Here is a 57,671-nt window from a genome sequence, read left to right on the forward strand (position 1 = left end):
ACGATTGAAGGGTATAACATCAAAAACAGTTATATACCGGGCAAAACAAATATAGCTATACCAGGTAACCACATAAAACCGTGGAAAAATTTTCCAGAGAAGACAGAGAGAGAAAAAATTAGAAATCTATTCTCTCAAAAATTGCAAATATTTGCTCATACAGGGGAATCTAGCGAACAAAGAACCAATTATATTAGTAAGAGAGCTGTACCTAAACAGATAACAAATAAATCAAAAAGCATTCTTCCTAAAACAAGTAGTAAAAAATCTAGTTTTGCTGTAATCATTGGTTTATTGATAGTAACTATCTGTACAGGGATATTCTTACAAAAATATAAAACAGTTTAGTTAGAATAATTTTTGTTATTCAGAATATAATATTTCTTGTTAAATATGACTGAAAGCAAAAGAATAAAATTCCGCTTTATAATTGAAAAGAGCGTGGGACAAAAGCAAAGAACACTTTTGTCTCACGCTCTAAACACGTATAAACGGCGGAAGCAGAAGCAACTCCTTCGGAAATAAGCTGAAATTCACAAAGATTTGAAAAGCAATTTTCGTGAATTACCTCTTATTTCTTGGAGTTAAACGCTTCTGTCCCAGCCTCTTTTCGTAGAATCAATAAATATGGATTTGGCTAACTATGGAAGAATACTCTAGTTTTCAGCGTTCATACTAGTTGTTACATTGTTTGATGGGCTAAAAGAATTTCTGATATATTTTGTGCTAAATAAAGAAAAAGACGCTTGAATTGGGAAATAAGAAAACTACTCTATCATTACAAATTTTCATAAACTGGCAGATGTTCTAAGTAAACAAGTATCTTTTCAAAGTCGGAAAAATCCATGATCAACGTAGTGGTATTGATATTTGGATGAAAGCCTACGGTATCTTGACGATCAATAGCAGCATCGATCACGACTTGGATTTTTTTCTCTTTGTCGTGCATCAATGCTAATGGAGTCACTGTACCTGCTGGAACGCCTAGGAGGTCAGGAAGCTGTTCTTCAGAAACAAAAGATAAGCGCTTTTCTTTTAATTGTTCAGCTAGTTGTTTTAAATCGGCATGCTTTTCATCAGGCAAGATGACAAGATAGATTTTTTTTCCTTTTCTTGATTTCAATAATAGATTTTTTACTTGCGGACCAGGTAGGGAAAAAGGGACATTTTTGACTGACGTAATCGCAGGATGATCGACTTTTTGAAAAGAGATATCCAGTTTTTTTAGTAGTTCATAAGCTTCTTGTTCGGTTGCACGACTCATCGCGCATCACCCTCCTTTTTTTATTAGTGTATCATAAAAAAGAGTTGACAAATGAAAAATAATCATGTAAATTACACGTAAAGTTAAAACAAATGACATCGAAAAGAAGAGTAGCAGTTAGGTGTTTTTAGAGAGTCTCTGGTTGGTGGAAAGAGGCAGCAGTTAACCGTGAAACACATCTTGGAGTCGATTTTCTGAAGCGTATAGTAGGAAAATCCGGGGAGCCCGTTACAGCTGCGGTCGTTGCTAGATGACCAGATAAGGCTGGCTTTTCCGTGAGGAGCCGGTAAAAAAAGGTGGAACCACGTGATTAACGTCCTTTGATCTTCGGATCAAAGGACTTTTTGTTTTCATCTGATTTGCAACGACTGTGTGAGGTTTTTTCTGCAAGGAAAAAATAAACAGAGGTGGAACCACGTATAATACGTCCTCTTGGCATTTGCCAAGAGGATTTTTTTATTTTAAAGGAGGAAAAGAAGATGGAGTATTTAATTGAAGTTATGCCGCAATTATTAGTAGGAGCACTCACAACATTGAAATTATTTTTATTTACCTTGATTGGCTCGTTGCCATTAGGGATTATTTTAGCACTAGGATTGTCCTTGCATTTTAAGCCACTACGCTACTTTCTTCAAACATATGTATGGATCATGCGGGGAACGCCACTATTGTTACAGCTGATTTTTGTTTTTTATGGTTTGCCGACGATTGGGATCGTTTTTGATCGATTCGAAGCAGCGCTCATTGCTTTTATCTTGAACTATGCCGCTTATTTTGCAGAGATCTTCCGTGGAGGGATACAATCGATTCCTCAAGGTCAATATGAAGCAGCGCAAGTTTTGCAATTAAGTCCCTTCCAAACGGTGACGAAAATCGTCATCCCGCAAGTGACAAAGATTGTTTTACCTTCTGTAGGTAATGAAGTTATCAACTTGGTCAAAGATTCTTCCTTGATCTATATATTAGGTTTAGGTGACGTAATGCGTGCCGGGAAAATCGCGATGGAACGCGACGCGACTTTACTGCCTTTGCTAGGCGTGGCAATCATCTATCTTACATTGACTGGTATTCTAACAATCGTAATGAAACAAGTTGAAGGAAAATTAAATTATTACCGCTAACTGATAGGAGGAAGAAATATGATTGAATTGAAGAAAGTGAACAAAGCATTTGGTGAAAAAGAAATAATCAAAGATTTGGATCTAATCATTCCAGATGGGAAAACATTAGCTATCGTAGGCCCTTCCGGTGGTGGTAAAACCACGCTTTTACGTATCTTGGCTGGCTTAGAAAGTTCTGACAGCGGAGAATTTTATTTAGACGGTGTACCGTTCAATCCATTCGAACTTAAAATGAAAGAACAAGTTGTAGGAGTCGTATTCCAAGACTTCCAGCTATTTCCACATCTGAATATTTTTGAAAACATTACCTTAGCACCGAAAATGGTATTGAAACAGACAAAAGAAGAATACACTAAAAAAGCAGAAGAATTAGCGGCTTCATTAGGGATTAGCGATTTATTGAATAACTATCCTTATCAGCTTTCTGGCGGACAAAAACAACGGGTAGCGATTGCCAGAGCATTGGCCATGAATCCGAGGGTATTGGCTTATGATGAACCAACGAGTGCTTTAGATCCTGAGTTGCGTCAGCAAGTCGAGCGTTTGATCCTATCATTGAAAGAAGACGGGGTAACCCAAATCATTGTCACCCATGATCTCGTATTTGCAGAAAATGTCGGTGATCAACTATTAAAAGTTTCCCCAATTCGTTAAGAAAGGAGAAGATAGAGATGAAAAAAATCAGTTTTCTATTCGCTTTGTTCGTAGGTCTTCTTCTTTTTGCAGGCTGTTCGAATAAAAAGGCTTCAGCAGATAATTGGGCGGCTATCAACGAAGAGAAAAAAATCGTTATAGGTTTGGACGATACATTTGTTCCTATGGGATTTAGAGATAAAGACGGGAAGCTTACAGGATTCGATATTGATTTAGCCAAAGCAGTCTTTGAACAATATGGGATTACGGTAGACTTTCAGCCTATTGACTGGTCAATGAAGGAATTTGAATTGAACAATGGAACGATCGACTTGATCTGGAATGGCTATTCCAAGACACCGGCAAGAGAAAAGAAAGTGCAGTTTACAAAACCTTATATGGAAAATGATCAAGTACTGATCACACCTAAAGAATCAGGAATCACAAGCTTTGAGCAAATGAAAAATAAGAGATTAGGTGCGCAAAATGGGTCATCTGGTTATGATGTATTTACGAAACAACCAGAAGTGTTAAAAGAGATAGTCAAAAACCAAGATGCTGTTTTGTACGATAGTTTTAATGAAGCACTGATTGATCTGAAAAGCGGACGGATCGATGGTTTGCTGATGGATAAAGTATATGCGGACTATTATTTGAAACAAAGAAACGAGCTAGAAGACTTCAACATGACAAAAGGTTCTTACGAAAGTGAGGATTTTGCGGTTGGCGTGCGTAAGTCAGATGATACGTTAGTGAAGAAGATAAATGAAGCATTTGATCGATTAGAAAAAACAGGGGAATTCCAAAAGATCTCCAATAAATGGTTTGGTGAAGATGTCACGCCGAGAAATTAACAAAAACATACTAAGATTAGAGGGGAACATCATTCGTCAATGATGTTCCCCTCTAATCTTAGTATGTTTTACATAATTTTATTTTGTTATGGAAGGGGTTTCGTGTTATTCTAAAAAGAGGAACGATTGAAGGTTATAGGAAAGGAAGAGATGAATGGAACACAAAGAACTTACCTCATTTCCAAAAGATTTTCTGTGGGGCTCTGCTTCTGCAGCGTATCAAGTAGAAGGAGCTTGGCAAGAAGATGGGAAAGGCGAATCAGTCTGGGATCGATTTGTTCGGATTCCAGGAAAGACATTTAAAGGAACAAACGGTGATCTGGCAGTAGACCACTATCATCGTTATAAAGAAGATATTGCTTTAATGAAAGAACAAGGTCTGAAAGCTTACCGCTTCTCTGTAGCTTGGACACGGATTTTTCCTAATGGGCGCGGAGAAGTCAATCAAGCTGGGCTCGCTTTTTATGAGAGATTGATTGACGAATTGATTGAAAACGGTATCGAACCTATGTTGACTTTGTATCATTGGGATCTTCCACAAGCGTTGCAAGATGAATATAATGGTTGGGAGTCACGTCAGATTATTGAAGATTTCACTCATTATGCAGAAACATTATTTGAGGCATTCCGCGGGAAAGTCCATTACTGGATTAGTTTGAATGAACAAAATATCTTCACTTCATTAGGCTATTTATTAGCAGCACATCCGCCAGGCGTGACGGATCCAAAACGAATGTATGAAGTCAACCATATCGCAAATCTAGCAAATGCATCTGTCATCAACAAATTCCATGAGTTAGAAATGCCTGGGAAAATCGGACCAAGCTTTGCGTATACGCCAAATTATCCAATCGACAGTAATCCTGAAAATGTTCTGGCAGCCGAAAATGCAGAAGATCTAATGGCCAATTACTGGATGGATGTCTATATGTGGGGGAAATATCCTATTGCTGCTATGAGATTCTTAGAAGAAAAAGGATGGGCGCCAACGATTGAAGCGGGCGATGCAGAATTGCTAGAATCAGCCAAGCCAGATTTCCTTGGGATCAATTACTATCAAACAGCGACGAATGCATTCAATCCATTAGATGGGGTTGGAGCAGGAAAAATGAATACGACCGGGAAAAAAGGTTCATCAGAAGAAACTGGGGTTCCTGGAATGTATAAAAAAGTTGAGAATCCATTTGTCGAACGAACAAATTGGGACTGGGAAATCGACCCAGAAGGCTTAAGGATCGGATTGCGTCGTATCACGAGCCGTTACCGCATGCCGGTGCTGATCACGGAAAATGGCTTAGGAGAGTATGACAAGTTGACAGAAGACAAACAAATCCATGACGACTATCGAATCCATTACTTACAAAGCCATGTCAAAGCAATCAAAGAAGCAATTTCAGATGGAGCAGAAGTATTAGGCTATTGTACATGGTCTTATACAGATTTACTGAGTTGGCTGAACGGTTATCAAAAGCGATATGGATTTGTATATGTCGATCAAGATGAAACACAAGAAGGATCTTTGGAACGATATAAGAAAGACAGTTATTACTGGTACCAAAAACTGATCGAAGAAAATGGAGAGAACCTTTAGTTCTCATGCTTAAAACAAGAAGGTACGGCTGGATATGGCCGTGCCTTTTTTTGATAAAATCATTTAGAAATTAAGAAAAACTGTAAAATAAGCTGAAAAATGAAAGAAAGCGTCAGTTCTTTCAAACAAAACTTTAGTTCCCTTGCTTTTTTTTGTATAATGAAACTTGATGAAATGAGGGATAATAAATGGCACAAAAGAAACGGCCTACTAAGAAAAGGAAAAAGACGAAAAAAACGAAAAAGCAAAAACAGCAGCAAGAACAAATGCTGACGATTGGTGTTGGATTTGCCTTGATTCTATTTGCTGTATTCGGCTTTTTAAAATTAGGTTTTTTAGGAATATTGATTGCAAACGGCTTTCGGATCATTGCAGGAAATACTTACCAAATCCTCTGTCTTTTATTAGCCGTATTAGGATTTTGGATTGTCATTAAGAATACAGAGTTTTCAATTGGCAAAAACCGACGCTGGTTTGGCGGTATACTCTTTTATTTCGGTATCTTATTATTGCTACATGCCCATTTATTCGGCAAACTCCATACTGGGGAACCAAATATCATGGGAACGACATGGGACTTATTAGCTAGCGATATAAAACAAAGTCAAGTAGATAATAACGTTGGCGGAGGAATGATCGGAGCAATTCTTTATCATTTCACTTATTTCTTGATTGCACAGCCTGGAAGTTATTTAGCAGCCGTTCTATTACTGGCGGGTGGAGCATTCTTGTTCAGTAATTTGGAAGGCTATCAGCTGCTGAATGGTATCCAATCAATTGGAGAACGGGTACAGGAATTATTAGAAGGTGATCCTGCCAAGCAAGCTCAAAAGCAAGCGGCAAAGGAAGAAAGAATGAAACAGCGTGCAGAAGCGAAAGAAGCAAGACGCTTGGCTGCGCAAGAAGCAGCAGAAAAAGAAGCTGCAGAATATGAGAAGAAAAAAGTTGTGAACAAGCAAAGGAAAAATACTCCTGATGAATGGCAGGAACCAGAAAATGCCGAACCTGAGCAGTTAAGTTTTGTTCCAATTGACAGTTTTCAAGAAAATATCCATCCTGCGAATCAAGAGAAACCAGTACCAGATACACCAAAACAGACCAATATAGCAGAAGGCTTTGCTGATGAGTTGCCAGAGGATGACGGTACTTCATTAGAATTTGAGATCGAAGCAGAACAGGAAAATCAAGATTATGAATTGCCGACAGTTGACTTGCTTGATTCTATACCAACTGTGGATCAAAGTGATGAGTATAAAAAAATTGAAAAAAATATCGGTGTATTGGAACAAACTTTCCAAAGTTTCGGGGTGGATGCTAAGGTCGTCAAAGCTAGTTTAGGCCCATCCGTCACAAAATTTGAAGTCCAACCAGCTGTAGGGGTAAAAGTAAGTAAAATCGTGAACTTAACAGATGATATCGCACTTGCTTTAGCAGCGAAAGATGTTCGGATGGAAGCGCCGATCCCAGGTAAATCACTGATTGGTATTGAAGTACCAAATGGAAAGATCAGTATGGTTTCCTTTAGAGAAATCATCGAAGCTCAGCCAAACCATCCAGACAAATTACTGGAAGTACCTTTAGGACGTGATGTTTCTGGACGAGTACAAACGGCTGATCTTTCGAAAATGCCTCACTTACTTGTAGCTGGTTCGACTGGTAGTGGGAAGTCAGTAGCAATCAATGGGATCATTACAAGTATATTGATGCGTGCTAAGCCCCATGAAGTAAAACTGATGATGATCGATCCGAAAATGGTTGAATTAAATATGTACAACGGGATACCTCATCTGTTGACGCCGGTCGTGACGAACCCTAGAAAAGCGGCACAAGCCTTACAAAAAGTAGTACAAGAAATGGAAGAACGATATGAAAAATTTGCGGCAACTGGTGTAAGAAATATTTCTGGTTACAATGAATTTGTTCAGCAGAAAAACTTAGAAAACGGAACGAAACACCCAACCTTACCATTCATCGTAGTAATCGTAGATGAATTAGCTGACTTGATGATGGTAGCTAGCAACGAAGTCGAAGATGCGATTATTCGTTTAGCGCAAATGGCTCGGGCAGCGGGCATCCACATGATCCTAGCTACTCAACGTCCAAGTGTGGATGTTATCACAGGGATCATCAAAGCAAATGTACCTTCCAGAATGGCATTTGCTGTATCAAGCGGTACAGATTCTCGGACGATCATCGACTCTAATGGAGCAGAAAAGCTCTTAGGGCGAGGAGATATGCTGTTCTTACCAATGGGTGAGAATAAACCTATCCGTGTGCAAGGAGCATTCATCTCTGACCATGAAGTGGAGCGGGTCGTTCAATTTGTTACAAATCAGCAAGAAGCTCATTATGAAGAGAAAATGATGCCGACAGATGAAGTTGAAACGGCAGGTGTCCCAGAACAGCCACAAGATGAGCTGTTTGAGGAAGCAAAAGCACTTGTTGTTGAAATGCAAACAGCAAGTATCTCCCTTCTCCAAAGAAGGTTTCGAATCGGTTACAACCGAGCCGCTCGACTCGTAGATGAACTGGAAGCTCATGGAGTTGTTGGCCCATCAGAAGGAAGTAAGCCTCGGAAAGTATTCATTGAGCAAGAGGAAACATCAGAACCACTGCCGGAAGATAATGATATGTAAAACTTGTTCGATGAACGGTTGAAAAAAGAATAACTATGTAAAAAAGACAAGACATGATGATACCAAGAGAAAAAATGGCTTTTTTCCCATTTTTTCTAATACGGTACGATGTCTTGTCTTTTTTGCTTTTTATGAGATGAAAGTTCTATTCGATTTATTTGTGAAGTATTGCATTAACTAAACGAATCATGTATAGTATGTAGCGAAACTTTGAGAAAAAGAGGGAAAATACTTTGGAAAAACAATCCATCTATGGCTTGACGAATGAAGAATTAATCAATTGGTTTATAGAAAACGGTGAGAAAAAATTCCGAGCTGCCCAAGTTTGGGAATGGTTGTATCAAAAACGTGTAAGTAACTTCACAGAAATGACGAATCTATCAAAACAATTGATAGAAAAATTATCGGCGCATTTTATCATCAATCCTCTGAAACAAATGGTCGTCCAAGAAGCTTCGGACGGTACAGTTAAATATTTGTTTGAACTTCCTGATAAAAATATGATCGAGACCGTACTAATGAGACAAGAATACGGCTTGTCCGTTTGCGTGACGACACAAGTAGGATGTAATATCGGCTGTACATTTTGTGCAAGCGGGTTGCTTAAAAAGAACAGAGACCTGACCGCTGGAGAAATCGTTGCGCAGATCATGATGGTTCAACATTATTTTGATGAGCGCAATCTTGGTGAACGTGTTTCCCATGTCGTCGTAATGGGAATCGGTGAGCCATTTGATAATTACGACAATGTAATGGACTTTTTGCATATTATTAATGATGCCAAAGGATTGGCGATTGGTGCGCGACATATTACAGTTTCTACTAGTGGCTTAGCACACAAAATCAAGGAATTCGCTAATAACGGCTTGCAAGTCAATCTGGCTATTTCCTTGCACGCGCCGAATAATGAGGTGCGAACATCGATCATGCGGATCAACCGAAGTTTCCCAATTGAGAAATTGATGGAAGCTGTGGATGAGTATTTAGAGAAAACAAACCGTCGAATCACGTTTGAATATATCATGTTGAATCAAGTAAATGATAGACCAGAGCATGCGCAACAATTAGCAGATCTATTAAAAGATAAGAAAAAATTAGCATATGTCAACTTGATTCCATATAATCCAGTCAGTGAACATGATCAATATTCTCGCAGTCCAAAAGCTGATGTATTGAGATTTTATGATGTATTGAAGAAAAACGGCGTAAACTGTGTGATACGTAAAGAACATGGTACAGATATTGATGCAGCTTGCGGACAATTGCGAAGCAAGCAAATGAAAAAAACAGCTGCCAAATAATCGTAGCCTACTTCGTTTTTTCAATTACCATAAAAGGAGCAGTTTTCTTAATTAAGGAACTGTCCAACTTAAATAAGTGAAAAGATTCTATAGCGAAAGTTATAAAGCGTTTTTTGACAAGAAAAGCCCTCATAAGCAAAGAAATGTCGTCAATTTGATGACAGCCTGCTTGATGGGGGTTTTAGCAATTATTTAACTGATTTTCTTATATCCTTGCTGGCTTTCTTGTGTAGCATGATAAGTTTCTACGTCAAGAATGGCCTGTTTAAATTTTTCTCGGGTGATTTCATAAGGCACATGTTTGATATCATTTGTGGTCATGGCTTTATCTAAGATTGCTTCTAAATCGGTCGTGACATTGAGATTCATGTCGGCTAACGATACTGGAAGTTGGTTCTTTTTCATAAACACATAGATTTTGTCAAACAAATCGAACTGCTGATCCATCATCAATAAGGTCAGTACACCATAACTGACAGATGCTCCGTGAAGGTATCCCTCCATTTTTTCTAGAACAGTCGTACCGTAATAGAATGAGTGTGCCATAGCAGAATTATAGTTATTGTTAACTAAAACAGAAACCAATCCGGTAGTAACAATGATATCCGAAACGACTTGTTCAATTGCATATGAGGGACGATCGTCGGCACTATCTTTCAATGCTTGCGTACCATAAGTCAAGAGACGATCAATGCACATTTTTCCGATTTGGATTCCTAATCTATCCGTGTAGCCTAAATCATCGCCACGAGCAGAAAAAGTAGATTCGACTTCTTTGGATAAAGCATCGCCAATACCTGCCCATAAGTATTTATCAGGTGCTTCGGCAATAATTGTTGTATCAATGAAGGTGTGTACAGGTGGTTTTGAAGGAAAGAAGAGTCCGTCCATTACGCCTTCTTCGTTATAGATGACACACACCGCAGTGACGGGCGAACAGTTCGAACCAATAGTGGGGAAGGTGAAGACTGGTTTAGCTAGTTTTTCACCAATGACTTTTACAGTATCGCAAGCACGACCACCGCCGACTGCAAACAAGACGTCTGCTTTTTGGACACTTTCATGTTGGATCAACTGTTCAATATTTTCATAAGTTGAATTACCTCCGTACCAGAGACTGGCGTTAACTTCTATTTCCTGAGTCAAAGCTGCTTTTATTTTGTTTTCTGCTTTTGAAAGTGCAGTCTTCCCTCCAATCAGCACTACTTTTGTCCCATATTCTTTGACGATTCCATTTGCTTTTTCATACGCATCTGTTCCAATGGTATAATTTGGTAAGAAAACACTTTGACTCATATTCTTTTCCTTCTTTCTTCGTTGAAACGGGTTAAAATTTTAAAGAGTGATCGATCTGACCGCGGCTGTAGATGGAGTAGAGGCAAGCTCAAGACAGGATAAGTAATGAATAAGGTGGCATGAACACCTTGAAATCATCAATAAGTATCCTAAAAACGAACAAGTACAAAAACATTGAAAACGACAATAATGAATTTTTGTTCCTCCTAGTATTTCTACGATTCCTCTTGCTTATTTAAATAATCTAAAAATTCTGAACATTTAGATTATTTTATAAAAATGTGTTTCATTTGTCAATTCATAATTGGTTTTTTTAAAGCAAAAGATAATCTATATCATGATGAACAAACAGAGTTTTTTCCTCCAATTGATGGCTTTCCTGATCTTTCCTATTTTGAATAAAGTGTTTCTGTATAATTTTTTTATTTTATAAGTAAGGTAAATAATGAAAGAATAGAGATACTGATTGGTAGCTAAAGATTTTTGAGCGAGAACATTTCGTTTTTTCAAAAGGACTGTTAGAATAAGCAAGAACAAGGGGGAAGACGTATGATAATCAGTGAATTTGACCGTAATAATCCAGTATTGAAAGATCAGCTTTCTGATTTACTGAGACTGACTTGGCCGGAAGAATATGGAGACAGCTCGGCAGAAGAAGTAGAAGAAATGATGAATCCAGAACGGATCGCGGTAGCAGCGGTTGACCAAGATGAGTTAGTAGGATTTATTGGTGCAATCCCTCAATACGGTATCACAGGTTGGGAATTGCATCCATTAGTTGTAGAAAGCTCCCGACGAAAGAACCAAATAGGTACTCGATTAGTCAATTACTTAGAAAAAGAAGTAGCTTCCAGAGGAGGAATCACGATTTATTTAGGTACGGATGATTTAGACCATGGAACAACGTTAAGTCAAACGGACCTGTATGAGCATACATTTGATAAAGTGGCTTCCATCCAGAACCTTCGTGAACATCCCTATGAGTTCTATGAAAAATTAGGTTATAAAATCGTAGGTGTCTTACCAAATGCAAATGGCTGGGACAAACCGGATATTTGGATGGCAAAAACGATTATTCCTCGACCAGATTCTCAATAATAAAAAGAGGTGGTGAAATCAGCGTCCTGACCTGAGCTAATACCGAGGGTCAGCTGATTGAACACCGTTTATTCGGATAAGGAACTGTGACAAGACTTTTGTCAGAGTTCCTTTTTGTTTATTCTTTTTTATCTTTGTATGGCAATAATAGACAATATAACAAAAATTATTTAATGGCTACTGAAAGACAATAGAAAACCTTGTACAAAGATATTTTTTCTGAAAAATTCCTTGAAAACTCACGAAAAAATCATTATTTTATGAAAAAGACAAAAAAAAGTGTTGATTTTTTAATAATTATTCATTAAACTCTTAAACAACTTCAGAAAATATTAATTATTCTGAAAATTCCAATAAAGGGGTACGTAAAATGAAAAAGAAATTTACATTTGGGTTGGTTGCGGTATGCGGCCTTGTACTTGCTGGATGTTATGGCGGCAGTTCAGCCACAAGCAGTAGTTCAGCAAAAAGCGGTTCAGCAGATGGAGGAGGCGTATTTAACTTAGTCGTGCCTCAAGAAATGCCTACAGCTGACTTATCAGTTGCAACAGATACAATCAGTTTTACAGCATTGAATAACGTTTATGAAGGTATTTACCGTCTTGATGAAGATAGCAAACCACAGCCGGCAGGAGCTAGCGAGTTGGCAGAAGTCAGTGAAGACGGATTAACTTACAAAATCAAATTACGAGAAGACGCAAAATGGTCAAATGGTGATCCTGTGACAGCAGCGGATTACGTTTATGGTTGGCAACGAACAGTAGACCCAGCTACAGCTTCTGAATATGCTTACCTGTATGCGCCAGTTGAAAACGCAGAAGACATCACAGCTGGAAAGAAAGATAAATCAGAACTAGGGATCAAAGCAGTTGGCGACTATGAATTAGAAATCAAATTGACGAAACAAACACCATATTTCCAATACCTGCTTGCTTTCCCATCATTTTTCCCACAAAAACAATCCGTAGTGGAAGAAAATGGGGATGCCTATGCATCTGCAAGTGATAAAGCTGTTTATAATGGACCATTCACATTAGAAGATTTCGATGGACCAGGAACAGATACAGAATGGACTTATAAGAAAAATGACCATTACTGGGACAAAGACACAGTAAAACTTTCTGAAATCAAAGTCAGTGTAGTAAAAGAATCTTCTACTGCGTTGAACTTATTCAAAGATGGCCAAGCAGATGATGTGATCTTGTCTGGTGAATTAGCACAGCAAAACGCAAACGATCCAGCTTATACTTCTGTTAAAGAAGCACGAACAAGCTATATCGAATTCAACCAACGCGAAAAGAATTCACCATTCAACAATGTGAACCTAAGAAAAGCTATTTCTTATTCTATCGATCGTGAAGCTTTAGTAAAACAAGTACTAGGTGACGGATCAGTTGTCTCTACAGGATTGATCCCATCAGATATGGTAAAAAGTCCAACAACGAACGAAGACTTTGTAAAAGAAGCTGGAAAATTAGTTTCTTATGACAAAGACAAAGCAAAAGAATATTGGGAAAAAGCGAAAAAAGAATTGGGCGTTGATTCTTTAGAATTTGATTTGATGGCTTCTGATGATGATTCATCGAAAAAAGTAATCGAATATGTTCAAAACTCAATCCAAGAAAACTTGGATGGCGTAACAGTCAAACCAACACCTGTTCCATTCTCTGTACGTCTTGACCGCTCAACTTCGGGTGATTTTGACGCAGTACTAGGTGGATGGGCTGCTGACTATGCAGACCCAAGCAGCTTTACTGATTTGTTTGTCACAGGTAATTCATACAACCGTGGTCGCTGGAGCAATGCAGAATATGACGAAGCAGTTAAAGCAGCTTCATCAACAGATGCTGGCGATGAACAAGCACGTTGGGATGATTTCCAAAAAGCAATCAAGATCATCTCTGATGATATGGGTGTCGTTCCGGTGTACCAAAAAGCAGAAGGTCACCTAGTGAATGAAAAAATCAAAGGTATCGTTCACCATGCTGCAGGCGCTTCATGGGATTACAAATGGACATACGTTGAAGAATAATCGTTAATACCGTGAGCATGAGAAAAAACGAGGCTGCGGCAAATGTCGCAACCTCGTTCTCATATTTACTTATCCTAACAAAGAAAAAAGCATGAAAATAGCAGAAAGAGCAATTAGTATTCCGGCAATGATCAGCCAAAAGCTGTACATACCGTAGCTGGCAGACGAGAGCGAGGAAAATTCTGGTTTTTTCTTTCGGTTCCTTGTTCGTGCAAGATGGACTGATCGCTGAAAATGATCGAAGAAACCCGAAGAAAAGACCCATAAAAAACCGCCGATAATCAGAAACGGCAATGACCATAAGAATAGATCATTAGATAATTGAATGAGTGTAAAGGAATGGTTGATGACGTTTTTTATTAAAATAACCAGAATCAGTAGAAAAGCTACTGCGTAAGGGATAGATTTTTTTTTCATTTGATTGCTCCTTTATTTTTGGTTCATTATCTAATAATGTAGCGAAACATCTGTCAGAAGTCAAAAGCTAGGGGGAAACATTAGTGAATAGTTATATCAAATATGTATTAAAACGTGTCTTTTTCATGATCATCACGCTTTGGTTAATTGCAACAATCACCTTTTTCTTGATGCAATTGCTGCCGGGCACGCCATATACGAATCAGGAACGTTTGAGTCCTGAAACAATCGAGATGCTAAATAAACAAGTCGGTTTGGATAAACCAGTTATCGTACAATATGGGATTTATCTTTCTAATTTGCTTCAAGGCGATTTTGGAATTTCCTTCCAATTTAAAAACCAGCCAGTCGCACATTTGTTAGCTGGAAGAATCGGACCATCTTTGCAATTAGGGTTACAGGCAATTATCTTTGGAACAGTCCTAGGAACGATTTTAGGAACGATTTCTGCCATGAAGCAAAATACATGGGCAGATACATCTTCTACACTTGTAGCGATATTAGGTCGTTCCATTCCAAACTTTGTATTTGCTGTTTTACTACAATATATCTTTGCAATCAAATTACAAGTTTTACCAATCGCAAAATGGGATGGCTTTGTGTACACGATCTTGCCGACAATTGCATTGGCCATGTCGCCGCTTGCTGATTCTGCTCGATTTATCCGGACGGAAATGGTGGAAGTACTGCATAGTGATTACGTGGAATTAGCAAAAGCAAAAGGGTTGAGCCGTTGGGAAATCGCCTTTAAACATGGTCTTCGAAATAGTTTGATCCCATTGATGACTTTATTAGGACCCTTGGCTGTCGCATTGATGACCGGATCACTGGTGGTAGAAAATATCTTTGCTATTCCTGGTATCGGGGAACAATTCGTTAAGTCGATCACAACAAATGATTATCCTACGATCATGGCTGTAACGATCCTTTACTCATTTATGTTGATTTTTGTTATTTTGATCGTTGATTTGTTGTACGGTCTAGTTGATCCAAGAATTCGTGTTTCAGAAGGGAGCCGAGGATAAATGGAAATGACACCAAAGCGTTATGAAACAGTCGCAGATATTCCTGCGGATGAGTTTCTTCCATTACAAAAAAATACCGAAGAAGAACGTGAGCAGATTACTGCGCCTTCTTTGAATTTTATCCAAGATTCATGGCGCCGTTTAAAGAAAAACAAAGCTGCCGTTATTTCAATGTTTTTACTGTTGGTCATCATTTTGATCTCTGTGGTCACGATCTTTGTTTCTCCACATGATCCAACTGCCCAAAATGTGGCTTATATCAATCTGCCTCCTCGTATTCCGGGAATCAATATCGATGGATTGAATGGAAAAGCAATGGTCGGCGGTGAACTGGTGGATAAATATGCTCAAGCAAACGTTCCTTCAAACGTAAGTTTCTTTTTAGGAACAGACGGTTTGGGCCGTGATGTATTAAGCCGTTTATTTATGGGAACGAGAATCTCGTTGCTGATCGCATTTATTGCTGCATTACTAGATGTAACGATTGGTGTAGCTTACGGGTTAATATCTGGTTTGTTAGGCGGACGTGTCGATAATGCGATGCAACGTTTTTTGGAAATCTTGTCAGGAATTCCAAACCTCGTTGTCATGATCTTGATGTTGGTCGTTTTTGAACCAGGAATTTTTTCCATCGTGGCTGCTATGGCCATCACAAACTGGATACCAATGGCACGTATCGTTCGTGCACAAACAATGAAATTAAAAGATCAAGAATATGTTCTAGCTGGATTGACATTAGGTGAATCAAGAATGAAAATTGCATTCAAACATATTTTGCCGAATATCTCCAGTGTCATTATTATTCAAATGATGTTTAGCATCCCATCTGCTATTTTCTTCGAAGCCTTTTTAAGTTTTATCGGTTTAGGTCTTACGCCTCCGTCAGCTTCATTAGGAACGATGTTGAGCGAAGGGTACAAGACATTCCTGTATCTGCCTTATCTATTATGGATTCCGGCAGTAACTTTATCGGTTATCATGATTGGCTTTAACTTACTTGCTGATGGATTGCGTGATGCCTTTGATCCTAAAATGAAAGAGTGAGGACGATGACGAAAATTTTAGAAGTGAAAGACTTAGAAATCTCTTTTGATACGTATGCTGGAAAGGTACGAGCGATTCGCGGTGTCAATTTTCATTTGAATAAAGGAGAAACATTGGCGATCGTTGGGGAATCTGGAAGCGGAAAATCAGTGACGACCAGAAGCATCATGCGCTTGCTGTCGAGCAATGCCAATATAGATGCTGGGCAAATCCTCTTTAAAGGTAAAGACATCGTTGAAAAGACAGAAAGAGAGATGCAAAAAATCCGCGGAAAAGAAATAGCAATGATTTTCCAAGATCCAATGACCTCTTTAGATCCGACGATGCCTATTGGGAAACAAGTTGCTGAGTCTCTTAGAAAGCATAATAAAGTTTCGAAAAAAGAGGGACAAAAAGCTGCATTAGAACTGCTTAAATTAGTTGGTATACCTGAAGCTGAGAAACGTATCAATAGTTATCCCCATCAGTTTTCAGGAGGTCAACGCCAACGGATCGTGATTGCGATCGCACTGGTATGTTATCCGGAAATCCTGATTGCTGATGAACCCACAACAGCACTTGATGTGACTATCCAAGCACAAATTTTGGAACTGCTGAAAGAAATTCAGACAAAAATCGATACATCAATCATTTTTATCACTCATGACCTTGGTGTAGTAGCAAACGTTGCTGACCGTGTAGCTGTTATGTATGGGGGAAGAATCGTTGAAGTTGGAACATCCGAAGAGATTTTCTACAACCCGCAACATCCCTATACTTGGGGACTGCTTGGGTCAATGCCGACATTAGACAGTGCGAACGACCGATTGTATGCCATTCCTGGTTCTCCACCGGATTTATTGAACCCGCCAAAAGGAGACGCATTCTACCCAAGAAATGAATTCGCGATGAAAATCGATGCAGAACAAGAACCGCCATTTTTTGAACTATCAAAAACGCACAAGGCAGCAACTTGGCTACTTGCTCCACAAGCGCCTAAAGTGACGCCGCCAGAAGAAATCCAACGTCGCTGGGCTATTTTTAAAGAGAAACAAAAACATACTTATGGTCAAGGAGGAATTGCTGATGCCAAATAAACTACTTGAAGTTAAAGGACTGAAACAGTATTTCAATGTAGGAAAAAAGAATGAAGTACATGCTGTAAATGACATCAGCTTTCACATCTATGAAGGAGAAACATTTGGTTTAGTAGGAGAATCTGGAAGCGGAAAATCCACTACTGGCCGTACGATCATTCGTTTGAATGAACCTACTGACGGTGAGATATTATTCGACGGTCAAGATGTAACGAAGATCAAAGACAAAAAAGGATTGACGAAATTCCGACATGATGTTCAGATGATCTTTCAAGATCCATACGCTTCGTTGAATCCTCGGATGAAAGTCAGAGATATCATTGCGGAAGGAATTGATGTCAATGGGTTAGCTAAGTCACCAAAGGAACGTGCCAAAAAAGTCGATGATCTATTAAGAACCGTTGGATTGAATCCGAGCCATGGCACTCGTTATCCCCATGAATTTTCAGGAGGACAACGCCAGCGTATTGGTATTGCACGAGCATTAGCAGTAAAACCGCGATTTATCATTTGCGATGAACCGATTTCTGCATTAGATGTTTCCATCCAAGCCCAAGTTGTTAATTTATTGCAAGATCTCCAACGAGAACATCAATTGACCTATCTATTTATTGCGCATGATTTATCAATGGTTAAACATATCAGCGACCGAATCGGTGTAATGCATAACGGTTTGTTATTAGAAATGGGAAAAAGTGATGAAATATATAATCATGGTGTCCATCCTTATACAGAAAGTTTGTTATCTGCTATTCCTTTGCCAGATCCAGATCATGAGAGAAAGCGCAGAAGAATCAAATATCAACCCGAACCAGATGACGGACAAGTACGTCAGCTTCGTGAAATCGCACCAGAACATTTTGTCTATGCAACTGAGCAGGAAGTCCCATATTATGCAAAAAAATTAAAACGACAAAAGGAATCTCTTCTGGTTGCTAACTAGGAGGGACATAGATGCTAAAAGCTTTTAAATTCCGTATGTATCCGACAGAAGAACAAAAACAGCAATTGATCCGTACTTTTGGCTGTGTTCGATTTACCTATAACCATTTGCTGAAAGAACGGCAGAAAAGTTGGCAACAAACAGGAGTGGCCGATTTTTCCCTCACGCCTGCTACGTTAAAAAAAGAATACCCATTCTTAAAAGAGGTAGACAGTCTTGCTTTAGCAAATGCACAGCTTAATTTGGACCGAGCTTTTCGCAATTATTTCAAGGGACGTGCCAGCTTTCCAAAGCTTAAAACGAAAAAAAGTATGTGGCAATCTTATACGACGAATAATCAAACCCATACGGTCTATCTGAAAAACGGTCATTTAAAATTACCAAAACAAAAAGAACTGATCAAGATAAACCAGCACCGTCCAGTCGAAGGCACGATTCGTTCCGCTACGATTTCTGCTCGATATAATGAAGAGTTCTATGTCGCACTACTTTGTGATGTTTCATCAATAAAAAAAGAATCTTCAGCTAAATGGATTGGGATTGCCTATCATCCAAAAACATTGATCGAAACATCGCAGCCCATAGAAGTAACTTTGCCAAAATTTGACCAGACAGAAGAAAAACTTCAGCATGCACAGCGGAAATTAAGCGTAAAAGTCCGCTCCGCTCACCATAGAAAGACCAGGTTAGATAAGGCAAGCAATTATCAGAAACAAAAGAGAAAAGTAATGGATCTTTATCTGAAACAAAAGAACCAACGAGAAGATTATCTTGAACAATTATCTGGGAAATTGGTCAAACAATATGACTACTTATTTGTAGAATCTTTTCCAAAAGAAGAGGCACATGCTGATTTTTCTATTCATGACTGGCATAAATTAATAACAAAATTGCGTTATAAGTCCCAATGGTATAATAAAAAATTTCTTTTGATCAATACCGACGGAGCAGAAGAAAGCAATTCTGTAAGAAAGAGCCAAGTGTTAGAACAACTAGGCAGGCATTCGGTCATCAAGGAATAAAAAATGAATGAAACTGACAGGAGCGTTAGGGTTCGCCTTGTTAATAAAAAGTCTGATTGACTTTTGTTTCTAGGAATTTTCTTTTGAAGAAAAGCTCACTAATTATGACAAACCAATAAAACAATAGCAGAAAAAATTCGTACGAGTTTTTTCTGCTATTGTTATTTTTTTATTCGAAGAATTTTACTGACACGCCAAAGTATAGAGCAAAAAACGCAAAACACAAAGAGCGGCTTTCCATTTTTCTTGAGTGTTTAGAACGGAGCCCTTTCTTCACAATCCTTACTCATGATGCCCCGGCTTGAGCTGATAGATTTTTGAAGGGCGACCGATTCCTACAGGACGTTCGCCAATCTCGTCGAAATATTGGAGCATAGCTTTCTTAAAATTGGAATGATCGATCGTTTTATAATCGATTCCTAAGAACTTTGCAAATACTTTTCGAGCTTCTGTAATCGTGAAATCTTTACCTAAAACTTGCAAAACTTGCGGTTCGTGTTCCATTTTATTGACTACACGGTTGAATGCTTTCAAAATGATTTGACTATGGTCAAAAGCTAAAGTATCTTTGCCAGAAGACTCTCCAGTGACTAAGTCAAGTGAGATAGCCACTTCTCCGCTCGATAAATTGATTTTGTTGCCGTGACGTTCCAATGTGAACCAGCGTACTTCTTTAGCATCATCTCCGGCGATCAGCGGTTCTTCTCCAATAAAAGCTAAGTAGCTGACTGTGACGACCCAACCTCGCGGATCTCGATTAGGCGTACTGAATGTATGCAGTTGTTCAATGTTTTCTTTAGAGATAACTACACCAGTTTCTTCTTTTGTTTCTCTTAAGACACTTTCTCCAGTTGACTCATCCTTTTGGACAAAACCACCAGGTAATGCCCATGAATTTCGATAAGGATGCCCTTTTCGTTGGATCAGCAATACTTTCAGCTGATCTTCTTCTTTGTTATAGCACATCAGTACGATATCGACAGTCAAAGAGGGCTTGTCATATTCTGGACGTTCCTGTTTTTGATACCAGTTAAGAAAATCTTCTTCACTTGCTTCATGTTCATAATATAATTTTTCTTCTTCTTTAGAAGCAAATCGGTTCATCAGACCACCTCCGTTGACATTAAAAGTACTTTTTACCTTATTGTAGCAGACTCTGAAAAAAAACCAAGGATTTACTTGGAAAATCCTTGGTTCTCCCTTAAATATGAAAAATAAATGGAAGTACTAGATTGAATAAAAAGAAAAGCAGATAAAACGGTAATACTTTATACCGCTCTTCACGAACGGCAAAGAAGCCGCAAATAACGATATATGCGTCAATGACAAAACGTAAAAGCCATGCGACTGTCATGAAACTGTTCAAATGCCCATGAAGGTTAAAATAACCATACATACGAATATAAAAATAGCTGAATATCAAATGTGCTAATGAAAGAAAAGCAATACTAAGTGTAAAAAAAAGATGTTTCTTCTGCATGATCGTTCCAGTCCCTTACTAAAATAGATAGTCTTTATTATACCACGAGTCAGAAGAGAAATAAAAAGCCGTCTCCAACTAAACATGAAACAAGATGAAAAATAGCATTTATTCCCTCTGTCCTTCCTTTTGAAGGAGGGATTCATCATAGAGAAGAAGTCATTTATCCAGACTTTTTCATTTTGAAAAAAAGCTAACAGCTTGCTTTTTTTATGGTATACTAGCAAGGAAACGAATTCGCATCATGCGATAAAGGAGGAAGAGCCCCGTGGCAGAAAAGGAAACTTTTTATATCACTACGCCAATCTATTATCCAAGCGGCAAACTTCATATCGGCAACTCATATACTACGATTGCATGTGACGCAATTGCTCGTTATAAACGGTTGATGGGCTTTGATGTGTTTTATCTCACTGGAGTGGATGAACATGGTCAAAAAATCGAAACAAAAGCAGAAGAATTAGGTGTAAAACCGCAAGAATACGTAGATAAAATGGCGGCTGATGTCAAAAAATTATGGAAAACGCTTGATATCAGTTATGACAAATTCATTCGTACGACAGATGATTACCATAAAGCAGCTGTTCAAAAAATATTTGATCGTTTATTAGAACAGGGAGACATTTACTTAGGTGAATATGAAGGCTGGTACTCTGTTTCTGACGAAGAATTCTTTACGGAAACACAACTTGCAGAAGTGTACAAAGATGATGAAGGCAATGTGATCGGCGGTAAAGCGCCAAGCGGACACGAAGTAGAATTGGTAAAAGAAGAATCTTACTTCTTCCGCATGAGCAAATACGCAGATCGTCTGTTGGAATACTATGAAGAACATCCTGAATTCATCCAACCAGAATCTCGTAAAAATGAAATGATCAACAACTTTATCAAACCAGGATTAGAAGATCTTGCAGTTTCAAGAACAACCTTTACTTGGGGGGTACCAGTCAAGAGTGATCCGAAACATGTGGTGTATGTATGGATCGATGCATTGTCCAATTACATCACTGCACTAGGCTACGGGTCCGAGGATGAAAGTCTATTCGAAAAATACTGGCCTGCAGATGTTCAGATGGTCGGTAAAGAAATCGTTCGCTTCCATACGATCTATTGGCCAATCATGCTGATGGCTCTTGATTTGCCTCTGCCTAAAAAAGTATTTGGTCATGGCTGGTTATTGATGAAAGATGGAAAAATGTCTAAATCAAAAGGAAATGTCGTTTATCCTGAAATGCTTGTGGAACGTTATGGTTTAGATGCACTCCGTTATTATTTGCTTCGTGCTGTGCCATTTGGGTCAGATGGCGTCTTTACGCCAGAAGATTTTGTTTCTCGTGTCAATTATGATCTGGCAAATGATCTAGGGAACTTATTGAATCGTACGATCGCTATGATCAACAAATATTGTGATGGTCTCGTTCCTGATTATGCCTCACTTGTCACTCCATTTGACAGTGAACTGTCTACGACGGCTGCTAACGTTGTCGGACGTTACCATGATGCAATGGAAAAAATGGAATTCAATACAGCGTTAGCTGAAATCTGGGTGCTGATTTCTCGTGCAAACAAATACATTGACGAAACAGAACCATGGGTATTAGCAAAAGATGAAGAAAAGAACGCTGAATTGAATAGTGTCATGATCCATTTAGCTGAATCCTTGCGTATCGCCGCAATTTTACTTCAACCGATCATGACAGAAACGCCAGAGAAGATCTTCAATCAACTAGGGTTGGACCCTGAAACGATGAATCTTGAAGGATTGCACTTTGGCGAATTCCCTTCAGGAACAAAAGTAGTTGCAAAAGGTACACCAATCTTCCCACGTTTGGATATGGAAGAAGAAGTTGCTTTTATCCAAGAAAAAATGTCTGAAGGTACTCAAACAAACGAAGATACAGTCAAATGGGATCCAGAAGAAACAGAACTTGTTTCAACGAAAGAAAAACAAATCAAATTTGATGTATTTGAAAAAGTTGAACTAAAAGTAGCAGAAGTCATCAACTGCCAAAAAGTAGAAGGGGCAGATAAGTTGTTGCAATTCCGACTAGATGCTGGAGACAGCCAAGATCGTCAAATTTTGTCAGGAATCGCTGAATTCTATCCTGATCCAAGCGAACTGATTGGGAAAAAAGTAGTGATCGTCGCAAATCTGAAACCACGAAAGATGCGTGGACAAATCAGTCAAGGAATGATCCTTTCCGCAGAAGCACCAGATGGCTCTTTACAAGTGATTGAAGCACCAAAATCCATGCCGAATGGCTCAGAGATCGCATAAAATCATAAGAAAAACTCGCAAGACAATGTTGCTTGCGAGTTTTTTTAATTCCTGTCAATTGCCCCAATGGTGATTATGGAAGCCAATCATATAATAAAGACACATATAACCATATAAAATGTATCCTAGAAAAAGAAGGACGAGCTTTACCCACCGATGGAATCTGCAGCTTCCTAAAAACAAAAGAAAAAGTGGCTGCGAATAGTTGAATAAAATATTTGTGATCCTTTCCTCTGTCTGCCAATTAAGAAAAAGGCTAATAGGAATCGTAAAGACAGAAAGAAGCAACATAATGATAAGTGGACGGGCGGTTTTTAATTGGTTCATCTGGGGTACTCCTTTTTATTTTATTGTCTCTTACATCCAAGGATTTTGAAAGCAATAATTTGTTGACATCTACTAATAGTATTTAAAATAAAGAAAACAATCATCGATTTTGACCTCGATGATTGTTTTCTTTATTTTGTAAAAATCCGATTATTTGATTTTATGGTAACCTTTTATTTTTGTCTTCAAACGGCTTGGTAAGAGCGCAGTAAGCAGTGCAAATGGAATCGAAAAGACATACCAGAAAATCGTTCTTCCAATACCATAACGCTGATACAGTTTCGTCAACATCACATGAAGCAAGATCAATCCTAAAAGCAAGGCACCAGCTGAAAACCAATGATTATTCCAATGCATGACTTCACGAAGTGCCATCACTCCGAAGGGATAAAAATAAAAATAGATCCCTACTAAGGTCATCCGCCAGTTCTTTGTAAATGTTCCGATGTTCAATAAAAAGAAAATCGCTGAAAGCAAAATACCGATAGGTGGGAATAGCCCCACTAGAAAGGAATACAACATCCCCCACAAAATCATCACGGGACCTTTGATCAATGCAACGATTGCGATGAACACAGTCAGCAATATCAATTTTTGTGATAACGTCGCAATGGTCAATAATCCAAATAAAATCAACGTGAACCAATGCCAACGGGACTGCTGCTGTTCTTTACGAGAAAAATCGATTCGGTTGGATAAATAATCTGCTAATTTCGGATAAGAACGCTTAAAATCCATAAACTGTTCCTCCTTCGTGGAAAAGGTAGGTTTAGTATACGCAAAATAAAGAGGAAATACATCCGTCTTAAGAGGGAGTTTTTCATTGAAAGTTGAGAAAAAAGAATGGTAAATTAAAATATTCTCAGTTATACTGAAAATTATACCAAATTTCAAAGAAGAAAGAGGATGGGAATGAAAGGCAAACTAAAACGAGAAATCAATCTGTTTGGCGCATTAGCTACCGTTATGGGAACCGTGATCGGCGCAGGGGTCTTCTTTAAAACCGCTGCTGTTACTGCAAGCACACAGTCTACAAGTTTGACATTACTAGCTTGGCTTTTGGGTGGTTTCTTAACGATCTGTGCTGGATTGACAGTGGCTGAATTAGCTACAGCGATCCCAGAAACTGGTGGAGCTGTCAAATATATTGAAGCAGCTTATGGAAAGCTGCCTAGCTTTTTATTAGGATGGGCGCAAAGCTTGATTTATTTCCCTGCTAATATTGCTGCATTATCGATTATCTTTGCGACACAATTGACGAACTTATTACAATTATCTACCGACTACCTTTTGTTGATTGCAGTGATTACCGCTGTTTCTGTGACAGGATTGAATTTATTAGGAACAAAAGTCGGTGCGTCTGTACAATCAGTGACGCTGATTGTTAAATTGATACCAATTGCCGTGATTGTCGTATGGGGATTATTGACACCAGGACAAGGAACTGTCCAGCTATTTCCAATCGAAGCTGGAAAAGAGGTTACTTTTGTCGAAGGCTTGAGCAGTGCGTTGCTAGCAACATTGTTTGCTTATGACGGCTGGTTAGGCGTCGGCGCAATGGCTGGTGAAATGAAACGGCCGGAAAAAGATTTGCCTAAAGCGATTATACTTGGGCTGAGTTTTGTCACTGTCGTTTATTTATTGATCAATTTTGTTTTCTTGAAAACTCTGCCGATTGATCATCTTGCCGGTAATTTGAACGCAGCTTCTGAAGCATCAGACGTCATTTTTGGAGAAATCGGCGGAAAACTGGTCACTATTGGGATTTTGATTTCGGTATACGGGGCATTGAATGGGTATACCTTAACTGGGATTCGTGTGCCTTATGCGATGGCTTTGGAAGACGAGCTACCTTTCAGCAAACAGCTGACAAAGCTTTCAAAGAAATTTACGGTACCTTATGTTCCTGCGATTTTCCAGTTAGCAGTAGCTTGTATTATGATGAGCCTTGGTTCTTTCGACTTTTTAACCGACATGTTGATTTTTGTGATGTGGCTATTCAGTTTACTGATTTTTATCGGTGTCTTTATTTTAAGAAAAAAAGCGCCGAAATTGCCACGCCCATATAAAGTACCGCTTTATCCAATCGTTCCGATTATTGCGATTCTCGGTGCTATTTTCATTTTAGGTATGACGATGATGACGCAAACGAAATTAGCATTGATCGGTATAGGTGTTACCTTGATTGGTATCCCAGTCTATTATCAAAAAAAGAAAAAACGCTCAGAAGAGTAAAATATTTCAACAACAGATAGAAAAAGTACGAACTAAGTCCTCTGGATCTTCGTGCTTTTTCTGTTTCAACAAAACAAGTTCTTCTATTTTGATTTTTGCTACTTCTGCAAGCAGTGCTAATGTGCTAAAGTAAGAATGAAAAGGAGCGATAAACATGATATTTGATTCTCATACCCATTTAAATGCGGAACAGTTCAATGAAGATATTCCAGAAACGATTCAGCGAGCACAAGAAATGGGGGTAACGAAAATGGCGGTCGTGGGCTTCGATACGCCAACGATTGAAAAGTCTTTGCAATTAAGCCATGACTATCCAAATATATACAGTATTATCGGTTGGCATCCGACAGAGGCTGGCAGTTATACGAAAGAAATCGAAAATAAATTACAAGAACAATTGACTTTACCAAAGGTTGTAGCATTAGGGGAAATTGGCTTGGATTATCATTGGATGGAAGACCCGAAAGAAGTCCAAGATAAAGTATTTCGCAGACAGATTGCTATCGCAAAAGAAATGAACCTTCCAATCAGTATCCATACTAGAGAAGCACTTGAAGACACGTATCAAATCCTAAAAGAAGAAGATGTTCGAGATATCGGTGGAATCATGCATAGTTTCAGCGGTGATTATGAATGGGCAAAACGATTTCTTGATTTAGGGATGCATATTTCATTTAGCGGTGTCGTCACTTTCAAAAAAGCATTAGACGTCCAAGAGGCTGCAACAAATGTACCAATCGAACGATTACTTGTGGAAACAGATGCCCCTTATTTGGCACCAGTTCCTTTTAGAGGAAAGCGAAATGAACCAGGCTATACTCGTTATACAGTAGAAAAGATTGCTGAACTTCGGAATCTGCCAACAGAAGAAGTGGCTGCCCAAACATGGTCAAATGCGCACCGATTATTTGGTCTAAGCGAACATGGATAAGATGAGGATCCAAGAGATTATAGTCGTTGAAGGAAAAGACGATACAAGAAGGCTACGGGAAGTAGTTGATGCAGATACGATAGAAACGATCGGTTCTGCTATCAATGAAGATATCCTGATGCAAATTGAACATGCCCAAGAGACACGAGGGGTGATCGTTTTTACCGATCCTGATTTTTCAGGAGAAAAAATAAGAAAAATCATTATGGAAGCTGTTCCTCAGGCAAAACATGCTTTTTTGCCGCGTACACAAGCTAAACCAAAGAAAAAGGGAAGTCTTGGTGTTGAACATGCAAGTGATGCTGCTATTTTAGAAGCATTGAAAAAAGTTGTGACGCCAGACATTTCCCAAACGGCTGTTTCTGAAATCACTAGACAAGACCTTTTAGACTATGGTTTAATAGCTGGAGCACAAGCAAAAGAAAAACGAGAAAAACTAGGTGATGAGTTGCGTATCGGTTATACGAACGGCAAACAATTGGAAAAACGTTTGAAGATGTTTCGTATCACGCCGAAAGAGCTCGCACAAGCAATGAAAATAGTGGAGGAACAACATGAGTGAATATCGTGAAATCGCGACACCCTCTAGAACAAAAGAGATTTTATTGAAACATGGTTTTTCATTTAAAAAAAGTTTAGGACAAAATTTTCTCACTGAACCCAATATTTTAAGAAAAATCGTAGAAACTGCGCAAATAGATGAACGAACGAACGTGATCGAAGTTGGGCCAGGAATCGGCGCATTGACAGAACAATTAGCGATGCATGCAAAGCAAGTCGTAGCATTTGAGATTGATGATCGTTTGATCCCTGTATTGGCTGATACGATGCAACCCTATGACAATGTGACCATCATACATCAAGATATTCTGAAGACGGATTTATCAACAGCCGTAAGAGAAACATTTCAAGAAGAGCTTCCGTTAAAAGTCGTGGCGAATTTACCTTATTATATTACGACGCCCATCATGATGCATTTTCTTGAATCGGATTTGGTCGTAGATGAATTAGTCGTCATGATGCAAAAAGAAGTAGCTGATCGAATCTCTGCTGAACCAGGAACGAAAGCTTACGGTTCATTATCGATTGCTGTTCAATATTATATGGAAGCCAGTTTAGCCTTCATCGTACCAAAAACAGTATTTGTCCCTCAGCCAAATGTAGATTCAGCGATTTTGAAACTGACAAGAAGAGATACACCGGCAGTAGAAGTGACGGACGAAAAAGCATTTTTCCGATTGACAAAAGCTGCATTTCAGCAAAGAAGAAAAACGCTTTGGAATAATTTGCAGCATTCGTATGGCAAAGATGATCAGACAAAAGCATGGTTAGCAAAAAGCTTGGAAACGGCTGGAATCGATCCAAAACGTCGTGGAGAGACGTTGTCATTACAAGAATTTGCCGCATTAAGCAATGCGATGTCAGAAAATAAGCAGTAAAAAAAGAGGTTGTGAGCCTGCCGTTTAACTCTGAGGCACAAGGAGCAATTTCAAAAAACAGCTTCTCCTATTTTTGATTTGGTTGGTCTTATTTCCGCAAAGGCAAGCTTTTGATTCCCATTATGAACAAGGAGATGTGACACAAATTTTGTCACATCTCCTATTTTTGTCTCTTGATCAAAAAATTCTTATACTGGATACTCACACTCATTTTGTATGGATTTAGAAAAGAATATGTGTCTTGACAGTTATTGATAAGTGAGTTATACTAAGTCGACATTTATGTGTCAAGACATATTAGGAGAGGGAAAAAATGAGAAAAAATTCAGTTCGAAAACTAACGATTTCTGCTTTATTGATTGGGATGGGGGTCATTATCCCAATGGTTATGCCTAAAATCATGATCCCACCTGCTTCTTTTACATTAGCGTCTCATGTGCCATTATTTATTGCGATGTTTTTTACACCAGGAGTTGCAGTGGCTGTTGCACTAGGTACGACATTCGGTTTCTTTTTGACAACGCCAGTTATCATTGCATTGCGCGCATTGTCACATCTTGTATTTGCATTGATCGGGGCATGGTACTTGCAAAAGCATCCTAGTATCGTTTTAAAGAATGGACAGTTTACTTTTACTAATTGGCGTTTCCAAGGGTTCAATTTTGTGATAGGTGTGATTCATTCTTTAGTAGAAATGCTAGTAGTCAGCATCTTTTACTTCATCGGTAATATGCCTGACACGTATTACTCTCAAGGATATTTTTATACAGTGTTCATCTTGATGGGAATTGGTGGACTCATCCACAGTTTGGTTGATTATAATATTGCTTATTTTATAGCAGGAACACTCAGCAAATACTTTGATATCCCGGTATTTACGGCAGCAAAAAAAGGAAATCGGAAAGAATCGATTCAAGGGTACGCGAAGAAAACGACATACTAATGATCTATCAAAGAAAAACTCTCATCTGCTAACGGATAATAAATCCGCTAAGATGAGCGTTTTTTGTCCTAAAAAGAGCTACACCACTATTTTCTGGCGTAGCTCTGAAGGGGGCAGATTAGGGAAGTTTGATGACTTGTTCGGTTTCTTTATCAAAGAAGTGCCCTTTATTGATGTTGAAGGCAAGGTCAACCATTTCACCTGGTTTATGGAAATCTCTTGCATCTACTTTTGAGATGAACTCAGTAGAACCAGTTTTTGTGTAAAGCATCGTTTCAGCACCAAGTAATTCGGAAACGACAACTTCTGATTTCACTACGGCTTCAGGTGAAGCTTCAAGGGCTACTTGTTCACTGTGGATGTCTTCTGGACGAATGCCGAAGATGACTTCTTTTCCTTCATAACCTTTTTCGACTAATACTTTGTTTTTCCCTTCAGGAATACGAAGCTTAAGCCCATGTCCATCTGTGATGACACCGTTTTTCAATGTCACATTAAAGAAGTTCATGGCAGGAGATCCAATAAAGCCGGCAACGAACATATTGACTGGTGTATCATAAACTTCTTTCGGTGTACCGATTTGCTGGATAAATCCGTCTTTCATGATAACGATTCGGTCAGCCATAGTCATCGCTTCTGTCTGATCATGAGTAACATAGATCGTCGTTGTTTCAAGACGTTGGTGAAGTTTGGCAATTTCAGCACGCATGGCTACACGTAATTTAGCATCTAAGTTTGACAATGGTTCATCCATCAAGAAGACTTTGGCATCCCGAACGATTGCACGTCCTAATGCTACACGTTGTCTTTGTCCACCAGATAAAGCAGCTGGTTTTCGTTTCAAGTATTCTGTCAGTCCGAGGATCTCTGCTGCATTGTCCACACGCTTTTTAATGTCTGCTTTATCATATTTACGTAATTTCAAACCAAAAGCCATATTATCATAAACAGTCATGTGAGGATACAATGCATAGTTTTGGAAAACCATGGCAATATCACGGTCTTTAGGTGCCACGTCATTCATGACTTTTCCGCCAATATTTAGTTCTCCTTCAGAGATATCTTCCAGTCCCGCAATCATTCGCAAAGTAGTTGACTTTCCACAACCGGAAGGACCAACAAAAACGATAAATTCACGATCTTTGATTGATAGATTAAAATCAGTCACAGAATAATTTTCTGCATTATCATATTTTTTATATACGTTTTTCAGAGCCATTTCTACCATAATACGTTCCACACTTTCTTTTTTAGTTTTATTAACTGATTAAAGTATAAATGAAAGCGTTAACTAAGTTCAATGTCATGTTGAACAAGAATTTTTTCTTTTTTTTGTCAATGTGCTAGTTTTAAGCTTCAATAAATATCCATAAGAAATAAAAACTGATACACTGGAGTAAATAAGTATGTTAACCATATCAAAAGGAGTGTCTCTTATGAAAATCGCTTTAATCGCTCATGACCGAAAAAAACCTATGATGGTGAAATTAGCAACAGCGTATAAAACAATATTGGAAAAACATGAACTTTTTGCTACTGGGACGACTGGACAACGGATCACGGAAGCGACCGGCTTGCCCATTCATCGGTTTAAATCCGGACCGTTAGGCGGAGATCAGCAAATTGGAGCAATGATCTCGGAGGACCAGTTAGATTTGGTGATTTTTCTTCGAGACCCCCTAGCTGCACAGCCGCATGAACCAGATGTAACAGCACTTATCCGTTTGTCTGATGTTTATGAGATTCCGTTGGCTACGAATATCGGAACAGCTGAGGTGCTGCTAAGAGGACTGGAAGCCGGCTTCCTAGATTTTCGAAGAATCGTCCATGAAATAGACAAACGTCCACTTTCATTTTGATGAATAAGTGTATGGAAAAATAACGTTTAATGTTCGCTTATATGTAGCTATAAAAGCTAAACGAACTGAGAATATGCGATATAATACGAACGTATTGTATAATATAACCAATAATATTAGTTTTTCGTGTTTGCAGTAAATGTGAAAATATGCTATAGTTTCTGTGGGAAAAGATCCCAAAAATAATACAGAGTAGAAAATAAAGCGTTAAGTGCTAAGAGGATGGGATGTTGCCTCTTGGACGAAGGACGTAATGTTCGCGGTTTTATTTTCGCATTCGCTGCATGATAAGATGTAGCAGCTCTTAAAGGAGATGCTAAAAATGAAGAAACACCGGTTAGACGCACGTATGATTGCTATTATGGGCTTACTGATTGCATTGATGGTCACGTTGTCCCGTCTGGTAGCAATCGAGACCCCATTTATTAAAATCAGTGTCACATTTATTCCACAAGTGATCATGGGCATTCTTTTTGGTCCTTTTTGGTCAGGGATAGGCGCAGTTTTAGCTGATTTAGTAGGAATGGCTCTCTTCTCGAAATCTGCATTTTTTATTGGATTTACATTGAATGCATTTATTGAAGGAGCAATCTACGGATTCTTTTTCTATCGAAAAGAAATCACTTGGAAAAATGCCATTTTGGCTACGCTTAGTGTCACGCTGATCATAAACTTATTTTTGACACCATTATGGCTTGCGTTGATGTACCATGTGCCATTGTTCAGCTGGGTCGTTTGGGCGCCCCGCCTGTTAAAAACAGTGATATGGTTACCGATTCAATCAATTGCCATTTATTACGTAGGGCGTAGTGTTCCTTACAAAAAAATTTTAAGAACTTTAGCGATCCACGCTAAATAAAAAACAAGCAGTCTTCCCATCCCAGAAGACTGCTTGTTTTTATTGTGCTGTGAATTGTGCTTGATAGAGCCGTCGGTAATAACCATCTTTGTGAAGCAACTCATCATGGGTGCCCATTTCGACAATGGCTCCCTGATCCATCACTAATATCTGGTCCGCATTTTTGATTGTGGACAGGCGATGGGCAATAACAAAACTGGTTTTTCCCTCCATCATTGCTAAGAAAGCTTGTTGGATTTTTTTCTCTGTCAATGTATCGACTGAGCTGGTAGCTTCATCTAAGATCAACATAGGCGGATTACTGATCATCGTTCGAGCAATCGTCAACAGTTGGCGTTGGCCATCTGATATCTTTAACCCTTGACCGCCAATCTTAGTATCTAATTTTTCCGGCAAACGTTCAACAAATTCATACATATAAGAGGCTTTTAGGGCATCGTTGATTTCTACGTCACTTGCTTCCGGATTCCCAAAACGAAGATTTTCTCGCAATGTACTGTCAAATAGCCAAGTATCTTGTAACACCATTCCAAAACTTTTACGTAATGTATCACGTTGGATAGAGCGGATGTCATGGTCATCGATTGTAATCGTTCCTTTTGTTGTGTCATAAAAACGCATCAGCAAATTAACAAGTGTGGATTTTCCGGCCCCTGTTTTTCCTACTATAGCAATGGTTTGACCTGGATAAGCAGTAAAATTGAAATCTTCGATCAAACGCTGTTTGGGGTCATAAGAAAAAGAAACATGATCAAAAGAGACTTTTCCTTTGATATTTTTGGGTTCCAAGGCATAGGCATCTGGCAAATCAGGCGTTTCTTCTGGTTGATCGATCAAATCAAATGCTCGTTCTAGACCAGAAAAAGCGGTTTGCAGTTGTGTCGTGATTCCAGAAAGTTCGATAAATGGTTTAGAAAACTGACTTGAGTAGATCGTAAAACTGGAAATCACACCAACAGTGATTGACGAACCACTCTTCAATGCCAATAGGCCGCCAACTAAACCAATCGATAAATAAGCAAGGTGATCTACAAAACGAGAAGACGGGTTTGTCAAAGAAGAAGAAAATTGTGCCCGTTGTCCTTTTTGATATAGATCAGCATTAAGCAGTTCAAATTGTTGTTGACTAGCTTCTTCTTGCTGAAAAGCTTTCACGATTTTCTGATTACCGATTCGTTCGGTCACAAAGCCCGAGATCTCCCCAATGATTCTTTGCTGTCTATCGAAATTTGTTTGCGAAGCACGAGCAACGATCCAACTCACAAGGAAAATAATCGGTGTGGAACAAAGAACGACCAATGTCAGAAGTGGACTTAGACGCATCATAAAAATAAACGAAAGAAGGATGATCGCAACTCCGGAAAACAATTGATTGAAGGCAGCAGAAATCGCAATAGAAATGTTGTCCATATCATTTGTAAATCGACTGACGATATTTCCATGAGAATTTTGATCATAATAACGAAGTGGCAATCGATTTAAATGGGCAAAAGCATCTTTTCTTAATGTTGCAACGGACAAGTAAGCTAACCGATTGCTTAATACTTGGATGAGCCATTGACTGACTACGTTGATCAAAACGATCCCACCGAACAGAATCAGTAAATGGAATAGTCGATTGAAGCGAACTTGTCCTTCTCCGATCATTTGATCGATACTTTGGCCAATTTGTAACGTCATCACAACTGTTGCGATCCCGTTGATGATCCCTAGTAATACAGCTAGCCAAATGTCTTTCGCATAAGCAGTAAGATAAGGGATGAAGCGACGGAGTGTCTGCAAGGATAATTTTTTTACTTTCATAACTATTCTTCCTCCTGTGATGCGACGATTTCCTGATATTCCGCTGATTGAGCAAGTAATTCTTCATGCGTACCTTGAGCAGCGATCTTTCCTTGATCCATCACTAAGATGTGGTGTGCTTCTTGAATGGAGCGGACACGTTGGGAGATAATGATCACTGTACTGCCAAGATAAGTCTGCAGCGCCTTACGCAAATCCAAGTCAGTCTGATAATCCAACGCACTCAAAGAGTCATCTAAAATCAGTAATTCTGGCTTGGCAATCAAAGCTCTTGCAATCGTTAGTCGCTGTTTTTGACCGCCGGAGAAATTTTTTCCGTTTTCCATGACTTTTGTATCTAAACCATTTGGAAGCTGACGTACAAATTCTTCTGCCTGAGCGATTTTCAGGGCTTCCCAACACTCATCTTCTGTGGCATCTTGCTTACCCCATTGAAGGTTTTCACGAATAGTCCCAGTAAATAACACGGAAGTTTGGGGAACAAGGGCGATTTGCTGACGAAGATGATCCAGCTGCCAAGAACGAACGTCCATTCCATCCATTATGACTGTACCGGAACTGACATCATAGAAGCGCGGAATCAATTGAGTCAAAGTCGTTTTCCCGCTTCCCGTTGGACCAATGATTCCAAGCACCGTATTTCGCTTCAGCTGAAATGTAATCCCTTGAAGAGAAAGCCCAGAATCAGGAGTATAACGGAAGTCAACGTGATCAAAAGCGAGAATCGATTCAGAAGAAAAATCGGGAGTAGTACTGATCTCGGCTTCAAGAATCGAATTCTCTGTGTCTAGAACCTCTTTTACTCGATTACCTGAAGCATCGGCACGTGTGAAGATCACGACGAGGTTTGAAACAACGATCAGTGCCAAAAGCATTTGATTCATATAATTGATCAAAGCAAGAACTTGTCCTTGTTCCAAACTACCAATGTTTACTTTGATCCCGCCGACTGTTAGCAAACAAATGATTCCGACATTCATGATCAAGGTCGTAGCAGGTGATAAAAGGGCAGAGATATTGGAAACACGTAAATAATTGTTCGCTAGATCATTTGTGCTTTTATCAAACTTTTCTGTTTCTTTTTTTGTCTGTGCAAATGCACGTATGACACGAACGCCGCTAAGATTCTGGCTGACGTGTTCATTGAGCTGGTCTAGTTTTTCTTGCACTTTTTGATAGAGAGGAACAGTTTTTCTGATGATAAAAAATAAGATGATGGAGAAAATAGGCAATAATGCTAAGAAAAACAGACCTACTTCCCAGTCGATCACAAAAGCCATGACTACTGAACCGATGCTTAAAAATGGTGCTCTAATCAATAAACGAATGACCATTGCTAAAGCTAGTTGAAGCTGATTGATGTCGTTTGTCATTCGAGTGATCAAGGTATCTGTTCCAAAATGATTCAACTCGTTGTGAGAGAAAGTATTGATTTTTTTGATCAGCTGATTTCGCAACTCTGTACCAAATCCTTGTGAAGCTACTGAAGCGTAGTATTGGCAAATGATAGCACAAATCAGACCAATCACAGACATAGCGACCATCCATAAGCCCATTTCAATGATTTTTCCTCGGTCATTCATTTTTAGTCCATTATCGATCAAGGAAGCCATCATTAAAGGTAGGACAAGTTCGAAGACAGCCTCAAGAAACTTGAAGAACGGACCCAAAATGATTTGCTTACGATAATCTTTTGCATAACGTAATAACTGAATCATATGATTCCTCCTATTATTTATTTGTCTACAGTTGAAAAAACAAGTACTACCACATTGTAGCTTAGGAAATTTAGAATGAAAAGAGAACAAGCCTTTTCATAAATGAAAGTTTTATTATGAAGAGATTTTAGAGATTGAATAGAATATTTTTTAGAAAAAAAGAAAGAGAACGGGAAATTCATCCCGGTCTCTTCATTCCTCCAAACGTCTATTTTGTCCGATTTTTTATAAATGAATCGTGTGCAAAAGGTGGATCAGGTACAGAATCATCAATGGAGCGCTATTTATTTTTTGAAAATAAAAAAGTAGTGATTCCATGATTTATGTAAAAAACAGCGAGTATAAAGCAAATGATCTTAATAATAAAGAGAATCTCATAAAATGGAGAGGGCGAAGCTTCATTTTCCATAAAAACCATCGTTATTTTTGGCGAAAAAATTAAAAGTAAGGATGTTATTAAATCTAATAAAAGCTCTGTTTTCATAGTTTATTTTCCTTTTTCAAAAGTTGTTGAAATCGTTTTCTTTTTATGCTATAAAGTTATTGTCACAAATTGTTTGAGGGAAACCTAATTAATGTTGAAGGAAGGACTATGAAAATAAAAAAATTGTTGATTGGTTTATTATGTATGGCAGCTTTAGGGGGGATAAATAATATCGGACAGCATGTGTTTACTGTAGAAGGTGATACGTCAGTTATCGACATATTAAATAAAAATAAAGAGATAAACATAAGTCCCATACTCACTTTTGATGAAATGGTGCGAGAAGTAGCAAAAGAAAACGGCATCCCTATTATCCAAGCACAACAAGAGCTTGGCTTCACAGCTGAAAGTGCAAGACATGCACGTACAGCAAGAGCAACATACAGAGCATTATCGCAATCTTTGACAGATAATGTTAGTTATAAATCTACGATGCGCTTTTATTGCGAGACCAGTGAAAGTGGAAATTTTAGGGCTATCAAAAGAATCGTACGAGTTGAAATGATCCGTGGATATAATGGTTTGTCGAAACAATTTGGAGGAACTGTTTATGTTCATTTAGAAGATGCTAACCGTATTTTTTACATTGTAAATGGCGACTTCTTCAATAATGGTTCGACAACTTGGAATGCAGGGGTGAATATCGGAGTAGGAAGAAACGCTTCTATTAAGTTCGGTGTAACGAATACAACCTCTCATTATCAATATTGCTATGTAGAAAGCCATTTGCGATTTTGATATCAAAACAGCACACGAAAAAGAAAACAAGGCAGGAACAGTGATGTTTCTACCTTGTTTTCTTAATCAATGGGAAAAAACTAAGAGTGGTGTACGTAATCAATAAAAAGGATGGTGACAACAGTACCTCTTTACTCTCTGAAAGCATCATAACTCGTTTTTCCTCGTTACGCCAATAAATTGTTGTTATACCAGATATAAGGATTTGTAATAACAAAAAGCAGACAGAAAAATTGAGAGCTGTGCCTCCTATTTTGTGTGGAAGGATTTATAGAACGCAAAAATCAAGATAAAGATAAATAAAAATCCTGTTTCGGCTATATATTGCGTATCTACATCAATAAAACGGGTTTGTTCTGTCATAGCCATATAAAGCAAAGGTAAAAACACAACCACAGCGAGATAAGATCCGATGATTTCGCGAAAAGTTTTCCAAGAAGTATACTTCCTCTTTTTAGATTTATCCGATTTCATTGAATAGTCATAGCCTCCTTGTTCTTTCTTTATTGTTTGGAAATCCCAGTATAAAAACCGGAAGGAACTGTTCTTTTTTAGAATAAAAATTATAAGGGATAAGTGAGCTGCTGTCTATAACAAGACATATTTTTCAACCCTTTATTAAAGATTTTATTGACAAAATGAATCCGTTTTCTATGATGGAATAGGGGTGGATAAGTTGTTAAAACACGAAATTTTATGCTACTTAGAGAACCAGACAGCCTTTTTCGATCTCAACCATATGAACGAGGTCTTTACAGCAAAAAGATTGGCTGAACATTTTGGGGTAAAAAGAAACACAGTCAGTCATTATTTGAACCAGTTGAATGAGGAGAAACTACTAGTCAAAATCAATTCTCGTCCAGTGGTTTATTTCCACAAAGAAGCTTTTGAAAAACAAATTTTTAAGTTACGTACGAATTTTTATTTTTCTATCAATGATCTTAAAGAAGAACAGCCTTTTTTCGCACAACCAAAAGATTTATTCTCTTTTATGATCGGACACGACGCCAGTTTGAAAGAAAGTATCGAACAAATCAAAACAGCTCTTTACTATCCAGATGGCGGACTGCCACTTTTGATTACAGGTGAAAGCGGCACAGGTAAAAGTTATTTAGTCCATTTAGTCTATCAGTATTGTCTGCTTCATGATTTACTAGAGGACTCTGCACCATTCATCACTTTCAATTGTGCACAATATGCAGATAATCCTGAACTGTTGACTAGCAATTTGTTTGGTCACGTCAAAGGAGCTTACACTGGAGCAGAAGAAAATAAAAAAGGGGCTTTCGAAGCAGCAGATGGTGGAATCTTGTTTTTAGACGAGGTACATCGCTTAACACCAGAAGGGCAGGAAAAACTATTCACCTATCTTGATCAAGGTGTGATTTATCGTATGGGAGAACCTAATTTGTCACGGCGGATCAAAACACGTCTTTTTTTTGCCACAACAGAAGAGGCCACTAGTCATTTCTTAACCACTTTCATTCGAAGAATACCTATCCGAATCGAACTACCTGCACTCAATCAGCGTAGTCGAAATGAACGGCTAGAACTGGTTTACTCTTTTTTTATCGAGGAACAAAGAAAAATGGGGAGCCCTTTGTCAGTCAGTGGCCCAGTTTTGTCACTTCTAGCAGGTCAAAAATTATCTGGAAACATAGGAGAGCTGAAAAATATTGTCAAAGTTTCAGCAGCAAAAGCGTATGCTGAACAACGTGAACAGTCGGAGATTCATGTCACCATCCATCATTTGCAAAAAGAACTACTCGCTGAGCCCATTACCAAAAATACAGCACAGCAAGGAATCTATATCACGCAAGACCAGACCTTAGAACAATTGATGGAAAAGCAACAACCAGAACAGCAACGAATCGTTAAAAGTTTTGAGCAAATCCTGCTTGATTTCAAAAAAAATAAGTGTCTTCTATATTCTTGCGAAGGAAAACTAAAACAAGAAGTGATCCAATTATTTGATTTTTTGCTATTTGAGACCAGTAGACAAGAAAAACACGAGCTGTTGGTTTATTGGACTCAATCTATCCGTGAGACCTTTCGACAAATGGAGTCTGCCTATCAAATCAAGTTCGATGGAAACAGTGTCTATGCCTTGAGTTACTATCTTTATCAGCGAAGCACTGTCAAATGGTTACCGGAAGAACATGCGATTATCCAACTAATCAAAGAATTAGAAAAACAGGTTTCTCAATCTTATCCATCTAGTTATCATTATGTCCAGCGAATCTTGGAACTGAGTAAGATTAAATTAGATATTGAAGTCACTAGTATGGATCGGATTTTACTGACGATCTATCTAAAAAAAGCAAAATGGTCAAAAGAAAAACAACTGCCAAAAGCAATGATTGCTGCGCACGGTTATGCAACTGCCAGCAGTATGGCAAATGTGGTCAATCGTTTATTACAAGAAGATCTATTTGAATCATTTGATATGCCGCTAGATGTCACACCACAGCAGATTGCTGCAGAAATCGTGGATTATTGCGAAAACAGCGATGTTTCAAATGGGTTGATCATATTAGTAGATATGGGATCTCTGAAAGAAATCCATCAGTTTTTTAAAAAACAATTATCTGTACCACTTTTGATTTTGAATAATGTGACGACACCTTTAGCCATCACAGTAGGGGAATGCTTGAAAAAAAATGCAGCTTTAGAAGAAATAGCAGAAGAGGCCGTTCGTCAAATCCAACCAGAATGGCGGCTCCTCTATCCACAAGAAAATAAACCCAAAGCACTCATTACTACCTGCTTCACTGGAATCGGCACGGCGGCTCACCTAAGTGAACTGCTAGAGAAAAGTTTGCCTACGACTTGTCAGTTGAAAATCATCCCATATGAATATCAGCGATTAAAAGATAAGAAAAACAGTGAACCATTGTTTTCCATATACGAAATCGTAGGGATCATAGGTACCGCAGATCCTGCTATCACCGATATCGACTATCTTTCATTAGAAGACCTCATCTCAGGAGAGAAGATGTCTGTACTAGCAGAATGGTTGGATTCTGCTATGAATGTTTCAGATAAGGAAACATTCAACCAGAACATCATTCGCAATTTTTCATTGGAGAAAGTACTGGACTCTGTGACTATTCTAGATACAGAAAAGGTGATGGAGGAAATCGATCATTTTATGCGAGAATTAGAGGTGCAGTTGAATCGAAGAATCAGTAATCCCAAAAAACTAGCGTTATATGTCCATGTGAGCTGTCTAATCGAACGTTTGATCCGACAAATGCCAATTGAAACCTATCAAGGATTAGAGAAATGGGAACAGTGTCAAAAAGAAGAGGTATCTGCTATTAAATCTGCGTTTAGTGTCATTGAAGAGCATTATAGTGTCATGATCCCTCATTCTGAGATTGCCTATATCTGTGATATTTTGAGTGAAAGTACAGAGTTACTCTCGATAGAAGAAGAATTTTGAACATAAGCAAGTTGCGGCCACTAACTTTGGCACGCAACTTGCTTTTTAGTATGTGTAAGTAAAAAGAGGAGATGAAAAAGTGGACAGAGAAATTATCTTAGCTTCCCATGGGAAATTTGCTTCAGGGATACTAGATTCATTAGAGCTAATCTATGGGAAAAATCATTCTATTACTGCATTGGACTGCTATACTGATGAGAATTTTGATTTAACGGAATCAGTAAGTCAGCTGTTTATGAGGTACAAAGATAAAGAAATCATTGTTCTGACGGATCTTTTTGGCGGAAGTGTCAACAATGAATTCTTACAATATATCAATCAGAATCATGTCTATCTTGTTGCCGGATTGAATTTGCCACTCTTGATTGAGCTAGTATCTCGGTTGGACGCTGAAGTAGAGACAACTGTTTTGATCCAGCAGGTGCTAACTGATTCAAAAAAAATGATCCAGTTTTGTAACGAACGGATCAATCAAAAAATAGAAGAAGACGAATTTTAGGAGGAAGAAGAATGATTGTATTGACAAGAGTTGACCATCGGTTATTACACGGACAAGTCGCTTTTTCTTGGACACAAACAATAGGCGCAGATTGTATTTTGATTGCCAATGATGATGTGCCTACTAATGAGATACGAAAGACAACAATCAAATTAGCCAAGCCGCAAGGAGTCAAACTAGTAATCAAATCCATTGATGACTCGATTGCCGCATTGAAAAGCGGTGTGACAGATAAATATAAGCTATTCATCGTAGTGGAATCAATCGAGGACGCATATAAGCTGGCAGAAGCGTATCCAGAAATCAAAACCATCAACTTAGGAGGGATCAAGGCGAAACCTGGTACTCGCAGTATTGGAAAAGCGGTGAATATTTTACCAGAAGAGGAGGAACGATTGAAAAGATTGATTGACAAACAAATAGAAGTGGAGATCCGTCAAGTACCGGCAGATAAAAAAGTGGACGTAAGGGAAGTTTTGTAAGAAAGGAAGAAACTCAATGATTGTACAAGCAGTCTTATTAGGTATCGTTGCATTTATCGCACAATCAGAATATGCATTAGGGACATCACTGCTTTCTCGTCCAATTGTGACGGGACTGTTTACAGGAATCGTGTTGGGTGATGTAAAAACTGGGATCGTCATGGGTGCCACTTTGGAGTTAGCATTTATCGGATCATTCTCAGTAGGTGCTTCGATCCCCCCTGATGTGGTGACCGGAGGAATTCTAGGCACGGCTTTTGCTATCACAGCTGGAGCTGGTACGGAAACGGCACTTTTACTAGGTTTACCAATTGCTACGTTGACATTGATATTGAAAAATATTTACTTAGGTCTTTTGATTCCAATTATGAACCATAAAGCGGACAGTTATGCAGAAGAAGGAAACTATAAAGGAGTCGAGCATATGCACTTGCTTGCCGGTTTCGGTCTTTCCTTGATGCTTGGTGTTGTGGTAATGGTTTCGTATATGGTGGGAAGCAATACGATCGGAAATCTACTCAATAAGATTCCTGACTTCGTTCAGAATGGCTTATCAGTAGCAACAGGGTTGATTCCAGCTCTTGGTTTCGCGATGCTCGCTCGCTTGCTGATTAACAAACAAGTTGCACCATACTTTTTCTTAGGTTTTGCTATAGCTTCTTACCTAGAGATTCCTGTGACCGGAGTAGCTATTTTTGGTGCAATTTTAGCCGTTGTGGTAGTCAATATCATGAATGTCCGTCAACTGCCACTTCAAACCACTGCAGGGGAGGTCGAAGAAGATGAAGAATTCTGAGAGTAAAAACAGCAAAATAACGAAAAAAGAACTGAATCATGTATTCTGGCGTTCTTTTCAAATGGAGTTTTCTTGGAACTATGAACGACAGATGAATATGGCTTATGTTTACGCAATGATTCCGATTTTGAAAAAGTTATATCAGTCAAAAGAAGAAATGGCAGCAGCTTTGAAACGGCATCTAGAGTTTTTCAACACGACCCCACATATCGTTACATTGATTTTAGGGATCACGGCTGCAATGGAGGAAGAAAATAAGGATGATCCTGAATTTGATGTGACCACGATCGACAGTATCAAAACATCTTTGATGGGACCACTTGCAGGGCTAGGGGATTCTTTCTTTTGGGGAACTTTACGATTGATTACCACAGGTGTGGGCACCTCTTTAGCTATGCAAGGAAATATTTTAGGACCTATCTTGTTCATTTTGATTTTCAATATTCCGCACATTCTGTTCCGCTATCTAGCAACAGGTTGGGGTTATCGCTTAGGAACGGGTTTTTTGAAAAAGATTCAGGCAAACGGGATGATGGAAAGTTTGACATTAGGCGCGTCTATCATTGGGTTGATGGTCGTCGGAGCAATGACTGCCACGATGATTACCATCAATATTCCTTTAAAAATCGGTTCAGGAGAAAATGCTGTGACTGTTCAAAGTATTTTTGATGATATTGTCCCAAATATCTTATGTCTGGGTGCATTTGGTGTAGTGTTTTATCTATTGAAAAAAGAAGTAAAACCATTGACGATTTTGATCGGATTAGCTTTCTTTGGGATTTTTGGTTCGTGGATAGGGATTTTTTAGAAAAGGAGCAGAGAAAATGGTTACGATGCAAGATTATATTTATGAAGAAAAGGAAGTACTAAGTACGATCTTGAAAAAGAATGATTTTTCGACAAGAAAACAAATGAAAAAAACAACGAATCTGCTGATGCTAGCAACGGGTTCTTCTTACAACGCTTGTTTAGCAGCGAAGCCGGCATTGGAATCTTATGGCAAGCTAACTGTCGATATTCAAGAACCTTTTCATTTTGCTCATTATGGAAAACTTTCTCCATCAATCGATACTGTGATTGCTGTGTCACAAAGTGGGAAAAGTGCTTCTACTGTTGAAGCAGTAAAAATGATCCAAAAACAAGAAATACCGATTATTGCTGTCACAAATGACGTACAAAGTCCACTTGCTTTAGAAGCTACACAGATTATTGATTTAGGTGCTGGGATAGAAACAGTTGGCTTCGTTACAAAAGGCTATTCTGCTACTGTCTTACAGTTACTACTCTTAGGGCTAGGAATTGGGATAAGTAAAAATAATATCAGCAAAGAAATAGAACAAAACTACATGCAACAGTTACAAAAAATAATCGATCATTTACCAGTGATTATTCAAAAAACGGAAGAATTTTTTGATGAGCATCAAAGTTTGTTTCGTTTAACACAACGCTTCATCACTATTGGCTATGGTCCAAACTGGGGAACAGCGAAAGAAGCAGAAACGAAATTGACGGAAACAATCCGTGTCCCGTCACAAGGATTTGAGTTAGAAGCTTACATGCATGGCCCATATCTAGAGGCTGATGCTTCCCATTTGCTGTTCTTTATTGAAGGGGACAATGAAAATAAGGAACGTTCACAAAAGTTGCGGAGATATATGAGTCAGTATGTTGGAGAGGCTCTCACAATTACCACAAAAAAAGCAAGAGACGAGAAAACACTTGGATTAGCAATAGAATGTGATGAATATCTGTCTATATTAGCACTTGTCGTTCCATTTCAACTATTCGCTTATAAAATCGCAGCAGCTAAAGGAATCGACTTGAACAAAAAGATCTTTGAAGACTTTGATACAGTCTTGAAAAGTAAATTATAAGAGGTGTAAATCATGTTGAAGTTCAATGAAGAAGAACAAATCAAAGCAATAAAAGGTGCACTAGCTTTACGTCCGCAAGTAGAAAAAATCATCGATAAACTTTATACGGAAAAATTCGATGCTGTCTATTATTTAGGAATTGGTGGAACGTATGCTTCTTCGATGCAAGCTGTCACTTATATGAATGGGAAAAGCAACTTGCCTGTCTTTGTACAGCATGCTGCAGAATATTACACTACTGGGAACAAAAGATTAACAAAAGATTCTATCGTTGTCGTGTCCTCTGTTACTGGGACAACCCAAGAAGTAGTGAAAGCAGTAGAAGAAATCAAGAAAGTAGGAGCGACACTGATTGGATTTATCGATAAAGCGGAGAGTAAGTTGTCTCAACTATGCGATTTTGTGGTTACTTATCCAGCTCCCGGAACAGAACAAATCAAATTTTTTATGGTAGCAGATCGATTGATGTATTTGCATGGGGAATTCGAAGATTACTCAGAGTACTATGAACAGCTCGAACGTTATTTACCAACAGGGTTAGTAGAAGCAGAGAAAAAAGCAGATGCATTTGGCTTATCATTTGCAGAAAAACATCGACGTGATAGCATGCATTATTTTATCGGAGCAGGGAATCAATGGGGAGCTGTTTATTCATATGCCATGTGTTATTGGGAAGAACAAAGCTGGCTTCCATCGAAATCTATCCATGCTGCCGAGTTTCTTCACGGGACGTTAGAGATCGTTGAAGAAACGACCCCAGTCACTTTATTTTTAGGCGAAGATGAACAGAGAGTGTTATCTGAACGTGTAGCTAAACTTTTGCCAAAAATTTGTAGTAATTATACATTGATAGATACAAAAGACTATCCAGTAGAAGGTATCGGCGAAAAATATCGCGGACGTGTGTTGTCTTTCTTATTGATGCATGCAGTGACACAGCGTATCGATGCACATGTCGAACAGCTGAATTGTCATCCATTAGAGATACGCCGCTACTATCGTCAGTTTGATTATTAGGGTCGATTGGATGAAAAGAATATAAAAAATAAAGAGAGCAGCGACAACTGCTCCCTTTATTTTTTAGTTGTTTTCCAAGTCAGTTAATGCATTACGATTTTGAACATTGACATCGATTACATTATAAAATGCGTTATTTGTATCAGCTACATCCCAAACTGCTAAAATGACATGATACCCCAGACGATTGCTAGGAATATTGATTGTATGAGTCGGATTAGTAATAGACGAATTGCCACCATTATTTACTTCACCAATGAATTCCAGGTCATTTCTATTCAATGGGGCATTTGGATTCCAACCATTTTTAGTCATGTAATAGTGCCATTTCGTCGTTGCGTGGTCAGCTGTGAAATGCCAAGTGAATCGGTTTGCCCCAGTAGTTAAGTTGTTTTTTGTCCATAACGTAGCTGTTTGTTTATCCAAAACAAAGTCACCTACTGCACCATTAGCAGAAGCAATCCGACCATTTGCAGGTCCAGCCGAAGGGAATCCTTTTGGTGCCTCTAAAGATTGTGGTTCGTTGATGATACGACCATACTTTTCAAAAGCACTTTGCCAATTATTCCTACTATCTAGAGCACCTTGATAGCCACGGCTGATAGGTTGTGAAACATAGCCATGAGCCGAGACATCTACAGAAGACAAAGCGGCGATTCCTGTTGTAGCAAGTAACATTCCTAATCCCAATAAAGTACTTTTTTTCATTTGATGATTCCTCCAGTTAGATAAAATATTTTAAGAAAAGGTTTCCTTTTCGTAAGATAGTATAAAATGTATTATTTAAATATTATTTTTTTGTATGGTATTGCAACAAAAATAAAAAACTAGAAGAATGACTATTGATAAATAGCCTTATCATTTTTATGTATAGTTTTTTTCAAAAGAGAATCTCTCAATTCAATGATCTCTTCTTTCACTTCCTCTAGTCCTAGCCATTCAAAGAAATGGATTGCTTCGTCAATTTCTTCTAGTGCTCGTTCATTGCCATCTGCTAATAGAGCTAAAGCAGTGAATGCTTTGTAACGGGCTAAGTCTAACGTATGTTTATAACGGTCACTTACTTTTTTCCATTCTCCTAAAAATAGTTTTCTAAGAAAAACAGAAGAACGATGAAAAGATAGATGTATCCCGTTCAAAAGAAAATTTGATAATAATTCGGAATAATGAGCAGTATCGACATATGCTTTCATTTTTGTGACACTACGCTGAAAAGAATGATAAATATACTCGTCATCGAATATGAATAAACAATTGGAAAAAATAGAAAGTTCATAGTGTCCCCATGTATCGATACCTTTGATGACTTGGAGCGTGAACTGGGACGAAGGGGTAAACTCATCTGGCATTTCTTATAATGAATCATTTGCGAAAGCTTATCAAAATCTGTTTACGGAACAAGAACCAGATACAGAGAAACCTTCTAAACCGACCAATTTTCGAGGAACAGCAACAAGTACGACAGTCACATTGTCTTGGACTGCGTCAACGGATAACGTTCGTGTGTCACATTATAATATTTATGAAAACAATCGATTAGTAGGAACAAGCAACACTACGAATTATATACATACAGGTTTACAACCAGAAACGACTTATTCTTATACGATTGAAGCGGTCGATCCATCAGGAAATATTTCTGCACGTTCCGATAGATTGAATATCCGTACGCAAGAAGCAACAGCTTTACCAGCACCTTCTATTCCAAACGGGTTGAGCATCAACCATGTGACACAATCAACAGTTCGTTTGGTATGGCAAGAAAATAGCTTATTGGAAGAAGTACTTTATTATGAAATATACAGAGATGGCAAGAAGATCGCTACCTCACAAACCGCTGTATTTGAAGATCAAAATTTAACAGCTTCTACTGCGTATCGCTATCAAGTTCGTGCAGTCAATCGGACAGGTGTTTCTTTACTAAGCCAGTCTGTCACAGCAAGAACCCTAGACGAGAACGGCCAAGGAAATTCTTGGACAGTCGGTACTTTTTATCAAGCAGGAGACATAGTCACATATAATGGTGTTCAATATCGTTGCTTGCAAGCGCATATTGCAGCCGCACATTGGGCACCAGATACGGCCTTCTCTTTATGGCAAAAAATAAGTTGATGATGAGGTCGTGATAGAAGCTACTTCTGTAACACCGTTTATCAAGCGGTTGTGAAATCAATACTTTGACCTAAGTATTACAGAAACAAAACGGCAAAATAGTTTTTCATATTTTGCCGTTTTTTAATCTAATATTGAGGGTGAGCTGATTGAACACTGTGTATCAAGAGATAATAAGCCTGATGTATAACTGCGTGTCACATCATTTACTCGGAATAAGGAGGATACGACTTTTATCAAAATTTCTACCATGTATTGATTTAAGCAAAGAGCGTGGGACAAAAGTAAAGAACACTTTTGTCTCACGCTCTAAACACGTATAAACGGCGGAAGCAGAAGCAACTCCTTCGGAAATAAGCTGAAATTCACAAAGATTTGAAAAGCAATTTTCGTGAATTACCTCTTACTTCTTGGAGTTAAACGCTTCTGTCCCAGCCTCTTCTTTTATGTAGCTTCAATTAAGGGTTGTTAGGAGAAACTTCCCAGCCTCCCAATGGTAATGGTAATGGAAACATAGTCAAACCTCCTTTCTCTTAGTGACAAATAAAGTATAACAAGTGTAAAAAGAAAAAAATTAAAATGTACGCTATTGCAACATTTAATAGATTATTTCAAGTGAAAGTCGATAAAAGAATTAAACAAACACTTAAAAACAATGGAAATTAGTCCAAACTTTAAGAAATGTATACTATAATGGAAATTATCAATTATTTATTTGGAGGAATATCCATGAAACAAAAAATCGCAGTTCTTGGTCCTGGATCATGGGGCACTGCTTTAGCACAGACATTGGCAGAAAACGGGCATGATGTCCGGATTTGGGGAAATGTACCTGAACAGATTGACGAAATCAATACGTATCATACAAATCAACATTTTTTACCCGATTTGACGATCCCAGAATCGATTATCGGATATAAAGAATTGGCAGAAGCAGTGGATGACGCAGATGCTATTTTGTTTGTCGTTCCGACAAAAGCGATCCGTTCAGTCGCCCAGGAACTTATTGGTAAAATGAATACTAAGCCCGTCATTATCCATGCAAGTAAAGGCCTAGAACAAGATACGCATAAACGGATCTCAGAAGTTTTGGCTGAAGAGATTCCAGAAGAAAAACGACAGGCAATCGTCGTATTATCTGGCCCTAGTCATGCGGAAGAAGTAGCAGTTCATGATATTACAACGATTACAGCTGCAAGTATCGATCAAAAAGCAGCTGCTTATGTACAAGAATTATTCATGAATGATTATTTCAGGATTTATACAAATAATGATGTGATTGGTGTAGAAACTGGCGCAGCATTAAAAAATATCATTGCTATTGGTGCCGGTGCTATCCATGGGCTAGGGTTCGGAGACGATGCAAAAGCGGCCATCATGACTCGCGGATTAGCAGAAATTAGTCGTCTTGGTGTAGCAATGGGTGCCAATCCGCTGACGTTTATCGGTTTGAGCGGTGTTGGGGACTTGATTGTTACTTGTACAAGTGTTCATTCCCGTAATTGGCGCGCCGGTAACTTACTAGGACAGGGGCATAAACTGGAAGAAGTTTTGGAAAACATGGGAATGGTCGTTGAAGGTGTGGCAACGACAAAAGCAGCAGTCGAGCTAGCACAACAGCTAGGGGTTGAGATGCCAATTACTCAAACCATCTATAATGTTTTGTATAATGGAGAAGATATTAAAAAAGCAGCAAAAGAAATCATGCTACGTGACGGAAAAATGGAGAATGAATTTTCTCTTCGTTAAATAGATGATTAACAGGTAAGCGTCGTTTAGGAGGAACAGTAAGTGAAGGTCAAAAAAGCAGTTATTCCTGCCGCTGGGCTAGGAACACGTTTTTTGCCGGCAACAAAAGCCATGGCAAAAGAAATGCTTCCAATCGTGGATAAGCCAACGATCCAATTTATTGTGGAAGAAGCATTGGATTCGGGAATCGAAGATATCTTGATCGTAACGGGAAAAGAAAAGAGACCCATCGAAGATCATTTTGATGCAAATATCGAATTGGAAAACAATTTGCGGGAAAAGGAAAAAACAGAACTACTCGCTTTAGTTGAAGAAACGACTCATGTCAATCTTCACTTCATCCGTCAATCTCATCCAAGAGGACTGGGGGATGCCGTGCTTCAAGCAAAAGCATTCATAGGGAATGAACCATTTGTTGTCATGCTCGGGGATGATTTGATGAAAGATGATATCCCACTGACTCAACAATTGATGATGGATTATGAAGAAACACAATCTTCTGCTGTTGCCGTCATGCGTGTACCAGAAAATGAAACCTCTAAATATGGAATTATTGATCCTAAAACGGATAACGAAAAGGGACGTTGCAGAGTAAATGGTTTTGTAGAAAAACCTGAACTTGGAAAAGCACCAAGCAATTTAGCCATTATCGGACGTTATCTCCTGACTCCCAAAATATTTGAGATATTAGCAACTCAAGAACCAGGAGCAGGGAACGAGATACAACTAACGGATGCGCTCCAGACCCTTAACCAAACAGAAGCGGTCTATGCGAGAGAATTTAAAGGAAAAAGATATGACGTAGGCGATAAGCTAGGATATATGAAGACAAATATTGAATATGGACTTCATCATCCGGAAATCGGCGCATCGTTAAGCGCATATATTATCCAGTTGAGCAAAGAGCTAAGAACAGGAAATTAACTGGAAATAAGTGACCTGCTGAGAATAAAAATCAAATGGGTATTAAAGCGGCAGCTTGTGCGTCATTTGCGCAACTGTCGTTTTTATTTTTTGACGCTAAGTGAATGAAGACGAGGAAAAATGAAAGATAGAAAAAGACTTTCGTGAATATATTTAGGAAATTTTCTGCTAATGGTTTAATTTTTTTTTAAGTTGCATAAAAGAAAATGATTACATAAGAGAAATGAAAGCCAATCCAGAAGATTCATAGTAGAATAAAAAGGCGAATTTTTTTAATTATAAAAAAGGTGTGTGTCCACTATGGGAAAATTAGTCGCTATTGCGCAGTCGCTACTTGATATACTCAAGTGGCTGATGGAAGGAAATAATTGGGTATTTGTGTTACCACTATTGCTCATTAGTCTATTTATCATGTTCAAAATGGTCAGAAAAAAAGAAAGATTCCTAATTTTTATCTGGTATGCAGCGTCTATTGCAGTTGCTAGCTTGATGATCGAACTGGCGTTAGGTAGTTGGGAAGCTTGCATATTTGCCTTATTTTTTGCTGTATTGTATCTGCTCATTTATATTCCTTATAGGAAAAGAAAGTCTCGGATCGGAAGAAAGGGTAGACATGCCACTACTTTTTCTAGTACAGATTCTCTAGAACAAAGCAGAAGAGCGAGAAGAAGACGGTAATATTTAGTATGTATACGCAAAAAAAGATAAAATAATGGACAAAATATTGAGTTGAGAGATTTATTTAATTGGTGAGAAAAAACTTTTTTCACTTATTTAAAAGAATCTTTTCAAAAAGGAATGCTTGCTACATAAGGACAAGCCATTCCTTTTTTTTATGTTATTTATTTGTAAAAAAATCATACCAATGTTTTTTTGTGTTTTCGTACTTGCACTTGAATAAGAGATTACTTACAATGAGTTCAGATAGAAACAGCTGAATAAAAAAAGGCTCCCTGACCCTTAGTTGGCGCTAAGAATCAGGGAATGACCAGTCACACTCATACACCCTGACCGATCATTTTGCCATAGTCAATGCAGTGCATCGACCTTATTTATTGTACCTAATCTAAGGGGAAAATTCTACCCCTATGTAGAGATTTTCTATGGTCTGCACGTTGTTTTATTTGCTATGTCAAGGTATTGGGCGTATTCGTTCAATACCTTTTTTGCGTTTGAAACAGCAAAGACCGCATGTATTACTGTTTATCTTCTGTTTTTTATGTATTTCCTTAGATTAGGCAGCTGTTTCTATTCATGTCAAGTATAGCTAGGCGGGAGAGAAAAATGAGTTTATGTTATTTTGACTATTATTACCAATTGGAAGAGAAATTAAGGATAGAAGAGCCGTTGATGGTTCAAGCAGGAACTTGGATTGCGAAACAAATCAATCAAGGCGGCAAATTGCAGATATATGCTAGCCGCACACTAAGTGGTGTAGCATTTGAATTTTGGGATCAAACACCGGACCTTGTGCCAAGTATATTGATTGAAAACCCAGCCGGAGGTGTCTATGAAACGCTAGAAGGGGCAGGACAAGCGATTATTGATGAGCTTTCTGTCAAACCAGAAGACATTTTTCTACTTCTTTCGAATGAAGGAAGAAATCCAGCAATCGTTGAGTTGGCTCAATGGATCAAAGAAAATGGACATCCTTTGATCATTGTTACTGGATTTGATTTGTCACGAAGCATCAAGTCCCAGCATAGCAGTGGTTTGAGATTATTTGAATTTGCTGATTTAGTGTTGGATAACCATGCCAATCTGCATGATGCAGTCTTGACTTTGCCGAATTTAGATCCAGCAATCTGTGGAACAGCCTCTCTTGCAACGATTTTTTTGCTTCAACAAGTATTGTATTTTACAGCAAAACAGCTAGTTCAGGAACCAAGAGGAAAATAGTTTTCCACATAATGACCAAAGTTTCATTAAAAAAACGGTGTTCCACGTAAATATGGAATGTTTGAAACAAAGAAAACGATTTTTAAAGAAAATCAGTAATAATCATTTTTTATTTTATGTTATTTTAAGTTTGTTTAGATCTAGAGGTCAGCCTTTTTTTTTGAAGGTGCGTTATTTTTATAAGTTGTTTCACAATGAGAAGAAAAGAGCTACAAAAATATGCAATGCTAGATAGAAAAAAAATAGCGGAAAAAGAGACAAGAAAGAATCCGCATGGATCCTTTCTTGCCTCTTAATACACGTTGATGAAAGAGTCTTCCCCAAAACTCTTTACAATGTAATTATAGTACATTTGTTATCATTATTGCAATGAAGTTTACCTGATATAACAAAATTGTCGAAGAAGATTCCTTTTTCTAATAGAAAGAAAATATACAAAAAATGAAAGATATGAGATGAATATTTATTATTATTTTTTGCTTTTTTGCAATGAAATACAATTTATTCACGATTATAAAATGAAAAAATCAGGACGGGATTTCCGCTAATCTAAAAATAAAAAAAGAATTTTAAGGAAAAACAGAGAAATAAAATACTCAATATAAATGGAAAAAGAAAAAAATAGTCATACATATGAGAAAAAAAGCAAAATAGAAAAAAGTGATTTTCTAATAAATTATTCATGTGGAATTGACATTTTTACTGTATAATTCATTTGATTATCCATTTTTTATTCATCAAAATTACTGAGAAAAGAAAGGAAGAAATAAATTTGAAGAAAACAAATTCTTCAGGAAAACCGAAACGTGACTTCACTAAATTATCGACACCCCATACGTATGTCATTATTTTTGGTGTAGTCATCTTTGCATGGATACTGACTTTTGTCGTACCAGCAGGAAAGTTCAGCACGCAAGACATTGAATATAAAGATGCGAATGGCGAAACAAGTACTCGTACTGTTTTACGCCAAGATTCCTTCCGTTATGCTTACGAGCTGGATAAATCGTATGTATTTGATCAATTAGAAGAACTGCAAGATCATCCAGCAGAACGTGAAAAACTGGATGTTCCTGAAAAAGGATTGGAAAAAGTCATTGCTGACGGAGAAAAAAATCTTACGCAAGAAAAACTAGATGAAATTTCCTTAACAGATGATGTTCTTTACGATGAGTATGGCGAAAATATCTATGATACTTCTAAAAAATTGCATAAAACAGCCAAAATATGGGGAACAGACGATTTTGGTGGCTTTGGCTTCTTAAATTTCGTTTTTGAAGGTCTAGTATCTGGAGATAAATATGGATCTGCTGTAGGGATTGCTGCATTGATCCTTGTTGTCGGAGGTGCTTTTGGTATTATTATGCGTACCGGAGCGATTGATGCAGGAATCTATGCGTTTATCAGTAAAACGAAGGGACTGGAGCGTTTAGCTTTACCGCTATTATTCTTTGCTTTTTCATTTGGGGGCGCTACATTTGGGATGGCAGAAGAGGTAATTCCATTCTCAATGGTGATGGTTCCATTCGTCATTGCCTTAGGATATGACTCGATCGTAGCAGTAACCGTGACTTATGTCGCATCTCAAGTCGGAAATGCGACCTCTTGGATGAGTCCGTTTAGCGTAGCTGTAGCTCAAGGGATTGCTGGAATCCCAGTGTTGTCTGGTGCGACATTCCGATTGATTATGTGGGTAGTTGTTACTGCCTTAGCAGCTGGTTATATGATGATATATGCAGAAAAAATCCGTAAAAAACCGGAAAGTTCGTTGACTTATAAATCAGATGATTATTTCCGTTCTCATATCAAAAAGACATCTGATGAAAATAAAAAATTCATGCTTGGGCATAAACTGATTTTAGTAGAGATGTTAGCTGTTCTTGTTTGGATCGTTTGGGGCGTGACTCAAAAAGGCTATTACATCCCCGAAATCGCTTCTCAATTCTTTGTGATGGGATTAGTTGCCGGAATCATTGCTGTTCTTTTCAAATTAGATGGAATGAAAGTCAATGACATCGCTTCTTCTTTCCAATCTGGCGCAGCTGATTTAGCTGGTACAGCAATCGTAGTAGGGATGGCCAAAGGAATCCTTCTCGTCTTAGGTGGATCCGATGCGTCTGTTCCTTCAGCTTTGAATACGATTTTGCATGGAATCGGGACGGCATTGACCGGTGTGCCAGCTGTCATTGGCGCTTGGGCGATGTATATCTTCCAAAGTTTGTTCAACTTGGTTGTTACATCAAATTCAGGACAAGCAGCTTTGACCATGCCGATTATGGCTCCATTGGCAGATTTAGTCGGTGTATCCAGACAAGTAGCAGTTCTTGCTTATCAGCTTGGTTCTGGTTTCATGGATGCTTTTACGCCCGTATCAGCTAGCTTGATTGGTGTGTTAGGTGTTGCACGGATCGAGTGGGCAAAATGGGCAAGGTTCCAAATCAAGATGCAAGGATTCCTGTTTGTTTTGGGAACTATTTTCATCATGATTGCTATTGCGATCGGTCTGCAGTAGTACTGGAGATATAAGTAAATAAAAAAAGTAATCCAAACAGTAGATAAATGACTCCAAGAACCGTCATTTTACGGTAAAATCAAAGGAGTAAAGATTCTATCGTTTGGATTATTTTTTAAGATCCTATCATCAGTTATACTTAAAGAAAGAGGAAAAATGTATGAAGATCATCCGACAAATTGAAGTGTTTGCACCAGATTACTTAGGAAAAATGGACGTATTGATTGCCGGTGGGAAGATTTTGGCTGTAGAAGAACAGCTAGAAGGCGGCTACGAAGGAGTGGAAGTAGAAGAACTTTCAGGTGAGGGAAAAGTACTGACTCCAGGTTTCATTGACTGTCATTTCCATATTTTAGGCGGAGGAGGAGAAGGCGGTTATCAAAACCGAACACCAGAAGTTACATTAAGTCAATTGACTACAGCTGGTGTAACGACAGTTGTCGGTTGCTTGGGAACAGACGGAGAAGGTCGAGATATGACTGCTTTGATCAGCAAAGCGAAAGGACTTGAAGCAGAAGGAATCTCCACTTATGTGTACGAGGGTTCGTACCGATTGCCGGTAAAAACAGTAACAGATTCGATCATCAAAGACTTTTTAACAATCGATAAAATCATCGGAATCGGAGAAATCGCAGTATCCGATCACCGTTCTTCTCAGCCAAGTTTTGAAGAGTTCGCCCGTGCAGCAGCAGATGCTCGTGTAGGAGGCATGTTGTCGGGAAAAGCTGGGATCATCAATGTCCACTTAGGCGGAGGAAAAAGAAAGCTAGAGTTATTGACACGAATTGTAGAAGAAACAGAAATTCCGATCACACAGTTTTTGCCTACTCATGCGAATCGTACACCAGAATTATTTGAAGCTTGCGTGGCATTTGCTAAACGTGGCGGCACGATTGACTTCACCGCTAGCGAAGACCCTGATTTTTGGGAGAAGACAGATGGGGAAGTGCGCTTCAGTAAAGCATTGAAACGATTGATTGAGGAAGATGTTTCTTTAGATAATTTCACGATGACCTCAGATGGACAAGGAAGCTTGCCTTATTTTGATGAAAACAATCATTTCCTAGGGTTAGGAGTAGGAAGTGCTAAGGCATTGCTAGTAGGGATCAAAGAAGCTGTGCAAAAAGAAAATATTCCTCTGGAAATCGCCTTGCGAGCTATAACCAGTAACCCAGCACGTATATTGAAATTGGATAAAAAAGGAAAAATTGAAATTGGCGCAGATGCAGACTTGTGTATCTTGGACAAAGAAACGCTTGATATCGATACAGTTATTGCTAAAGGAGAAATAATGGTCCAAGAAAAAGAAGTCAAAGTATGGGGAACTTTCGAAAAAAGTTTTTGATCCACTATCTGTCTCATCCTTTTTTAGAAAACGAGCGTTCTGTTTGTCTGTATCTGTTGTTGATGTTACCCTGAAAGTAGATCAATAAACAAATTAAGAGGAGGAAACACAATGGCAGATTTAAAAGGGCGTTCTAAAGACATGAAAGACAAAGTAGTCGGTAAAGGAAAAGAAGCATACGGCAAAGCAACAGACGACAAGAGCAAAGAAACAGAAGGAAAAGCACAATCACTAGGTTCTGATATCAAAGAAAAAGCTCGTGATTTGGGCGATGAAATCAAAGACAAATTCTCTCGAAAAGATGAAAACAAATAAACAACGTTCATTACTAAATGAATCAAGCAAATAAAAATCCGAACCGTATCTGCTTCATAGATATGGTTCGGATTTTTTGTTTGAAAGTTATCCTGTTTTTTAAACTTCTATTTTTTGAAATTCTTTATTTTTTAGTTCAAAGACTTCATCGCAGCTTTTTGCTACTTCGACCTCATGGGTCACGATGATAATACAGCGATTTTGTTCATGGGCGATTTCTTGGAAAAGTTTGACGATATCTTGTGATGCGGTCTCATCCAGATTCCCAGTAGGTTCATCAGCTACAATCAGTTGATGTTCGCAACAGATAGCACGAACGATAGCGACTCGCTGTTGCTGACCTCCTGAAAGTTTGGTCACCTGTTTTTTTGCTAATACTTCATCAATTCCTACACGAGCCAGTCGATCTAAAGCAACTTGTCGATAATTCTCTTGTTTGGTTTTAGTGATCTCCATTGCTGTTATGACATTGTCTAGAGCTGATAAATATGGAAGCAAGTTATAAGCTTGGAAAATAATCGAGACATCATTTTTACGATAACTTCTTAACCCGATTTTGTTCAGTGAACGATCTTGATAGTATACCTTTCCTTCTTTTGGTGTATCTAATCCGGAAATAAGCGAAAGAAAAGTCGTTTTTCCAGAACCACTTGCTCCTAAAATAGCGTACATTTTTCCAGCTTCGAAATTCAGTTCTACATCTTTATAAAGCGCATCTTGCGGATCTTGATACCAAAATCCCAATTGTTCTGTCCGTAACATCAAATTCCTCCTTTAATTTAATAGGATTTTTCTTGGGTTTAATCTTAATATCCCTATAGAAGCTAAAAAGACAGAAAGCAGGCTGATTCCAAATGCTACTCCGGCTAGTAGTCCTAATTGTGTAGGTTTGACATTGATTTCCAATTCGCTGACTTGATCAGAAACAGCAAATGGATTATTCATGTTTCCTTGTTGACCCCCACGTTGACCGCCTTGTCCGTTACCTGGCATTTGTCCACCGCCAGGAGCTTGTTGGTTTTGTGTCGTGGTTTCTGTCTGTTGGTCAAGTAGCTGCTGCCCCACGGCATTCGCGACGACGTTCCCGCTAATCGAAGCAACTCCTAATGCAAGAATCATACAAATAGCAACTTCGGTAAACAATTGGAGAATGATTTTACTTCTGGATTCTCCTAAAGACAACAAGACGCCTAATTCATGCCGACGCTCCCGGATGGTAATCATGATAATCAGAGTAAGTATGATAATACCGGCTACAGCCACTAGTAAAACAACATTTTTAGAAAAACTTGCCACATTGTTTAAAGGTTCCAACATTGACTGATACATGGAATCATTTGATTGTAAGCTAAATGTATCTGTGTCGATCAGCTTCTCTGCTTCTTCGAGAAATTTATCCATTTCATCTGGATCAGATAGAGTGTAAACAGCAGAATCTATCGTGTTATCGTCAGATGTCCCATTTAATTCATTTGCAAAAGTATAAGAGGTGTAAAGTGTATTCGACGGATTCATGAAGTTGAATTTCATACCCATACTGCTACTTGTTTCGCTAGATTCATAAATTCCTTTGACCGTCATTTCATAAGTGGTATCTTCATCTTCAGTACTCGTGATTGTGAAAGTATCTCCGACTGTCAGGTCATTTGCTTCTGCTAGCGTAGAATCAATGACTACGTTGTTTGTGCCTTTGTCGCTGTCATCTATTCCTTCACCATCCGTGATTTTTGCTGTCCCATCAGAAAAAGTACTATTTTGTGCAGTTGCTGACACACCGCTGATTTGAAAATCTGCTTGAGTCATTTGCGGATTTCCGCCCATTCCTCCGGCAGGTCCACCGCCTGCATCGGTAGTTTCTGAACTGTCTTCACTTGAATCAGAACTAGTGATGGCAGTTATTCCATCTTTTGCCATAGCTGAGGCGGAACTTTCAAAGGAATAGCTCTTTACATTATCTAATTTAGCTATTTTTTCCGCGTCCGTTAAGGATACTGGGGTAAGAGAAAAACTGCCCGGATCTGGACGTTCTTCAGCGGTAGAATTGCTTGAAGAAGTTTGTTCCTGTTTTTTAAATGAGGCTTCTCGATTGGCACTTAAAGTCACTGTTGCTCCAACTTCTTTTTGTGCTTGATTCGCTGCTTCTTCTGCAGCGCTTCGAATCGTGAGGCCAGCTAGCACAAAAATAAGAATGGCTGTGAACACGGCAAATAATAACAATGAACGTCCCCATTTTACTTTTGTACTTTTCCATGCAC

53 protein-coding genes, 3 pseudogenes, 1 riboswitch and 1 other annotated feature (1 of these 58 running past the window's edge) are annotated in these 57,671 nt (G+C 38.5%); of the genes and pseudogenes, 39 read left to right on the forward strand and 17 right to left on the reverse strand.

The annotated features are described in order from the left end of the window. On the forward strand, positions 1 to 348 hold a 348-nt coding region (locus HMPREF2961_RS09840), incomplete at its 5' end, for an LPXTG cell wall anchor domain-containing protein (RefSeq protein WP_141755565.1). 430 nt (positions 349 to 778) lie between these two features. Here HMPREF2961_RS09840 and HMPREF2961_RS09845 read toward each other — a convergent pair. Continuing rightward, a complete protein-coding gene (locus HMPREF2961_RS09845; protein ID WP_002293342.1) occupies positions 779 to 1,264 on the reverse strand; it encodes a prolyl-tRNA synthetase associated domain-containing protein in 486 nt (161 codons plus the stop codon). Between the two features lie 89 nt (positions 1,265 to 1,353). After that, positions 1,354 to 1,699, forward strand: a binding site (T-box leader). A 44-nt stretch (positions 1,700 to 1,743) separates the two neighbouring features. On the opposite strand from HMPREF2961_RS09845, the gene HMPREF2961_RS09850 reads away from it, so the two are divergent. The 7 genes and pseudogenes from HMPREF2961_RS09850 to HMPREF2961_RS15930 all read left to right on the forward strand — a co-directional run bounded on the left by HMPREF2961_RS09850 (position 1,744) and on the right by HMPREF2961_RS15930 (position 9,596). After that, on the forward strand, positions 1,744 to 2,385 hold the full coding sequence (locus tag HMPREF2961_RS09850; RefSeq protein WP_002293344.1) for an amino acid ABC transporter permease: 642 nt from the start codon (positions 1,744 to 1,746) through the stop codon (positions 2,383 to 2,385). Positions 2,386 to 2,403: 18 nt separating this feature from the next. Beyond that, positions 2,404 to 3,039, forward strand: a complete 636-nt coding sequence (locus HMPREF2961_RS09855) for an amino acid ABC transporter ATP-binding protein (protein ID WP_002293345.1) — start codon at positions 2,404 to 2,406, stop codon at positions 3,037 to 3,039. Between the two features lie 17 nt (positions 3,040 to 3,056). Then, the gene (locus tag HMPREF2961_RS09860; protein WP_070704702.1) at positions 3,057 to 3,872 is read left to right on the forward strand and encodes an amino acid ABC transporter substrate-binding protein; all 816 of its coding nucleotides are present in this window, start codon (positions 3,057 to 3,059) and stop codon (positions 3,870 to 3,872) included. A 154-nt stretch (positions 3,873 to 4,026) separates the two neighbouring features. Beyond that, the gene (locus tag HMPREF2961_RS09865; protein WP_002315747.1) at positions 4,027 to 5,463 is read left to right on the forward strand and encodes a glycoside hydrolase family 1 protein; all 1,437 of its coding nucleotides are present in this window, start codon (positions 4,027 to 4,029) and stop codon (positions 5,461 to 5,463) included. Between the two features lie 188 nt (positions 5,464 to 5,651). Further along, positions 5,652 to 8,099, forward strand: coding sequence for a DNA translocase FtsK (locus HMPREF2961_RS09870; protein WP_002315748.1), 2,448 nt, complete (start codon positions 5,652 to 5,654; stop codon positions 8,097 to 8,099). A gap of 233 nt (positions 8,100 to 8,332) precedes the next feature. Beyond that, positions 8,333 to 9,400 (forward strand): dual-specificity RNA methyltransferase RlmN, encoded by a 1,068-nt coding sequence (gene rlmN, locus HMPREF2961_RS09875; RefSeq protein ID WP_002293564.1) that lies wholly within the window; start codon positions 8,333 to 8,335, stop codon positions 9,398 to 9,400. Beyond that, positions 9,390 to 9,596: pseudogene (locus tag HMPREF2961_RS15930) on the forward strand (hypothetical protein). Before rlmN ends, HMPREF2961_RS15930 begins: the two are co-directional and overlap by 11 nt. Here the strand turns inward: HMPREF2961_RS15930 and HMPREF2961_RS09880 are convergent. Beyond that, a complete protein-coding gene (locus tag HMPREF2961_RS09880) occupies positions 9,593 to 10,696 on the reverse strand; it encodes an iron-containing alcohol dehydrogenase family protein (protein ID WP_002315749.1) in 1,104 nt (367 codons plus the stop codon). The pseudogene HMPREF2961_RS15930 and the gene HMPREF2961_RS09880 overlap by 4 nt on opposite strands. A 549-nt stretch (positions 10,697 to 11,245) precedes the next feature. On the opposite strand from HMPREF2961_RS09880, the gene aac(6') reads away from it, so the two are divergent. Beyond that, positions 11,246 to 11,794, forward strand: a complete 549-nt coding sequence (gene aac(6') / locus HMPREF2961_RS09885) for an aminoglycoside 6'-N-acetyltransferase (protein WP_002293989.1) — start codon at positions 11,246 to 11,248, stop codon at positions 11,792 to 11,794. 75 nt (positions 11,795 to 11,869) lie between these two features. Here aac(6') and HMPREF2961_RS15935 read toward each other — a convergent pair. After that, positions 11,870 to 11,971: pseudogene (locus tag HMPREF2961_RS15935) on the reverse strand (ribonuclease P); the annotation flags it as partial. A 193-nt stretch (positions 11,972 to 12,164) separates the two neighbouring features. On the opposite strand from HMPREF2961_RS15935, the gene HMPREF2961_RS09890 reads away from it, so the two are divergent. Beyond that, the gene (locus HMPREF2961_RS09890; protein ID WP_002315750.1) at positions 12,165 to 13,826 is read left to right on the forward strand and encodes a peptide ABC transporter substrate-binding protein; all 1,662 of its coding nucleotides are present in this window, start codon (positions 12,165 to 12,167) and stop codon (positions 13,824 to 13,826) included. A gap of 69 nt (positions 13,827 to 13,895) precedes the next feature. On the opposite strand, the gene HMPREF2961_RS09895 is transcribed toward HMPREF2961_RS09890, so the two are convergent. Continuing rightward, entirely contained in the window at positions 13,896 to 14,243 is a 348-nt protein-coding gene (locus HMPREF2961_RS09895; protein ID WP_002293571.1) for a DUF3899 domain-containing protein, read from the reverse strand. 83 nt (positions 14,244 to 14,326) lie between these two features. Here HMPREF2961_RS09895 and opp3b point away from each other — a divergent pair, with 83 nt between their 5' ends. Genes opp3b through HMPREF2961_RS09920 form a run of 5 tightly spaced genes read left to right on the forward strand, consistent with a single transcriptional unit; the run spans position 14,327 to position 19,353 of the window. Next, the gene (gene opp3b, locus HMPREF2961_RS09900; RefSeq protein WP_002293573.1) at positions 14,327 to 15,268 is read left to right on the forward strand and encodes an oligopeptide ABC transporter permease; all 942 of its coding nucleotides are present in this window, start codon (positions 14,327 to 14,329) and stop codon (positions 15,266 to 15,268) included. Further along, positions 15,269 to 16,312, forward strand: coding sequence for an ABC transporter permease (locus HMPREF2961_RS09905; protein ID WP_002293574.1), 1,044 nt, complete (start codon positions 15,269 to 15,271; stop codon positions 16,310 to 16,312). It abuts the gene before it with no gap. Between the two features lie 5 nt (positions 16,313 to 16,317). Further along, on the forward strand, positions 16,318 to 17,388 hold the full coding sequence (locus tag HMPREF2961_RS09910) for an ABC transporter ATP-binding protein (RefSeq protein WP_002315752.1): 1,071 nt from the start codon (positions 16,318 to 16,320) through the stop codon (positions 17,386 to 17,388). Beyond that, the gene (locus tag HMPREF2961_RS09915) at positions 17,378 to 18,331 is read left to right on the forward strand and encodes an ABC transporter ATP-binding protein (RefSeq protein ID WP_002315753.1); all 954 of its coding nucleotides are present in this window, start codon (positions 17,378 to 17,380) and stop codon (positions 18,329 to 18,331) included. The genes HMPREF2961_RS09910 and HMPREF2961_RS09915 overlap by 11 nt, the downstream gene beginning before the upstream one ends. A gap of 11 nt (positions 18,332 to 18,342) precedes the next feature. Then, on the forward strand, positions 18,343 to 19,353 hold the full coding sequence (locus HMPREF2961_RS09920; RefSeq protein WP_002293578.1) for an RNA-guided endonuclease TnpB family protein: 1,011 nt from the start codon (positions 18,343 to 18,345) through the stop codon (positions 19,351 to 19,353). Positions 19,354 to 19,635: 282 nt separating this feature from the next. On the opposite strand, the gene HMPREF2961_RS09925 is transcribed toward HMPREF2961_RS09920, so the two are convergent. Further along, positions 19,636 to 20,457, reverse strand: coding sequence for an NUDIX domain-containing protein (locus tag HMPREF2961_RS09925; RefSeq protein WP_002293580.1), 822 nt, complete (start codon positions 20,455 to 20,457; stop codon positions 19,636 to 19,638). A gap of 97 nt (positions 20,458 to 20,554) precedes the next feature. Next, positions 20,555 to 20,833, reverse strand: a complete 279-nt coding sequence (locus HMPREF2961_RS09930; RefSeq protein WP_002293582.1) for a hypothetical protein — start codon at positions 20,831 to 20,833, stop codon at positions 20,555 to 20,557. Positions 20,834 to 21,101: 268 nt separating this feature from the next. On the opposite strand from HMPREF2961_RS09930, the gene metG reads away from it, so the two are divergent. Then, positions 21,102 to 23,111: a methionine--tRNA ligase gene (gene metG / locus HMPREF2961_RS09935; protein WP_002315756.1), complete on the forward strand. Its 2,010-nt coding sequence runs from the start codon at positions 21,102 to 21,104 to the stop codon at positions 23,109 to 23,111. A gap of 54 nt (positions 23,112 to 23,165) precedes the next feature. On the opposite strand, the gene HMPREF2961_RS09940 is transcribed toward metG, so the two are convergent. Beyond that, a complete protein-coding gene (locus tag HMPREF2961_RS09940; RefSeq protein WP_024635823.1) occupies positions 23,166 to 23,438 on the reverse strand; it encodes a hypothetical protein in 273 nt (90 codons plus the stop codon). 150 nt (positions 23,439 to 23,588) lie between these two features. Continuing rightward, positions 23,589 to 24,176 (reverse strand): hypothetical protein, encoded by a 588-nt coding sequence (locus HMPREF2961_RS09945; protein ID WP_002315757.1) that lies wholly within the window; start codon positions 24,174 to 24,176, stop codon positions 23,589 to 23,591. Between the two features lie 174 nt (positions 24,177 to 24,350). Between HMPREF2961_RS09945 and HMPREF2961_RS09950 the strand changes: the two genes are divergently transcribed. After that, positions 24,351 to 25,673, forward strand: a complete 1,323-nt coding sequence (locus HMPREF2961_RS09950; protein ID WP_025477323.1) for an APC family permease — start codon at positions 24,351 to 24,353, stop codon at positions 25,671 to 25,673. Between the two features lie 6 nt (positions 25,674 to 25,679). On the opposite strand, the gene HMPREF2961_RS15430 is transcribed toward HMPREF2961_RS09950, so the two are convergent. After that, positions 25,680 to 25,829, reverse strand: a complete 150-nt coding sequence (locus tag HMPREF2961_RS15430) for a hypothetical protein (RefSeq protein WP_002293589.1) — start codon at positions 25,827 to 25,829, stop codon at positions 25,680 to 25,682. Here HMPREF2961_RS15430 and HMPREF2961_RS09955 point away from each other — a divergent pair. The 4 genes from HMPREF2961_RS09955 (at position 25,828) to HMPREF2961_RS09970 (ending at position 28,986) form a co-directional block, all read left to right on the forward strand. Further along, positions 25,828 to 26,604: a TatD family hydrolase gene (locus HMPREF2961_RS09955; protein WP_002315759.1), complete on the forward strand. Its 777-nt coding sequence runs from the start codon at positions 25,828 to 25,830 to the stop codon at positions 26,602 to 26,604. The two genes, HMPREF2961_RS15430 and HMPREF2961_RS09955, sit on opposite strands and share 2 nt — an antisense overlap. Beyond that, a complete protein-coding gene (gene rnmV, locus HMPREF2961_RS09960; RefSeq protein WP_002315760.1) occupies positions 26,597 to 27,166 on the forward strand; it encodes a ribonuclease M5 in 570 nt (189 codons plus the stop codon). Before HMPREF2961_RS09955 ends, rnmV begins: the two co-directional genes overlap by 8 nt. Then, entirely contained in the window at positions 27,159 to 28,043 is an 885-nt protein-coding gene (rsmA, locus tag HMPREF2961_RS09965; RefSeq protein WP_002315761.1) for a 16S rRNA (adenine(1518)-N(6)/adenine(1519)-N(6))-dimethyltransferase RsmA, read from the forward strand. The genes rnmV and rsmA overlap by 8 nt, the downstream gene beginning before the upstream one ends. A gap of 313 nt (positions 28,044 to 28,356) precedes the next feature. Continuing rightward, positions 28,357 to 28,986 (forward strand): hypothetical protein, encoded by a 630-nt coding sequence (locus HMPREF2961_RS09970; protein WP_002291071.1) that lies wholly within the window; start codon positions 28,357 to 28,359, stop codon positions 28,984 to 28,986. 118 nt (positions 28,987 to 29,104) lie between these two features. On the opposite strand, the gene HMPREF2961_RS09975 is transcribed toward HMPREF2961_RS09970, so the two are convergent. Continuing rightward, positions 29,105 to 30,214, reverse strand: a complete 1,110-nt coding sequence (locus HMPREF2961_RS09975) for an ABC transporter ATP-binding protein (protein ID WP_002291070.1) — start codon at positions 30,212 to 30,214, stop codon at positions 29,105 to 29,107. Positions 30,215 to 30,422: 208 nt separating this feature from the next. Between HMPREF2961_RS09975 and mgsA the strand changes: the two genes are divergently transcribed. Together mgsA and HMPREF2961_RS09985 are read left to right on the forward strand one after the other, a co-directional pair. After that, positions 30,423 to 30,845 carry a methylglyoxal synthase gene (gene mgsA, locus HMPREF2961_RS09980; RefSeq protein WP_002291069.1) on the forward strand — a complete coding sequence of 141 codons (423 nt, stop codon included), beginning with the start codon at positions 30,423 to 30,425 and terminating at the stop codon, positions 30,843 to 30,845. A gap of 186 nt (positions 30,846 to 31,031) precedes the next feature. Then, positions 31,032 to 31,130: riboswitch (THF riboswitch) on the forward strand. A 37-nt stretch (positions 31,131 to 31,167) separates the two neighbouring features. Then, positions 31,168 to 31,704, forward strand: a complete 537-nt coding sequence (locus HMPREF2961_RS09985; RefSeq protein WP_002315762.1) for a folate family ECF transporter S component — start codon at positions 31,168 to 31,170, stop codon at positions 31,702 to 31,704. Positions 31,705 to 31,743: 39 nt separating this feature from the next. Here the strand turns inward: HMPREF2961_RS09985 and HMPREF2961_RS09990 are convergent, their stop codons facing one another. Both HMPREF2961_RS09990 and HMPREF2961_RS09995 read right to left on the reverse strand, forming a co-directional pair. Beyond that, positions 31,744 to 33,507: an ABC transporter ATP-binding protein gene (locus HMPREF2961_RS09990; RefSeq protein ID WP_002315763.1), complete on the reverse strand. Its 1,764-nt coding sequence runs from the start codon at positions 33,505 to 33,507 to the stop codon at positions 31,744 to 31,746. Positions 33,508 to 33,509: 2 nt separating this feature from the next. Beyond that, on the reverse strand, positions 33,510 to 35,225 hold the full coding sequence (locus HMPREF2961_RS09995) for an ABC transporter ATP-binding protein (protein WP_070704719.1): 1,716 nt from the start codon (positions 35,223 to 35,225) through the stop codon (positions 33,510 to 33,512). 628 nt (positions 35,226 to 35,853) lie between these two features. Here HMPREF2961_RS09995 and HMPREF2961_RS10005 point away from each other — a divergent pair. Further along, on the forward strand, positions 35,854 to 36,447 hold the full coding sequence (locus HMPREF2961_RS10005; RefSeq protein WP_228841170.1) for a hypothetical protein: 594 nt from the start codon (positions 35,854 to 35,856) through the stop codon (positions 36,445 to 36,447). A 249-nt stretch (positions 36,448 to 36,696) separates the two neighbouring features. On the opposite strand, the gene HMPREF2961_RS10010 is transcribed toward HMPREF2961_RS10005, so the two are convergent. Next, complete coding sequence (locus tag HMPREF2961_RS10010; protein ID WP_002315767.1) at positions 36,697 to 36,921, reverse strand: hypothetical protein; 225 nt, start codon at positions 36,919 to 36,921, stop codon at positions 36,697 to 36,699. Between the two features lie 193 nt (positions 36,922 to 37,114). Here HMPREF2961_RS10010 and HMPREF2961_RS10015 point away from each other — a divergent pair, with 193 nt between their 5' ends. The 7 genes from HMPREF2961_RS10015 (at position 37,115) to HMPREF2961_RS10045 (ending at position 44,560) form a co-directional block, all read left to right on the forward strand. Beyond that, the gene (locus HMPREF2961_RS10015; protein ID WP_174128733.1) at positions 37,115 to 39,892 is read left to right on the forward strand and encodes a sigma-54-dependent transcriptional regulator; all 2,778 of its coding nucleotides are present in this window, start codon (positions 37,115 to 37,117) and stop codon (positions 39,890 to 39,892) included. A 79-nt stretch (positions 39,893 to 39,971) separates the two neighbouring features. Further along, entirely contained in the window at positions 39,972 to 40,391 is a 420-nt protein-coding gene (locus HMPREF2961_RS10020; protein ID WP_002315769.1) for a PTS sugar transporter subunit IIA, read from the forward strand. A gap of 11 nt (positions 40,392 to 40,402) precedes the next feature. Further along, positions 40,403 to 40,873, forward strand: coding sequence for a PTS sugar transporter subunit IIB (locus tag HMPREF2961_RS10025; RefSeq protein WP_002287114.1), 471 nt, complete (start codon positions 40,403 to 40,405; stop codon positions 40,871 to 40,873). 16 nt (positions 40,874 to 40,889) lie between these two features. Further along, the gene (locus tag HMPREF2961_RS10030; RefSeq protein ID WP_002315770.1) at positions 40,890 to 41,669 is read left to right on the forward strand and encodes a PTS mannose/fructose/sorbose/N-acetylgalactosamine transporter subunit IIC; all 780 of its coding nucleotides are present in this window, start codon (positions 40,890 to 40,892) and stop codon (positions 41,667 to 41,669) included. Then, positions 41,656 to 42,477, forward strand: a complete 822-nt coding sequence (locus HMPREF2961_RS10035) for a PTS system mannose/fructose/sorbose family transporter subunit IID (protein ID WP_002315771.1) — start codon at positions 41,656 to 41,658, stop codon at positions 42,475 to 42,477. The genes HMPREF2961_RS10030 and HMPREF2961_RS10035 overlap by 14 nt, the downstream gene beginning before the upstream one ends. Positions 42,478 to 42,493: 16 nt before the next feature. Beyond that, positions 42,494 to 43,543, forward strand: coding sequence for an SIS domain-containing protein (locus tag HMPREF2961_RS10040; protein WP_002315772.1), 1,050 nt, complete (start codon positions 42,494 to 42,496; stop codon positions 43,541 to 43,543). Between the two features lie 12 nt (positions 43,544 to 43,555). Further along, complete coding sequence (locus HMPREF2961_RS10045; RefSeq protein ID WP_002315773.1) at positions 43,556 to 44,560, forward strand: SIS domain-containing protein; 1,005 nt, start codon at positions 43,556 to 43,558, stop codon at positions 44,558 to 44,560. 63 nt (positions 44,561 to 44,623) lie between these two features. On the opposite strand, the gene HMPREF2961_RS10050 is transcribed toward HMPREF2961_RS10045, so the two are convergent. Together HMPREF2961_RS10050 and HMPREF2961_RS10055 are read right to left on the reverse strand one after the other, a co-directional pair. Next, positions 44,624 to 45,268: a lytic polysaccharide monooxygenase auxiliary activity family 9 protein gene (locus HMPREF2961_RS10050; protein WP_002315774.1), complete on the reverse strand. Its 645-nt coding sequence runs from the start codon at positions 45,266 to 45,268 to the stop codon at positions 44,624 to 44,626. Positions 45,269 to 45,399: 131 nt separating this feature from the next. Continuing rightward, the gene (locus HMPREF2961_RS10055) at positions 45,400 to 45,909 is read right to left on the reverse strand and encodes an Rgg family transcriptional regulator (RefSeq protein WP_232045997.1); all 510 of its coding nucleotides are present in this window, start codon (positions 45,907 to 45,909) and stop codon (positions 45,400 to 45,402) included. Between HMPREF2961_RS10055 and HMPREF2961_RS10060 the strand changes: the two are divergent. The 8 genes and pseudogenes from HMPREF2961_RS10060 to HMPREF2961_RS10095 all read left to right on the forward strand — a co-directional run. Continuing rightward, positions 45,860 to 46,672: pseudogene (locus tag HMPREF2961_RS10060) on the forward strand (fibronectin type III domain-containing protein); the annotation flags it as partial. The gene HMPREF2961_RS10055 and the pseudogene HMPREF2961_RS10060 overlap by 50 nt on opposite strands. A 729-nt stretch (positions 46,673 to 47,401) precedes the next feature. Continuing rightward, a complete protein-coding gene (locus tag HMPREF2961_RS10065) occupies positions 47,402 to 48,421 on the forward strand; it encodes an NAD(P)H-dependent glycerol-3-phosphate dehydrogenase (RefSeq protein ID WP_002291040.1) in 1,020 nt (339 codons plus the stop codon). 42 nt (positions 48,422 to 48,463) lie between these two features. Further along, a complete protein-coding gene (gene galU / locus HMPREF2961_RS10070; RefSeq protein ID WP_002315776.1) occupies positions 48,464 to 49,345 on the forward strand; it encodes a UTP--glucose-1-phosphate uridylyltransferase GalU in 882 nt (293 codons plus the stop codon). Positions 49,346 to 49,645: 300 nt separating this feature from the next. Further along, positions 49,646 to 50,023 carry a hypothetical protein gene (locus tag HMPREF2961_RS10075; RefSeq protein WP_025477327.1) on the forward strand — a complete coding sequence of 126 codons (378 nt, stop codon included), beginning with the start codon at positions 49,646 to 49,648 and terminating at the stop codon, positions 50,021 to 50,023. A 606-nt stretch (positions 50,024 to 50,629) separates the two neighbouring features. Continuing rightward, entirely contained in the window at positions 50,630 to 51,244 is a 615-nt protein-coding gene (locus tag HMPREF2961_RS10080) for an SIS domain-containing protein (protein ID WP_025477328.1), read from the forward strand. 772 nt (positions 51,245 to 52,016) lie between these two features. Further along, entirely contained in the window at positions 52,017 to 53,756 is a 1,740-nt protein-coding gene (gene yfcC / locus HMPREF2961_RS10085; protein ID WP_002291032.1) for a putative basic amino acid antiporter YfcC, read from the forward strand. A gap of 160 nt (positions 53,757 to 53,916) precedes the next feature. Further along, positions 53,917 to 55,101 carry a beta-aspartyl-peptidase gene (gene iadA / locus HMPREF2961_RS10090; protein WP_002315780.1) on the forward strand — a complete coding sequence of 395 codons (1,185 nt, stop codon included), beginning with the start codon at positions 53,917 to 53,919 and terminating at the stop codon, positions 55,099 to 55,101. Positions 55,102 to 55,212: 111 nt separating this feature from the next. Further along, positions 55,213 to 55,416 carry a CsbD family protein gene (locus HMPREF2961_RS10095; RefSeq protein WP_002291027.1) on the forward strand — a complete coding sequence of 68 codons (204 nt, stop codon included), beginning with the start codon at positions 55,213 to 55,215 and terminating at the stop codon, positions 55,414 to 55,416. Positions 55,417 to 55,515: 99 nt separating this feature from the next. On the opposite strand, the gene HMPREF2961_RS10100 is transcribed toward HMPREF2961_RS10095, so the two are convergent. Next, positions 55,516 to 56,178, reverse strand: a complete 663-nt coding sequence (locus tag HMPREF2961_RS10100; RefSeq protein ID WP_002315781.1) for an ABC transporter ATP-binding protein — start codon at positions 56,176 to 56,178, stop codon at positions 55,516 to 55,518. 12 nt (positions 56,179 to 56,190) lie between these two features. Beyond that, positions 56,191 to 57,671 carry the 3' portion of an ABC transporter permease gene (locus tag HMPREF2961_RS10105; protein WP_002341208.1) on the reverse strand. The gene runs 16 nt beyond the window's last position, so only the last 1,481 of its 1,497 coding nucleotides appear in the window; the start codon falls outside the window, past its right edge — the gene reads right to left on this strand; the stop codon is at positions 56,191 to 56,193.

Origin of the sequence: Enterococcus sp. HMSC076E04 (assembly GCF_001814285.1) — a bacterium.
Classification (GTDB): Bacteria; Bacillota; Bacilli; order Lactobacillales; family Enterococcaceae; genus Enterococcus_B; species Enterococcus_B lactis.

Excerpts from the sequence above, each read along its gene's own strand:
- HMPREF2961_RS09845 (WP_002293342.1), bottom strand. The coding sequence starts at position 1,264 with ATGAGTCGTGCAACCGAACAAGAAGCTTATGAACTACTAAAAAAACTG.
- HMPREF2961_RS09850 (WP_002293344.1), top strand. The coding sequence starts at position 1,744 with ATGGAGTATTTAATTGAAGTTATGCCGCAATTATTAGTAGGAGCACTC.
- HMPREF2961_RS09855 (WP_002293345.1), top strand. The coding sequence starts at position 2,404 with ATGATTGAATTGAAGAAAGTGAACAAAGCATTTGGTGAAAAAGAAATA.
- HMPREF2961_RS09860 (WP_070704702.1), top strand. The coding sequence starts at position 3,057 with ATGAAAAAAATCAGTTTTCTATTCGCTTTGTTCGTAGGTCTTCTTCTT.
- HMPREF2961_RS09865 (WP_002315747.1), top strand. The coding sequence starts at position 4,027 with ATGGAACACAAAGAACTTACCTCATTTCCAAAAGATTTTCTGTGGGGC.
- HMPREF2961_RS09870 (WP_002315748.1), top strand. The coding sequence starts at position 5,652 with ATGGCACAAAAGAAACGGCCTACTAAGAAAAGGAAAAAGACGAAAAAA.
- HMPREF2961_RS09880 (WP_002315749.1), bottom strand. The coding sequence starts at position 10,696 with ATGAGTCAAAGTGTTTTCTTACCAAATTATACCATTGGAACAGATGCG.
- HMPREF2961_RS09890 (WP_002315750.1), top strand. The coding sequence starts at position 12,165 with ATGAAAAAGAAATTTACATTTGGGTTGGTTGCGGTATGCGGCCTTGTA.
- HMPREF2961_RS09895 (WP_002293571.1), bottom strand. The coding sequence starts at position 14,243 with ATGAAAAAAAAATCTATCCCTTACGCAGTAGCTTTTCTACTGATTCTG.
- HMPREF2961_RS09905 (WP_002293574.1), top strand. The coding sequence starts at position 15,269 with ATGGAAATGACACCAAAGCGTTATGAAACAGTCGCAGATATTCCTGCG.
- HMPREF2961_RS09910 (WP_002315752.1), top strand. The coding sequence starts at position 16,318 with ATGACGAAAATTTTAGAAGTGAAAGACTTAGAAATCTCTTTTGATACG.
- HMPREF2961_RS09915 (WP_002315753.1), top strand. The coding sequence starts at position 17,378 with ATGCCAAATAAACTACTTGAAGTTAAAGGACTGAAACAGTATTTCAAT.
- HMPREF2961_RS09920 (WP_002293578.1), top strand. The coding sequence starts at position 18,343 with ATGCTAAAAGCTTTTAAATTCCGTATGTATCCGACAGAAGAACAAAAA.
- HMPREF2961_RS09925 (WP_002293580.1), bottom strand. The coding sequence starts at position 20,457 with ATGAACCGATTTGCTTCTAAAGAAGAAGAAAAATTATATTATGAACAT.
- HMPREF2961_RS09930 (WP_002293582.1), bottom strand. The coding sequence starts at position 20,833 with ATGCAGAAGAAACATCTTTTTTTTACACTTAGTATTGCTTTTCTTTCA.
- HMPREF2961_RS09940 (WP_024635823.1), bottom strand. The coding sequence starts at position 23,438 with ATGAACCAATTAAAAACCGCCCGTCCACTTATCATTATGTTGCTTCTT.
- HMPREF2961_RS09945 (WP_002315757.1), bottom strand. The coding sequence starts at position 24,176 with ATGGATTTTAAGCGTTCTTATCCGAAATTAGCAGATTATTTATCCAAC.
- HMPREF2961_RS09950 (WP_025477323.1), top strand. The coding sequence starts at position 24,351 with ATGAAAGGCAAACTAAAACGAGAAATCAATCTGTTTGGCGCATTAGCT.
- HMPREF2961_RS09955 (WP_002315759.1), top strand. The coding sequence starts at position 25,828 with ATGATATTTGATTCTCATACCCATTTAAATGCGGAACAGTTCAATGAA.
- HMPREF2961_RS15430 (WP_002293589.1), bottom strand. The coding sequence starts at position 25,829 with ATGTTTATCGCTCCTTTTCATTCTTACTTTAGCACATTAGCACTGCTT.
- rnmV (WP_002315760.1), top strand. The coding sequence starts at position 26,597 with ATGGATAAGATGAGGATCCAAGAGATTATAGTCGTTGAAGGAAAAGAC.
- rsmA (WP_002315761.1), top strand. The coding sequence starts at position 27,159 with ATGAGTGAATATCGTGAAATCGCGACACCCTCTAGAACAAAAGAGATT.
- HMPREF2961_RS09970 (WP_002291071.1), top strand. The coding sequence starts at position 28,357 with ATGAGAAAAAATTCAGTTCGAAAACTAACGATTTCTGCTTTATTGATT.
- HMPREF2961_RS09975 (WP_002291070.1), bottom strand. The coding sequence starts at position 30,214 with ATGGTAGAAATGGCTCTGAAAAACGTATATAAAAAATATGATAATGCA.
- mgsA (WP_002291069.1), top strand. The coding sequence starts at position 30,423 with ATGAAAATCGCTTTAATCGCTCATGACCGAAAAAAACCTATGATGGTG.
- HMPREF2961_RS09985 (WP_002315762.1), top strand. The coding sequence starts at position 31,168 with ATGAAGAAACACCGGTTAGACGCACGTATGATTGCTATTATGGGCTTA.
- HMPREF2961_RS09990 (WP_002315763.1), bottom strand. The coding sequence starts at position 33,507 with ATGAAAGTAAAAAAATTATCCTTGCAGACACTCCGTCGCTTCATCCCT.
- HMPREF2961_RS09995 (WP_070704719.1), bottom strand. The coding sequence starts at position 35,225 with ATGATTCAGTTATTACGTTATGCAAAAGATTATCGTAAGCAAATCATT.
- HMPREF2961_RS10005 (WP_228841170.1), top strand. The coding sequence starts at position 35,854 with ATGGCAGCTTTAGGGGGGATAAATAATATCGGACAGCATGTGTTTACT.
- HMPREF2961_RS10010 (WP_002315767.1), bottom strand. The coding sequence starts at position 36,921 with ATGAAATCGGATAAATCTAAAAAGAGGAAGTATACTTCTTGGAAAACT.
- HMPREF2961_RS10025 (WP_002287114.1), top strand. The coding sequence starts at position 40,403 with ATGATTGTATTGACAAGAGTTGACCATCGGTTATTACACGGACAAGTC.
- HMPREF2961_RS10030 (WP_002315770.1), top strand. The coding sequence starts at position 40,890 with ATGATTGTACAAGCAGTCTTATTAGGTATCGTTGCATTTATCGCACAA.
- HMPREF2961_RS10035 (WP_002315771.1), top strand. The coding sequence starts at position 41,656 with ATGAAGAATTCTGAGAGTAAAAACAGCAAAATAACGAAAAAAGAACTG.
- HMPREF2961_RS10040 (WP_002315772.1), top strand. The coding sequence starts at position 42,494 with ATGGTTACGATGCAAGATTATATTTATGAAGAAAAGGAAGTACTAAGT.
- HMPREF2961_RS10045 (WP_002315773.1), top strand. The coding sequence starts at position 43,556 with ATGTTGAAGTTCAATGAAGAAGAACAAATCAAAGCAATAAAAGGTGCA.
- HMPREF2961_RS10050 (WP_002315774.1), bottom strand. The coding sequence starts at position 45,268 with ATGAAAAAAAGTACTTTATTGGGATTAGGAATGTTACTTGCTACAACA.
- HMPREF2961_RS10055 (WP_232045997.1), bottom strand. The coding sequence starts at position 45,909 with ATGCCAGATGAGTTTACCCCTTCGTCCCAGTTCACGCTCCAAGTCATC.
- HMPREF2961_RS10065 (WP_002291040.1), top strand. The coding sequence starts at position 47,402 with ATGAAACAAAAAATCGCAGTTCTTGGTCCTGGATCATGGGGCACTGCT.
- HMPREF2961_RS10075 (WP_025477327.1), top strand. The coding sequence starts at position 49,646 with ATGGGAAAATTAGTCGCTATTGCGCAGTCGCTACTTGATATACTCAAG.
- HMPREF2961_RS10080 (WP_025477328.1), top strand. The coding sequence starts at position 50,630 with ATGAGTTTATGTTATTTTGACTATTATTACCAATTGGAAGAGAAATTA.
- iadA (WP_002315780.1), top strand. The coding sequence starts at position 53,917 with ATGAAGATCATCCGACAAATTGAAGTGTTTGCACCAGATTACTTAGGA.
- HMPREF2961_RS10095 (WP_002291027.1), top strand. The coding sequence starts at position 55,213 with ATGGCAGATTTAAAAGGGCGTTCTAAAGACATGAAAGACAAAGTAGTC.
- HMPREF2961_RS10100 (WP_002315781.1), bottom strand. The coding sequence starts at position 56,178 with ATGTTACGGACAGAACAATTGGGATTTTGGTATCAAGATCCGCAAGAT.